Below are 57,671 nucleotides of genomic sequence, written 5' to 3'. Positions count from 1 at the left end.
TAATCTACCAGAAGGGCTTGATTTAGACGGAGAGTACGATGAAATAACAGAATACCAGGAACAGTCAGATCGTGAACGTTTGAAATCAAAATGGTCACGTCTTGAGGCGTTAGCTGGAGCAGAACAACGTATTAGACGATTAGCGCAAGATGTTGTGACTCACTTTGAATCTCGCCAAGAAGCGATGTTCGGAAAAGGGATGCTTGTTGTCATGAGTCGTAGAATCGCGATTGACCTTTATCAAGCAATCATTGCACTTCGACCGGAATGGCATTCAAACGAGGATAGTAAAGGCGTTATTAAAATCGTTATGACGGGAACTTCGAGTGATCCAGAACATTGGCAACCATTTATAGGAAATAAAAAACGTCGTGATTATTTAGCTCGTCGGATGAAAGATAATGCCGATGAACTGAAACTCGTCATTGTACGCGATATGTGGCTGACCGGTTTTGACGTGCCTTCCATGAGTACGATGTATATTGATAAGCCGATGCGGGGCCATAACCTCATGCAGGCGATCGCACGCGTAAACCGAGTTTTTCGTGACAAGCCTGGTGGTTTGATCGTCGACTATATCGGAATTGCAGACAGCTTAAAAGAAGCCTTGAAGCAATATACGGACAGCGACCGTGAAAACACAGGAATCGATACGACTGTAGCTGTCGACTTGATGCTAGAGAAATTTGAAGTCATTCAGGACATGCTGTATCAGCATAATTATGATTCATTCCATTCAGATAAACCTTCTGTTCGTATGAAAGCCATCACGGAAACGATGGACTTTGTGATTGGTCTAGGAGAAGAAAAAAAGAAACGTTTCATGCAAGTGGTTACTGAGCTAGCGAAAGCATTTGCCCTCTGTGCAACAGAACCAGAAGCACAAGAACTAAATGCGGAAATTGGCTTCTTCAAAGCAGTTAAAGCAGGTCTTATTAAACTAATTCCAACAGATGGTGAAAAGAAAACATCCTCACAAATCGATGCGCAGCTGAACCAATTAATTTCTAAGTCTGTGATCTCGGAAGAAGTAGTGGATATCTATGATTCGTTAGGAATTGAAAATCCAGATATCTCGATACTCTCTGATCAATTTTTAGATGAAGTTAAAGCACTGCCACAGAAGAATCTAGCAGTCGAGTTGCTGAATCGCTTGCTTCAAGGAAAAGTGAAAAATGTTCAGAAAACAAATCTAGTAAAAGCGAAGAAATTCACGGACATGTTAAATGCTGCAATTAACAAATATAACAAGCGTGCAATTGAAACTTCCAAAGTAATCGAGGAACTGATTGAACTAGCTAAGGAAATGAACGACTCCTATAAAGCTGGTGAAAACAGCGGACTGATCAAAGAAGAAGTAGCGTTCTATGACGCTCTAGCTTCACATGATACTGCTGAACAAGTGCTGGGTGATGATATTTTGAAAGTCATCGCACATGAGTTGACTAAAGCGATTAAAGAGAACATGAGTATTGATTGGAACTTGAGAGAGTCGGCACGTGCGAAGATGAGGATTACAGTACGTAGGCTGTTGAAGAAGTATGGGTATCCACCTGATTTACAGAAGTTTGCGGTAGAGACTGTGGTGAAGCAGGCTGAGTTGATGGCTGGGAATGTGTCAAGTTAAAATGGTTTCTTAACTGAAGAGATTACACATTATAAACATTCATGGCTGATTAAGTAGTTGTGAATGTTTGTGTATACTCAAAATTTTAAATGAAAAGCATGTAATTCAAAATATAGAGCAAAGATATTTATTGAATATTTTTTATTGGATATTATATTTGCGCTGATGGGAGGTTTTATTATGAATTTCGAACAAAAAATGGTTGCGTTTGGTTACCTGGCTAAAGAAATTCCGTCAGAATTTCAGACAGAAAGCTTGGCAAAAGTCTTAGACAAAATACAATTCGACAGTTTAACTAATAAAGAAAAGTCAATATGGGCAAAGCCTATTCATTTTACTATACCTAATGGTGAAGGTTTTAGACGATTAATTAGCATACCTTCACCTCTACATCAAATATTATTATGCAAGTTAATAAGTGAAAACTGGGAGCAATTACAAGTTTTTTTTAGACAATCTAATATTTCTATGACTACGCCAGTGGTAAGCACTGAAGAAAATATAGCTATAGAATCTAAAATTAATATTAAAGAGAAAATGAATATTAGAATGAGATATCTACATAATAAAAATTATATATTACAAACTGATATTTCTCGTTTTTATCCTACAATATACACACACGTTATTCCGTGGGCTTATCACACTAAAGATTATATTAAGAAGAATTTAAATAAGAAAAGCCTTTTAGGAAATAAAATAGACTCTAGAATTCAATTTATGCAGGATGGTCAAACCTTTGGAATTCCAATTGGACCGGCTACTTCGCAGGTTATATCAGAGATTGTAGCAACTGCGATCGATGTTGATTTTAAAGAGTTAATAGATAGTGAAGTGCCAGGTTTTAGATACACAGACGACATAGAGTACTATTTTGATACTGAAGAAGTAGCTAAAGAAGCTTTATCAAAGATTCATAAAGTAGTAAATACATATCAACTCGAGTTAAATCCAATAAAAACAAAAATTATTAAAGCACCAGTAGCATTTGAACCAGAATGGAAGCAATACTTTTCTAGATACTTTTTCAGAAAAACAGTTCTAGGACAGAGAAGTGATTTAAATTCCTATTTCAGCAGAGCATTTAGTTTCAAGCATAGTTCACAAGATAAGGGAGTCTTACAGTATGCTCTTAAGAAAGTTAGATCAGAGATAATATTCGAAGAAAACTGGGATATTTTTGAATCATTATTGTTACACTCTGCTTTTTCTGATCATAGTACGTTACCAGTAGTATTAGAAATAATTGAGTTGTATATCATCAAAAATTATCAAATTAATCAGGAAAGATTTAAGGAGTTCTTAGAAAAGCTAATTAAGCTTAATATTCATCAAGAAAATCATTTCGAGGTTTGTTGGGCACTAGTCTATTCTAAAAGAATTGAGATTTCGTTAAGTAAAGAGGTTACAAATCTATTGTTAAATGCAGAAGATTCTATTACATGTATATTGACAATGATATTAAGCAATAAGGGATTATTAGAAGGTAATTTGAATTTCAATAAATATAAAAGGTATTTAAATAAAGAAGAGCTTTATGGATCGAATTGGTTATTTGCATATGAAGCGTTTAAACAAGGCTGGTTAAGACCATATAGTAACCCGGATTACGTTTTAGAAGATTCATTTTTTAAGATACTTTATCAAAATGATGTATCGTTTTTGCAAGATGAAGTCAGCTTGTATGAACTAAGAGATATGATGATAGTTTCTTCTACGGTGGAAAGCAAAGATGAAACGGAAATATCTGAAGGAGAAACTGAAGCAGAAGAAAGCAAAGATGAAACGGAAATACCTAAAGGAGAAGCTGAAGCAGAAGAAAGCAAAGACGAAACGGAAATATCTGAAGGAGAAACTGAAGCAGAAGAAAGCAAAGATGAAACGGAAATATCTGAAGGAGAAACTGAAGCAGAAGAAAGCAAAGATGAAACGGAAATATCTGAAGGAGAAACTGAAGCAGAAGAAAGCAAAGACGAAACGGAAATATCTGAAGGAGAAATTGAAGCAGAAGAAAGCAAAGATGAAACGGAAATATCCGAAGGAGAAACTACGCCAGAGGAAATTCTCAAATTACATTCAAAAATGAAAAATACAATTTATAAAAATAATGCTTGGTTGATACAAGGCATTGATACTAACTTCAAAAAAGATAAGAATATAAGTACTTATCTAGGGGATGAAGGATACTAGGGGAGGTAAATTTTAATAACGCTTGAGAAGAAAAAAGTATAAGGTGATACTGCGACCACGTTCAGTAATAGATCAGGCAAAGCCTAGTGCTTCGGTGTTATCAAATTAGAAGAGTTTGTCACACAACTGTGACTTTTAATCATTTAGCTGTCACGTTTGTGTGACGGTTTTTAAAATAATGACCCCATCCAAATATCAGGCTTTGCCTGATTCCACACAGCAAGTGGGGACAATTTCTCCTTATGCTCTTCTACGTGTTCTACCTGTAAATCACAAAAAAGAACGAGTACCCGAACTTGTCGAGTGCTCGTACTTATTTTAAATATAAACAGTTAGGGCATCTAGAACCATTTGAAGTTCGATTATAAATTAATGCTTCCCAATCATATTGGCAGTCAGAGCAGCGCCACCAAACCAAAAAGTGACCGGCTGGAAAATATTTTTCAGGACCTTTCTTATTTTTGGTTGGATGCCATTCCTTTGCAACGTTTGGAAATTTCACAGCTAAATTATTGTCATCGCCTAGTTTCCGTGAACCGCATTCAGGACAATTGTTTTTGCCATGGCTTCGACTTGCAATTGTTGCTGGCCAAGAATGATTTTTTTTGCACTTCCAATGAACTTTTTCATGGCTAGCTGCTCGAAATTGGTAAGGTGTTAGATCGCTGTTTTTTTCTGTATCCCACTCTTTTGCTAACTCAGGAAATTTCTCGCCAAGCGAATTTTCTACTTCCGTTCTATCCATTAATTGGAGCACCTTTATATTATCCTTCTCCAAATCAACATTCATGTTAATATGAAAAGTATCTTGGAAGAGTTGTTCAATGCACCGTGCAAATGTTTCTTTCTTTTGATCACTAAGATAAAATGTGATTACTTTAGAATTCGGTGAAGAATATGAATCACAATTGGGCTCTCTTAATCTGATCATTGTCACATCAGGCATTTTTTCTAGTAACCATTTCTCTTTTCTGATATCACGGTTCGCATTGCGGTGGAAAATGCCCCCGTCATATTCTATTGCAATTTTTTGAGATGGAATAAATAGATCGAGTGCCATGCGAGAACCTTTTAAAGGATATTCTAATATCACATCATCAAAACTCTGTCTCAAATAAAAGAATAAAGTTACAGCTTGCTTTGATATTCGTCGTCCTGTTCTACACTTTTTACAGCCGGTCTGCCCCGTTGTTCGATGTTTTGGAGTAGTGTTCCAATCATGACCTTTTCTACATCTCCATTTCACTTGTTTGTTGCTTCCAGCTGCAATTGTGTCGGGAGTGAGTTCGGGATCATCTACGCAGCTAACCCATTCATCTGCAATACTAGGGTATAAGCCTGCTAATGAGTTAGTATGATCCACACGCAACCCTCTGCAATAAGGACATCCTTTACCAATATTTCTAGTCATAGCTTTAACTCGTGCTAGGAAACTGTGTCCGTTTTCGCACTTCCAATGAAAAGTAGAGTTAGAACCATATGATACACGAGTAGGTGGATCGATGTTCTTTTCATAATCCCAGTATTGCAATACTTCAGGTGTTTTGAGTTCTATTGAGTTTTCTAATAAACGACATTCTGAACATTGTTTCCCGGCTGACTTATGTGAAAGCTGAGCTGGATAACTATGCCCTACCTTGCATTTCCACCACACTACTTTTCGACCCTTTGGGGGTACGTCATAAGGGGATAGATTGCCGTTTTTCTTATTATCCCACTCCATTAATAGGTGAGGATACTCAGTTGCAAATGATTTTTTCAAAATATATTCCTCCGTTATTGAAACAGATATTTAAAACAAGTTGCAATTAACTTTGTAACCCATGATAAAATTAAATAAACATATATTGTATGGAAAGGGAAGAACACAATGAGTGGAAGTTCGGGAATTCGTGGGTATTATTATCAAGTGTTAGCTGGATTATTAGATAGCGTAGAAAATGATTTATGGGAGAGCATTGGAATAGAACCGTCTACTAATGAAGATAAAGTAGATATCGAATGGGTGTTTAAAGACTCTATTCAGGCTGTACAAGTAAAATCCAGCATTAATAATTTCGAAAGAGGTAGTGTGATAAATTGGGTGCATTCATTGGTGAAAGATGCTCGAAAAGCTTACGGAATGTTTAATTTACCAATCACCTATACTCTTTTTTTAATTGGAACTACTGATCGTAATGCAGATAAATGGATATCTGATTTGCATGGTGGGCGTTTAAAAGTTGAAGAAGATAATAAGTTAAAGGAAGTCGAGAGTGAACTTACTAAAGTAGCAGTGAAAAAGCAAAATTTTGATTTTGAACCATTACAAGCACTCTCTTATATTCGTATGCAAGAATATTTATCACGTAATGGAAAAGAGGCAAAACTTGAAAACATTAAGACACTCTGTAGTGTGATAGTCAATGAACTTTTTACATTTTCACTTCAAGGAAGACAGATGCCAAAAAGTTTATTTACAAAATTAGTTGATAAACATATCGATAGTGAAGAATACGGAGTAACTCCTATTATTAATCATATTCCTAAACTGTCGTTAGCCTTCTATGAAAAGGACAGAGTGAAAGAAAGTGACAAAATGTTAGGCATTCACTTGCATAACACGCCTTTGCTTAATAAGCATCGTAATGATGCAATAAAATTATTGAAAACAGCAAAGACGATAAAGCTACCACCTACACTACCTGTAGAGACAAATACAGTTGAAACTGACAAAACCAAATCTCCTGTTGATTTAATGAATGCCGGTATTAATGAAAAACTGGAAGGATTGTTAAAATCAATACCATCTCTCAATGGCTATATTAAGGTGAAGTTATCAGAAGAAGACGCTTTAGAATTAAAAGAGTTAAGCAAAAGTATTCTTGGCATAGAATTACATGATGAAGATCTTCACTTTGGTGGTCTTGAAAAAAGAGCAATAGATACCGTAGTAATGTTTGGACCCCCAAGAAATTTTCCGAGGGGAACAGAAGATGAAAAGGAAAAATATTATGCCATAGAGAATGCTCATGGACACTTATTAAGCTATCAACTTTTGGATGAATATACAGTTTACTTAAACACATGCTATCCTCTACCTGTCATCCTGAAAAACACAGGAGGAATAGACGATAAAGAAATACAAGTGACATTAAAGTTTCCAAACACTGCGCAGGTAGTGACACCAAAAAAGATGAAATCTCCTTTTGTAACGTTTATAGAGGAATTTATCCATGAAGATTATGTATTCAATGATCTCCTGATCCCTGCTAGGGATCATAGGGTAATGGAATATGAGGGCACCTCTTTTAGGTTACCGGTTCAAAAAAAATTGCGATTACCCTATGATAATATTAATTACACAGATGAAGACTTCGTTGAACATTTAGAATCACTTTTTAATTATGAGCATTTCCGAGAAGGTAACCAAGACATTATACAGTACAAATTTAAATCATTAAACCCTTCTCAAAACATGGCATTTCCAACATTTCTACTAATTCAAACAAAGGAAAATGTAAATATTGAATACTCTATCACCTCTAAGCATTTAAGCAGACCTATAGAGGGGATTTTAGAATGGCTACATCCAGACAATACAAAGCCATGAGATATTTAGTACGAACAAGTAGTAATCTAAAAATAGATCCATTTTACTTTATGGAATGGATCTATTCTCCTGTGAATTAGATTGAAAACCTGCTCATTGTCTGCTATGTTTTCGTTGCTTCTGATGTGCAATTCGTTCTTTCACGGTGTTTTCAGCATGGATAAGGAATTCTGGTTTGTATAGATCGATTGTCGGAATATGTTCTACATTTCTTAGCTGCATGAATCCCTGCAGTAACTCAATCAATATTTGCGTATTTCGGTCGGTATTGTTCGTTCCTAGCCGCACTCGATTCAACTCAGTTGAAATGCGTTCATTCACTGTATGAGCAACTGTTTGCGCAATGTATTGAAGGTTCCAGTGATTCTTGTTTAATTCCTTGTGTTCTTCCAAGATGGCGTCCAAGGCTTCTCCTATGTTGCTGTGATTGTTAACAATTTGATAATTTTCCAAGTAATCATAATTTACGTTTCTGACTCTTGCGCGGAATTGATGTTTATTGCTCATAATTGTTCATCCTTTCTGATAGGAATTCAAAAGAGTTACTAGAAAAAAAGGACAGCAGCTTTCATTTTTAATCGAATGCTTTATGCTCTTGGCCTTTTTGGAATTGGGTAAGCATTTGGCCTGAGCTTACTAGGCATTGTTTCATATGTTGTATCTTTCATTGTTGAGCTTTGATTAACCTGCTGCGTTGTTTGTAAGTCCGCTTGTTCGGTATGTTGTATGTGTTGCTGATTGGATTCCATATGAGTACTTGATACTTGTGCCTGGCTTGTCCTTGAAGTTCCAGTGTTTGGCTCGGCTTCATTTACTACTTCAAGATCTCTATTAGTGCTGGAACTTTGATGCGTCTGAGCATATTTATTGCTCGACGAGTCTTGGGTGCTCGTTGGATGGCTCATTTCTTGCTTATTTACAGGTTGAGTTTGGTTGGTTGTATTTGTTCTGGCAGAAAGATTTATTTTTGCGTTTCTATCTGTAGTTGGATTAGCTAGGTTATCGTTTTGAGATACTACTACAGGTGAATAACCCTCAACCGCACTGCCCGAGTGTTGGCGTGACGTAGGATTTCTATCTATGTCATTGGGAGAAGGGGCTATTCTTTGCTTCTTATCCGTGCCGTAAGGTTGTTCTGATTCTAACCTTGACGCAATTCCTTTGGATTCTTTAGCATGTTCAGGAGTTGAATGGTCTCCAATTAAATTCGTTGCTACTTCACTTTGATAGTCTTGTGAGTGAGCTGTCTTTTCTTGATCTGGTCTCTTTTCCTCTTCATCTTTTTTCGTATCATTAGGGGAGGCAGGCTTTGCATTACTCAACGGATTTGCCATACGCGGTTTTCCGTTTTTGCTTTGTGAGCCTTTCCCTGACAATCCTTTCACCATACTACCTAACCCTTTCCCAGCACCCGAAGCTAATTTACTGCCTGCATATGCTCCGGCAAGAACACCCCAGCCGTTTTTTAGACCTGCATCAATGCCGAATAAGCGTTCAACTATATTCGGCCCATCGACAACTGCCAAAGAGAAAGCAATCAGAGCTATCAGGTAAGGGAAGTTGTCTAGCTTTTCTTCCAAGTAAACCGTTCCAATCATGTACACCTTCATAGATAGGAATATGAGGATTGTTGCAAAGAATGTATTCAAGATAGACTGAATGACCTTTTTTGTTTTCTGTCCGTCATGGATATCTGCAGGTGCTATTAGTAACGCCAAGATATAGTTGAATGTCAATTCAAAGAATAGCTTTGCTAGTTTTAGTGAGATAGAGAATAGCGTAAAGGCAATTACGCTTAGTGTGACAAAAATTGTGAACCAGTTAACGGAGTAACGAAAATAATATTCGTTATTCCATTCCAAGCCTGATTGATCAAGCTTTTCAGCACGATATTCACCAACGTTGTTAAAAGAAAGCAAGTGCTTGGATAAATCTTTTCCTTCATTTGAAATGCCTTCGGTGTCTTTACCGTATTTTTCTCTAATATTGATATTCGCCACCTTACTAGGCGGCATACTGTTTGGTATTTCCAATTCAGTGGAAGACCAATTATTTTTATCGACCTCGGTGAGATCGATAATGTTCCTTTGAATAATTGATCCACTTAACGTTGAATCATCGTTTGGATAGAGAGAGTCTACCTTTACTGCATCTATGGCTGCGTCTGTAAATTCATCAGCCTTGTCCATTCCAGTATTCAGAGCAAGAATAACCATTAGGGCTATGAAGAGGTTAATGGCAATGCCTTCACGGTTGAATTTCTTCTGGAATATCAATAAGTAGCCAGTATAAAGCAATGAAAAGGCGAGTAGAATGTATAAAAATGGTTTGACTGAACTGACAAAAGCTACAATTTCAGGATTGTTGTAAAAGCTTTTCACTAACAGAATATCATCGGTCACGCTTTCGAGCATATCGACAATCCAAGCGAACCCTTTGACGAATATCCAACCAAGCCAACGCACGATGTCCGTGAAGATGTTGGAAATACTGAGGTACTCTTGAAACTCCTCCAACTTACGAGCGATTTCCTCGTTACTCATTAGCTTCACCTCCAGTCATGGAATTGATAAAGTGTCCCAATTCCTCTTGTTGGCGTAGTCCTTCAAAGGTTTCTAAATCGTATTCTCCATAGGTTTGTCCGCCCTTCACATAGTACAGTGTATTTACATGTGACATTTCAGAACGGAATGGATTTTTGCTTAAGCCATCAGAATTCTGGTTCTTACCGTTATTGCGAAAGACATTGAATTGCAGGGATGTTTCCTTTTTTTCTAGTAATGCTTTCTCTATTTCATCTAGGAATGGAGCGTCAATTTCATTCGTAATGACAACAAAACCTGTTTGTTGGTCATCTATCATCTGCTGTACATCATCAGTGGTAGCTATTGTGAGTCCACTATTTGAGCTACAACCAGCCGTAAGAAGTGCTATACTGCATGCTATAAAAGCTGATTTAATCAACTTCATACGATTTTCCTCCTAAACAGTTTGAGTTTGAGTTCACATGTTCCTTTCTAGAAAACTGTGGTCACACACACGGTCATTTTTTTGGTCATAAAAGAATGATTCATCATTTAGGATCATTAGTCGATTTTCTGTGAAATGTTGATTTGATAGGGTTTCTTAGTAGTTGTTTTAGAGGATTTTAGTGGCAAGCTTATGGGCGGAATGATGTAATCATCCCATCTTGAATTAATTAGCCAGCGAATTATGTATTCGCTGGCTTATTTTTTATTTTCGCGTTTTTAACTTCAGAAATAACGAATGCTTTTCATGTTATGATGGAATCGAAAATTTGTTAGAAAGGAGTGAAAGAGATGGAATTTGATTTAATTTTTGTAGGGCTTGGTATTGCAGCCGCAGGTTATTTTATTGGAAATGGACTTAAGAATTTTAAAAATCCTGAAGGCAAAGATGCGTTCAGTGATTTATTGAATGATGAAGATGACAATGAATTAATTAAAGAAAATCACGTTCATTACTTTATGGGGATTTCAAAAGAAGATGTGAAGCATTTAACGAAAGAATATCCTGATATTCCTCATATTATGATTAACGGTCAAGTCTACTACCCTAAAGCGAGGTTACGTGAGTGGTTGAGCCAGTTAGGGAATTAAAAAAACGTAGGAGCTTATAAAAGCTTCTGCGTTTCTTATTGTAGAAGTGAATTGATTATTTTAATGCTTTATCTAATGAAGATGTATATTTTTCAAAATCTTGATCTTTCATGTCGCCATTCATTTGCAATAGGAAATTTCCATTAGCATGAGTATGGGAATAAAACATAGGTGCTTCTTTTCCTAATTCATCGTAATATGATTTTGCTTTTTCTAAATCTTTTTTATTTTTGAATTTGAATAAACGTCCACCAGCATCTTCTCCAAGTGAAGGAATTAAAATTCGAATACCTTCTTCGCGCGTATTACCGAACTCTTTTTTCTCTAATTCAGATGTTTCGCCAATTTCTAATCCGTCATCTTTAAATACTTTAATGATATCGGCTGTTTTAAGCGATGATGTGGCATCACTGCTACAAGCAGCAAGTAGTAAAGCTAATACTGAAATAATTAATAGTGAATACTTTTTCATTATTTTTGACACTCCTTTTAATTTCATTTTATTGGAAAATAAGTGGCAAGTACATAATATGAAAATGATCATTTTGCTATTAATTTGATTTTTAAGAAAAAATAATGAAGTTATAATCATGTAGGTGAAAATGAAAAGTGAAGGAGCGGAAAGCGTTTTTCGAAGCCACAACGTAAACAAAAAAAGCCCATATGATTTCTCATATGGGCTTTTCTGTATTAAAGTTTTGTCCAGCGTTCTTCAAGCCATTCCATGAATTTCGCGCCTTTTTCGCCTTCGTAAGCGTCATATACGTCTAAACGCATACGCTTTAATTTATCTGCGAAATCAGCAACAGTGTGGTCTTTTGGTAAGCTTTTTTTCACGCGTTTTAGAATTTTATCAGTACCTTTGATAATTTCAAAACGAGCATGTTGTGGTTTTTGAACATCTTCACCAAAAGCTTCTAGCGCTCTGAATGCAGCTAATTGAACTTTATTCACCGTATCATTATTCATACGGTTTTGAAGTAAATCTATAACTTTCTCGTGCTTGTATTCAGATAAAGCTTCAACTGCATCTAAACGATCGCGCCAGCTAGATGTGTAATTCGCTTGTTTCTTAAGTGTTTCGTATTGCTCTGGTAATTCTGTTTTAAAGTTTTTCAATGTATTGCACCTCTTTTTTGAACTAGAGGAAAAAAATCAATTCTTCTTCTGCTAAATCAATTATACGATTTTTCGAGATAAATAGCGATTTTTCAGATTATTAGACAAATAAATAGCCTCACAAATGTCCGGAAACATTGTGAAGCTTATCTATATTATTGAGGCATTAAATACGTATTTAAACGCTCAATATCTTCGGAGAATACGCGGTCATGCTCGATATAAGGCACAATTTTACGAAGCTCATTATAAAACTCACTTGAAGCAGGTGATAATAAATCCGCACCTCGGAAATCAACTGCTTGCAATGAACAAATGGCTTCAATCGCTAGAACACGACGAACATTTTGAATGATTTGATGTGCATGACGAGAAGCAATTGTTCCCATACTCACATGATCTTCTTGGTTTGCTGAAGATGGAATTGAATCAACACTTGCTGGATGTGCTAAAGTTTTATTTTCAGAAACGAGCGCAGCTGCCGCATATTGCATAATCATCGCGCCAGATTCTAAACCAGGTTGATTACATAGGAATGCAGGTAAATCATTCAACTGAGGATTTACTAAACGCTCAATACGACGTTCCGAAATATTCGCTAATTCAGCCATACCGATCTTTAAGAAATCCATCGCAACAGCGATCGGTTGTCCATGGAAGTTACCACCTGATACGACGATTTCACCATCATGGAAAATAAGTGGATTATCTGTTGCCGCATTCATTTCGATTTCTAATTTTTCTTTCACATAGTCAAGCACTTGCCAACTTGCACCATGTACTTGAGGAATACAACGTAGTGAGTAGGCATCTTGCACACGCTTCTCACCTTGTCTTGTCGTTAATTGACTACCTTCTAAAATCGCTGTCATACGATTGGCAACAGCTAATTGTTGTGGATAGCCACGTGCTTCATGAATTTCAGGAATGAATACATCGGTAATACCTTCTAAACCTTGGAAAGTTAATGCCGCAATTTTTTCAGCATCGAAAGCAATTTTCTCAGCTTCGATATAGTCGATCGCACCCATTGCCGTCATTGCTTGTGTACCGTTAATTAACGCAAGACCTTCCTTCGCCTGAAGTGTAACTGGTGTAATGCCTTTAGCAGCTAAAACCTGTGCAGCTGCAACTTTTTCACCATTGTCACCATGTACATAGCCTTCACCAACTAATACTAAAGCTAAATGTGAAAGGGGAGCCAAGTCACCTGAAGCACCAAGTGAGCCTTGTTGTGGAATGACTGGGTGAACGCCTTCGTTTAACAATGTAGCAAGAAGTTGCACTAACTCCTCACGAACACCTGAAAATCCTTTAATTAAAGCGTTTAGACGAAGAAGAATCATCGCACGTGATACGCGTTCTGGGAATGCCTCGCCAACACCACAAGCATGAGAGCGGATTAAATTGATTTGTAATTTCTCAACATCTTGTCGTTCGATTAAGACATCACTGAATTTCCCGAAACCTGTCGTAATACCATAAACAGTCTTTTTATTTGAAACAATTTCTTCTACAGCCAATCTACTTTTGCGAACTGCATTCAAGGCTTCGGATGAAATCTCAACCTTTTCTCCGTGTAGGCAAATTTGTTCAAGTTGTGCGATTGTAAGTGAATGACCTGTTAATGTAATCATCTGTAATCCTCCTCTGTAAGTTCATGAATAGTACAATAATTGTAAGGGCTTTCAAGATGGTGAGTCAATCAAATTTTGGAAATAATTAGTACATTAGTATGGTAGTAATTCTATGTATTAACAGGCAAAAGTGTCGTTCGCTTTAACGAATTAATACATTAGAATAGAAGTAAAATTCTCGAAAATACATAAAATTACTAGAAAATTAAAATTTTTATTGTCATAATGATGGTAGATGAAAAATAGAATGTAGCGTGGGGGAGGATTTTGAACATGAAAACATTTATTAAACATATCGGGCAACTTGCGACAATAGCGAACGAAGGAACAGGTGCTAAAAAAGGGCAGGCAATGTCTGATTTAAATATAATTGAAGATGGTGCGATTCTTTTTAGAAGCGGTGTCATTTTAGCGGTAGGAACGACTGAACAATTGAAGGAAGAATATGCTGCAGACATACAGGAAGCGATGGTCGTCAATGCACATGGCCGTCTCGTAACGCCTGGTTTAGTGGATCCGCACACGCATGTAGCATATGGCGGCAGTAGAGAAAAGGAATTTGAAATGCGTCTTCAAGGTAAGAGTTATATGGATATTATGAATGCAGGCGGTGGCATTCACGCGACGATGCGAATGACACGTGAAGCTTCAGAAGACGAGCTTTTCGATCAAACGATTAAACGTCTTGATTCATTTTTAAAACATGGTGTGACGACTGTGGAAGGTAAAAGTGGATACGGCATGGATCTCGAAACAGAATTGAAGCAACTACGTGTCATGAAGAAATTACAACAAAGTCATGCGATTGATCTCGTGCCAACATTCATGGGCGCTCATGCAGTACCAACTGAGTATAAAGGGCGTGAAGGTGAGTTCGTCGACATCATCATTCAAGAGATGCTACCAGTGATTGCTGAGGAAGGATTAGCTGAATTCAATGATGTTTTTTGTGAGAAGGATGTTTATACACCTGAGCAATCTGAACGAATTCTTGAAGCAGGAAAAAAATTAGGCCTTACACCGAAAATTCATGCTGATGAAATTGTGTCATACGGTGGAGCAGAGTTAGCAGCAAAAGTAGGCGCAATCTCGGCAGAACATTTATTGAAAGCTTCGGATGAGGGCATTCAAGCGATGGCAGAAGCGGGCGTAATCGCTTGTCTATTACCTGCTACTGCACTTTATTTACGTGAAGAAGCAGCACAAGGGCGCAAAATGATTGATGCTGGCGTAGCTGTTGCGATTTCGACAGATTGCAATCCTGGCTCTTCTCCAACGGTATCGATGCCACTAGTTATGAACTTAGCTTGTATTTCTATGCGATTAACACCAGCAGAAGCATTAACAGCGGCTACGTACAATGCGGCATGTGCGATTAACCGCCAAGATACGGTCGGTTCTTTAGAAAAAGGGAAGAAAGCAGACATCGTAATGTGGGATGTGAAGTCCTACCAAGAACTGCAATATTTATTCGGCGTCAATCATGTTCAATCTGTATGGAAAAATGGTAAAAAAGTTATTTAGAAGCTATTAAGATTGTATAATATAGGGAATATTTGATAAACTGAATATAGGAAGAACGACAGGGGGAGCAGCTGTGAAAAAATCTACGAAAATAACGATTTTTGTCTTATTAGGCATTACGATAACGGCTGCTCTTGGATTCTATATTTGGTCTCAGCAAACATATAAAGCAACTGATGAATTACATCAATTAGTTACAAAAAATGATTACACTGAGCAAGATGGCTGGTATGAATTTGAGCAGAAAGAAAATGCGAAATTAGGCATAATTTTATACCCAGGAGCAAAAGTTGAGCCGATTGCTTACGGTTATTTAGCGAAGCAACTTTCATTGGAAGGTTATTATGTAGCCATTCCGAAAATGACATTGAATATGGCGATTTTCGATACGAATATTGCACAGGAAATGATGGATAAAAATCCGAAAATCACGCAGTGGGTTATTGGTGGGCATTCACTTGGTGGGGTAACGGCAGCAGAGTTTGCGGCCAACCATCCGGAGAAAATAGTCGGCTTATTATTACTAGCATCGTATCCATCTGACAATGTTGATTTCAGTAATGGCACACTTCAAACATTATCGATTTATGCAGATCGTGATCGTGTCACACCACCTAAGGATGTTTTAGCAGATCAGGAATTACTGTCTACAACAGCGATTTTACATGAACTACAAGGTGGAAATCATTCTGGATTTGGTATGTATGGTGAACAAGCGGATGATGGCAAAGCAACGATTACGAATTTAGAACAGCAAAATCGAATCGTGAATCAAATCGCTAAATGGCTTAAGAAATTTGACTAAGTTGATGAACAATAAAAGAGGAGGGAGTGTGCGATTGCACACTTCCTCCTCTCTATTTGAACGGCTTAGTATTTCTTGAAATAAGCAATTAAACCATTCGTAATACCATCAGCCATTGCTTGACGGTAGCTATTCGTATTGATTTGATCTAGTTCAGATTTACGGTTCATATAACCATATTCCATTAAAGTACCGATATACGGATTTTCACGTAATACGTGTAAGTTTTGGTAACGGTATTCTTCCGCAGGAACATCTGAAATGGCTGAAACGGGACGATCTAAAGCATCGAATAAATATTTTGTGAAAGTTTTTTCAGCTTTTTTCGTATAAAGAGCTAAATAACCTTCTTCAGATTTTTTATTATAAACATTGTGATGCACACTAATGAAGGCATCTGGTTTTGCGACTTTCGTAATTGAAACACGTTTTTCAAGTGTTAAAGTTTTATCAGTCGTACGCGTCATAACAACTTTCGCACCATTATTTACTAATGTTTTTTGTAATGTTTTCGCGCCTTTTAAATTTAAGTCTTTCTCTTTCACGCCATAGTATTGAGCACCTGCTTGAGCACCGCCATGACCAGCATCAACAACGAAAGTTCGTCCGCTTAATGGACCAAAAATTGTGCCTGCTGGGTAAGCGTTCTCTTTTGATTTTGTGATGTAACCATAGTGGTTTGAAACATAACCATATTTCCCTTTTTTGTATTCAATTTTAAACCAACCATTTGAAGCTTGTGATTTAATAATGAATTGATCACCGAATTTAACAGTTGCTAATTTTGATGAAGTTGCAGAACTTGTTTTGCGAACATTTAAAGTAGCTGCTGAAACTGAATAGTACTTACCGACATTTGTCACAGGGTTACTAACAGGTTTCGTGATTTTACCTAAATATTTTGAAGATGCATAGCCTGTTTTAGAACCGACTTTGATTTTTGACCAGTTCCCTTTAGTAGATGTTTGAGTGACGACAGTGTTTCGTTTAAGCGTTTTGATGACCTTATAATTCACACTTGGGCCCGTGCGAACATTTAGTGAATTCGTGTTAATAACTTTTAATTTGGTAGATTTTGCAGATGCGCCAATATTCGTTGTGGCTAAAGTAGATAGAACGAGGATAAAAGCGATGAAAATTTGAATGAGTTTTTTATTTTTAAGTAGCATGATATGCCCCCCTTTTACACTCATGATAATATTAATTGCTTATAAAACAGTGAAATATTGTTAATTGTGATTTAATTGTATTATTTGTAACATTTGTGAAATAAGTAAATGTAGCTTTTTTCGTAAAAAAATCAAGTGATTCAATAGTACTTGTATTAAAAATCTGATAAACTGCCACAATATAAATACTTAACGAATATGAAAAATTAGGATATGATAAGGAATGGAATATTACAGATAAAAAGTTTGTTCTTATATAACATGGAAAAAATATTCCTAAAAAACAAAACTTAATGCGAATGAAAAGAGTCTTATTATAGATGAGATTTTTAATATAATTGGGGGGTAAAAAATGCCGCGACCTGAAAAACAGAAGCGAAGATACATAAGCGGTTTAGATGGATTAAGAGCGATCTCAGTACTAGCTGTAATCTTATATCATCTTCATATAGATTGGATCGATGGCGGATTTTTAGGGGTAACCGTATTCTTCGTCTTATCGGGTTATTTAATTACAGATATATTAGTGAATGAATTTGAGAAAAACGGCAAAATTAATTTTAAAACGTTTTGGGTTAAGCGGTTTAGACGTTTAATTCCTGCATTAGTCGTTATGCTCGTTTCGATTGGTACTTGGATTACTTTATTCCAACGAGATTTTTTAGTAGGACTTCGCGGAGAGATTTTAGCCGCATTCACATATATTAGTAACTGGTATTATGTATTTCAAGAGCACTCATACTTTACTAAATTCGCACCACCATCACCATTACAACATATGTGGTCACTTGCAGTAGAAGAACAGTTTTATATTATTTGGCCGATCATTATGCTAATTGCATTAACATTCGTGAAATCAAAAGGGAAGTTAGCTGTATTTATTTTGCTATTATCCGTTATTTCAGCGGAAGCTATGGCTTTCATGTTCACACCAGATGTTGACCCGAGCCGTGTTTACTTCGGTACGGATACACGCGCATTCTCGATTTTACTAGGGGCTGCGTTGGCAATAATATGGCCAAGTGCGAAACTGTCCGATAATGTCACACCAGAGTTGAAGAAAACTCTAAATATTACAGGGATCATCAGCCTTTTAGCACTTCTCGTAATGATGGTATTCATTCAAGAAGATGGTAGCTTCCTTTATTATGGTGGGATGTACTTAGCATCAGCAGTTACAGCTGTCTTGATTGCGGTCATCGTCCATCCAGCTAGTTCAATCAGCAAATTATTTAGCTTCAAGCCGCTAATTTGGATTGGTGTTCGATCATATGGTATTTATATTTGGCATTTCCCGATTATCGTCCTTTTAGGAATCGCAGTAAAAACGGAATCAATCAGCGGAACGAAAATTGCCATTGCATTGATTTTAACTTTCATTTTATCAGCGCTGTCATTCAGCTTAGTGGAAGAACCGATTCGAAAAGGTGAATGGAAAAATTGGATTGCGAAATTCCGTAGCAGTTCATGGTCGTGGAAGTGGAAGGAACAATCGATTAAACAGCGTACAGGTATGGTAGTTGCGAGTGGTATTGCGATTATTTTTGCGTACGGTATGATTGTCCAACCGAGTCCAGAAGCTTCGCCGAATAATGCGTTAGAGAAGCATCTTCAAAAAGAACAAGAAAAAAATGAGAAGAAAATCTCAGCAGAAGATCAGAAAAAAGCACAACAAGAAGCATTAGCGAAGGCGAAGAAAGAAGCGAAAGAAGCAGCGGCAGCAGAGAAAAAAGCTGCAACTGATTTGAAAAAACGTGAAGAAGCGAAATTCAAAAAAGATGTTGCGAATGCTAAAATTGCACTTTCCAACACACCTGTTACAGCGATTGGGGATTCCGTATTGTTGAGCGCGCGAACAGAATTAACGAATTTCATGCCTCAAATAGATGTTCATGCGGAAATTGGTCAGCAAGTTTCAGCAGCAATTGAGCAAATCAAAGTACTGGATCGTCAAGGTAAAATCGCCAATACAGTATTAATAGATTTAGGTTCGAATGGTACATTTAAAGAAAGTCAGTGGCAGGAAATCTACAGTATTCTTGGTAAAAAACGCAAGATTTACTTGATGAATGTCCGTGTAGGTAAGAGCTGGCAAGACGGTGTAAATCGCACGGTCAAAACAGCGGCTCAAAACTACAGCAATGTTTATGAAATTGATTGGTATAGCGCAACTGCCAACAAAGAAGATTTATTCTATCCAGACAAAATCCACCCGAATCCAACAGGTGGCGAGTATTATGCGAGCCTAGTTGCGATTGAGATGGCGAAGCATAAATAGGAAAACGGACAACCTCCGATGAAGAGGTTGTCCGTTTTTGTTTATTCAATATGTTCGTAAAGCGAGATATTCTCCATATAGTTTACAAGTCTACGTAAATCTTTCTCTTGTTCACGAGAAATTTTTCCTTCTTCATATAATTTATGAATTTCTTGACGCTGTGTTTCCAACATCATGAGGCTGAATTCTTCTTGAAGTTCTTCTTCACGCGCAGAATCTAATGTATTTCTTCTACGTAATCTTTCGAATGCTTTTTCATATTCAAAGATGACGATTGTATAAAGCTCAGGTCGACTAGATGCATCTCGACTTTCTTTCAAATATTTGAGTGCTTCCGTGTAAGCTTGGCGGCGAACATCTTGGCGCATCAGAATATAGGAAAGGAATTTTTCTTTGTCATTATGATAATGTTTTCGGGCATGTGAAGCTTCTCTAAACATTTTTCGAATCGTAAATAATACTCTTTTCCAAGTGCTTGAATACAGTAAATCTTGGCGATCTTTAAATGAGTTTTGAATGGAAACATACATTTCTTCATCGAGTTTTTTATCCCAATAAAGTTGGTCGATATAGTTTTTCTCAACTTTTAATGCATTTAATCGGATTTTCGTCACTTTCGAGGCAAATTGAGGACGCGTTGCATCATCTGCATTTGCTTCTAATTGCGTTTGTTTGAATAAATGCTGTAAGTTTTCGATTAACTCATAAGCGATATAGCGATTTTCATCATCAATTTTCGTTTGAACTTGTCGCACTGTATTGACGAGGACTAAACTTTTCGCATCATGGAATGATAATTGACCTTCTGCTAAAACGACTCGTTCTTCTGAATCCGTCAACATCGGTAAGAAAATCGTCGCGATTACTAATGTAAATAGAATGACACCCGAAGCTAAGAAGAGAATGAGCGACCTTTCAGGGAATGGATCACCATTGTCTAAAAAGAATGGAAGTGATAAAATCCCGGCCATTGTCACTGCGCCTCGAACGCCGACAAGACTACTGATTAAACTCATTTTTAGTAAAGGCTTGGCTTCTTTCCCGCGAGAATACCGCCATAGAGAGAAGAAGTGTGACCAAAGGAATCGGATGATTAAGATCATCGAACCGATTGCACCAGCATAACCAACGAGTAACCAGTTGTTAATTTGAGAATCTTCGAGTGATTGCGTCATGGATAGAGGTATATTCAATCCTAGAAGTAGGAATACGACACCGTTTAAAACGAATAGCACGATTGCCCAGACATTTTCAGTAAGTACTTGTTCTTCTGCAAGAACGGTTTCCGTATGATCTTTGAATAATGCTTGAATAATCCCACCGAGTACGACTGCAATTACCCCAGAAGCGTGGAAAATATGCTCGGCGATTAAATAAATGATGAATGGTGTAAGTATTTGATAAAGTGTGTGGAAAACTGCATCACGAATCCCAGCACGACGAACGGCAAATCGTAATTCGATGAGCAAGAATCCTAGTAATATACCGACAATTGCGCCTACTATGAATGTATAAGTGAAGTTCGTTAAAGCTTCTTGAATGGAGAAATAGCCTGATACTGCCGCGGCAACAGCATATTTAAATGCGACAAGGCCAGAAGCATCATTAATAAGTGATTCTCCGCGAACGACGCTTAAAATATTTTCAGGAATTTGAATTCTTTTGGCGATGCCGTTTACTGCAACTGGATCCGTAGGTGATAAGATTGCAGCAAGTGCGAATGCAGCTGCTAAAGGAATAGTTGGAACAAGCCAGTGAATGAAGAAACCTCCACAAACTGTTGTTAAAAGAACGAGGACAATAGCATTTCCGAGAATAGGCATACGCATATTCCATAAATCATTTCGCGGGAAATTTCGTCCGTCATTATATAGAAGTGGTGCAACAAATAGTAGTAAGAACCACTCTGTTTCAAGTTCTAAATCGAGACTCGGAATAAATAGTGCTAAAACAACACCGAGTGCTATTTGAATTAAAGCTGTAGGAATAAAAGGAATGAAATGCCCGATAATATTTGAGGCAAGTAGTGCGAGTAGTAAAAATAATGTAATCATTAGTAAATCCATAGCAAGACCCTTTCTAACGCGTTATACAATAAGCTTACACCATAAGGGAAGGCGAGTTCAATAATCTAGGACGTTCATTGGATTGTGACATTCAACAATGAAAGTCATGTTCGGTTTGAATTATACTAGATGAGTAGATAAAAAATGACCGAAGTGGAGTTGAATAGTATGAAAACAGTAGCAGTAATTGGTGGCGGCATTACAGGAATGAGCGCAATGCATTATTTACAAAAGTTTGCGAATGAAGAGAATAGTGAAATCAATTTAATTTTATTTGAGAAAGATGCACAACTTGGTGGCAAAATGACGACGGTTGAACGGGATGGTTATTTGATGGAAGTTGGTGCAGATTCAATCGTAGCAAGGCATTCAAGTGTCCAACCATTTATAGATGAGTTGCAGATGCAAGATGATGTTGTCTATAATGCAACGGGTGTATCATACATATTGAGAGATCAAAAGCTCCACGCAATTCCGGTCGAGAGCGTTTTTGGCATTCCAATGAATCTGAATGCTTTGGCTGAAAGTACACTCATTTCAGAGGCGGGTAAAAAAGCACTCGAACAAGATTTATTGAAACAGGAAGTTCCTTTCACATTGGAAAGTTCAGTTGGCGATTTCCTAACGTATTATTTCGGAGATGAAATCGTTCAAAAACAAATTGCGCCAGTATTATCGGGTGTCTATTCAGGTGATTTATTCTCACTAACAATCGGTGCGACTTTACCGCATCTACTAACATATAAAAAAGAATTCGGCAGCATTATGAAAGGGTTCGAAGCGAATAAAGAGTTTTATGAGAAAAGCGCTGCGAAGAAATTTATTTCATTCAAAAATGGCTTAATTTCTCTATTTGATCGTATTGAAGCAACTTTGGAAAATGCACGAATCGAAAAAGAAACATCTGTAACTGCAATTGAAAAGGTAGAAAATGGGTATAGAATAGAAACGGATCGTCATGAGGCGATTATTGTGGATGAAGTAATTTTAACAACACCACATCAAGTTGCTCAGAAAGTGTTGGCAGATGAGGCACTAAACCAAGCATTGGAGTCATTGCAAACTGGTTCGATTATTACGGTTTACTTGGCGTATGACCTTCCAAACACAGTCTTACCGGCGGATGGAACGGGCTTCATCGTTTCTTCGGGGAATGATATTGATTGTAATGCATGTACGTGGACGAGTAAAAAGTGGCAACATACGTCAAAAAATGAGAAACTATTAATTCGAATGTTCTATAAGAAGAATAATCCTAAATTCGAGCAGTTTAGTAAAATGTCGAATGATGAATTAGTTGAAATCGCAAAAAATGATTGTCGAAAAGGATTAGGTATTACGGAGGAACCTTCATTCGTAGAAATTTCGAAATGGATGGATTTAATGCCAATTTATAATTTACAACATAAACAAGCAATCCAACAATTAGAACAAATAATGAACGAAAAATATCCGAAACTTCATCTCGCAGGTTCATCTTACTATGGTGTTGGGATTGGCCTATGTATTCAAAATGGTAAAGAAATTGCTGAGAAAATAATAAAAGGATAGTCGAGCATAAAGGGAGAGTGGCAAATGAAGCGCAAATTAAGTTTAACAATTGGAATACTTCTTCTTGTAGTAGGTATTGCCTTAGTTTTTAATAAACAAATTATGGGCTTTGTCGTAACGCATATGACAGAGCAATCGATCAACCAATTTGATGAGACGAAAGCGAAAAATGGTGATGTAAACTTCGATTTTGAAGATGTTAAAGACTTGAGTATTCAAGATGTCTTGAAAGCTCAAATGAATGCGAAAGACGTTCATTCCATCGGTGCGATTAGTGTCCCAGATGTGAAGATGCAGCTGCCGATTTTATATGGGATTTCCAATACGAACCTTGCAATTGGTGCTGGAACTTTGAAAAAGGATATGGAGCTTGGTAAAGGGAATTATGCACTAGCTGGTCATAATATGAATAATGATAAAACATTATTCAGCCCACTTACGAAAGCAAAAAAAGGTATGCTTATGTACACGACGGATTTCAAAAAAGTGTACACATACAAAATTACGGATATTTTCATCATTCAACCAACACAAGTTGAAGTTATCAATGATCATCCGAAGAAGCGTGAACTCACACTTGTCACTTGTAATTATGACGGTTCGAAACGCATGATTGTCAAAGGTGAATGGGTGGAAACAATGAGTATTGATGACGCTCCAAAAGACGCATTCAACTTAAAAAAATAAATGCCTGACACTAGTTCAATTCAAATGAACTAGTGTTTTTTTGTATGAATATACGAAAATATTGCAGTTGCGCTTGACGTAAAAGTTATAAAGATGTATGATTCTCTTAATATTCTTAAAATTCAATATTTTTCTTATCCAGAGAAACCGAGGGACTGGCCCTATGACGTTTCAGCAACCAGCCATTTATTGGTCAGGTGCTAATTCCAGAAGAACGCAATGTTCTTGAAAGATAAGAGGGACTAATTTTTATTGTCTTTACGCCTTCTTATTTATTTATAAATAAGAGGGCTTTTTTTATTGGGGAGTTCGGCAAATCGAATGGGAGGATGAATAGTATGGGATTAATTGAAGACTTAAAAACGAAAGTATTAACAGCAGATGGTGCGATGGGAACATTGCTTTATTCATACGGCATTGATTTTTGTTATGAGGAGTTGAATGTTCGAAAGCCAGCAGTTATTGAGGATATTCATCGACAATATATTGAAGCAGGCGCAGATGTGATTCAAACGAATACATATACAGCCAATACGATCAAGCTTTCAAGATATGGCATCGAAGAAGAATACGAAATTTTAAATAAGGCAGCGGTGGAAATTGCGAAGAAAGCAGTTGGAGATGGGCCGCAATATATTTTAGGAACAATCGGCGGCATTCGAGGTATTCGTAAACATGAATTTAGTTTAGAAGAGATTTTAATTTCACTCGTTTTACAAGCGAAAGTCCTTGTGAATAGCGGTGTAGATGGACTATTATTAGAAACATTTTATGATTTAGAAGAATTAGAAACACTCGTTAAATCGATTCGAAAATTCACTTCGATTCCAATCATTGCACAAGTTTCCATGCATGATCCGGGCGTATTACTAAATGGTATGAACTTGAATGAAGCTTTTGAAAGGTTGGAAGTAGCAGGCGCGGATGTTGTCGGTTTAAATTGTCGATTTGGTCCACACCATACAATCGTCGCATTAGAAAATGTTGAATTACCTGAAAATGCGTTTTTATCTGCCTATCCGAATGCGAGTTTACTTGATTTAGAAGAAGGAAAAGTTGTCTATGAATCAGAGTTTGAATACTTCGGAAAAGCGGCACTTGAATTACGTGATGAAGGTGTTCGATTAATTGGTGGATGTTGTGGTACGACACCTGACCATATTCGTGAAGTGAAACGTCAATTATCTAATCTGCAACCAGTAGAAGATAAAGTCGTTGAAGTACGAGCAGTTGAACCGATTAAAGAGGCGGCAGTTCGCATCTATGAACCGCTTCATGAAAAAGTTAAAAAAGGTCGTTCGATTATCGTCGAATTGGATACACCGAGACATTTAGAAACGGAGAAATTTATCGAAGGTGCGAAAATTCTTCAACAAGCAGGAGCGGATGCAGTGACGATGGCAGATAACTCATTAGCTTCACCTCGTGTATCAAATATTGCGATGGGTTCGATTTTAAAATATGAGGAAGAAGTAAGGTCATTAGCACATATTACTTGTCGTGATCGTAACTTAATCGGTTTGCAATCTCATCTCATGGGATTAGATGCACTCGGCATAAATGATATTTTAGCAGTAACAGGCGATCCGACAAAAGTGGGGGATTTCCCAGGTGCTACAAGCGTTTATGATGTATCGAGCATTGAATTATTGCAGTTGATTAAAAAGTTAAATGAAGGTATCTCATTCTCAGGTAAACCACTTCGTAAAAAAGCGAGTTTCTCTGTTGCGGCTGCGTTCAATCCGAATGTTCGCGTTGTCGCAAGAGCAGTGCCGAGATTAGAGAAGAAAATTGCTGCGGGTGCTGATTATTTCATTACACAGCCCGTTTATTCAAAAGAAAAAATCATCGAAATCTACGAAGCAACAAAGCATCTCGATACGCCGATTTACATCGGAATTATGCCATTAACAAGTTTGAGAAATTCCGAGTTTTTACATCATGAAGTACCAGGCATCAAATTGTCAGATGAAGTATTAGTCAGAATGGCAAAAGCAGATATCGATCAAGTAACTGCGCAAGCTGAAGGGATAAAAATTGCGAAAGAATTAATTGATACTGCATCGGAATTATTTAATGGAATCTACTTGATCACACCGTTCATGCGTTACGACATGAGCGTAGAGCTGATTGAATATATTAACCAACTAGATGAACAACAGGTAAAAGGGGGAGTAGAATATGTCAAAGCATCTCATTGAACAACGACTTGAACATCATATTTTAATTTTAGATGGGGCAATGGGGACGATGCTTCAAAATGCGAATTTAACGGAAGATGATTTTGGTGGAGAAGAATTAGATGGTTGTAATGAAAATCTAAATTTAACGAGACCAGATGTTATTGCGGATATTCACCGTGCTTACTTTGAAGCGGGCGCAGATATCGTTTCTACGAATACATTCGGTGGAACACCAGTCGTATTAAATGAGTATGATCTTGGGCATAAGGCTGTTGAAATTAACCGCCGAGCAGTGGAGATTGCTAAAGAAGTTGCGCAGGAAATCTCAACACCTGAATGGCCTCGTTTTGTTGCAGGTGCAATGGGGCCAACGACGAAAACATTATCCGTGACAGGTGGTATTACATTCGATGAATTGGAACAGGATTTCTATGTTCAAGCGAGAGCTTTAATCGAAGGCGGAGCGGATTTACTTCTATTAGAAACCTCTCAAGATATGCTCAATGTGAAGGCAGGTACAATCGCTGTAAAACGTGCATTTAAAGAATTAGGTAAGGAAATTCCGATTATGATTTCAGGTACGATTGAGCCGATGGGGACAACATTAGCTGGTCAAAGTATCGAAGCTTTCTATATTTCAATTGAACATATTAAGCCATTATCAATCGGTTTAAACTGTGCGACAGGGCCAGAGTTTATGACGGATTACTTACGTTCATTGTCAGAGCTATCTTCAAGTTTCGTCAGCTGTTATCCGAATGCTGGATTACCAGATGAAGAAGGGCATTATCACGAAACACCGGATAGTCTGTCGAAAAAATTGGAAGGCTTTGCGGATAAAGGTTGGTTAAATATTGTAGGTGGTTGTTGTGGTACAACACCAGCACATATTCAGGCGATACGCCGAGTAGTAGAAAATAAAACACCGAGAATTCGACAAACAGGCGAGAAAAATCATACGGTTTCAGGAATTGAACCACTTGAATATGATGATTCAATGCGTCCACTTTTTGTTGGTGAACGAACGAATGTCATCGGTTCGCGAAAATTCAAGAAATTAATTGTCGATGGAAAGTTTGAAGAAGCAGCAGAAATCGCGCGAGCGCAAGTGAAGAATGGAGCGCATGTCATCGATATTTGTCTTGCCAATCCTGACCGTGAAGAAATCGATGATATGGTGAATTTCATGAAGCAAGTTGGTCAAAAGGTTAAAGTGCCTTTCGTAATTGATTCGACGGATGAAAAGGTCATTGAAGAATCATTGAAATATTCACAAGGTAAGGCAATCATTAACTCGATCAACTTAGAAGATGGAGAAGAACGCCTTGATGCTGTATTACCAATCGTCAAAAAATACGGTGCGTCAATCGTCATCGGTACGATTGATGAGAAAGGGATGGCCGTTGATCGTCATCGCAAACTTGAAATTGCACAAAGAGAATATGATTTACTCGTGAATAAATGGGGCATTGCACCTGAAGATATTATTTTCGACCCACTTGTATTCCCAGTCGGCACAGGCGATGAGCAATATATTGGTTCTGCTGTTGAAACGATTGAAGGGATTCGCCTGATTAAAGAAAAAATGCCGCGTGCTTTGACGATTCTCGGTGTATCCAATGTGTCATTCGGTTTGCCACCTGTTGGACGAGAGGTGTTGAATGCAGTGTATTTATACAATTGTACGCAAGCTGGTCTGGATTATGCCATCGTAAATACGGAGAAATTGGAACGCTATGCTTCAATTCCAGAAGCTGAAATCAATTTAGCGAATGATTTATTATTTAATACGACGGATCAAACTTTAGCAGATTTTACAGACTTTTATCGTGATAAAAAGAAAGAAAAAACGGAAGATGATATTCCGAAAACAGTACCAGAACGACTGGCTTACTATATTTTAGAAGGAACGAAGGAAGGGCTTATTCCCGATTTAGAAACCGCACTTCAAACATATGAATCCCCTTTAGAAATCATAAATGGGCCTTTAATGGCAGGGATGGCGACTGTTGGGAAGTTGTTCAATGAGAATCAATTAATCGTAGCGGAAGTGCTTCAATCTGCCGGTGTGATGAAAGCAGCGGTATCTTTCCTTGAAGGATTTATGGAAAAATCAGAAGACGATGTCGGTAAAGGGAAAATCATCATCGCTACTGTAAAAGGTGATGTACATGATATCGGCAAAAACTTAGTCGACATTATATTAAGTAATAATGGATACAAAGTAATTGATCTCGGCATTAAAGTGACGCCGCAGCAATTAATAGAAGCGATTCGAAAAGAGAAACCGGATATTGTCGGACTTTCGGGATTACTCGTAAAATCAGCGCAGCAAATGGTCATTACGGCACAGGATTTCAAAGAAGCGGATATTGATACACCAATCTTAGTTGGTGGCGCAGCACTTTCACGCCGATTTACGGATACGAAAATTGCGGCGAGTTATGACGGCCCAGTTCTCTATGCGAAAGATGCGATGATCGGACTTGATTTAGTGAATCGACTACAAGGTATAGACAGAGCCGAATTACTCGGCGAAATCGCAACCGCACAGCAAAAGCGTGTAGAAAAAGAGGCGAATCGAGTGGATCGGGGTGCAGTAGCAGTAGCGACCCGACCTGTGAAATCGGTGAGTGAAGATTTCCCGATATTCGTGCCGACCGATACAGAGCGCCATGTATTAAGAGATTATCCAGTAAAACATTTATTCCCGTATGTAAATATGAGAACTTTGATTGGCCATCATTTAGGCTTGAAAGGGTATAGTGAGGAATTACGCGCAAGTGGCGATGAGCGAGCGAATGAACTATATGATTTAGTTACCGGCTATTTAAAATCAGATTTACTCTCACCTTCTGGCATGTATCAATTTTTTCCTGCACAATCGGCCGGCGATGATGTCATTATTTATTCGCCAAAAGAGCCAGGTGTTGAGATTGAACGATTTACATTCCCAAGACAACAAAAAGCACCATTCCTATGTATTTCTGATTTCCTTAAATCAAAACAGAGCGGCGAAATGGATTATGTAGGATTCATGCAAGTAACGGCAGGGCATGGCGTGAGAGAAGTGGCGCAGCGCTTAAAAGAACAAGGGAAGTTTTTAGAAAGTCATGCGATTCAAGCGACTGCATTGGAGTTAGCGGAAGGCTTTGCGGAACGTGTTCACCAAGAGATGCGTGATCAAGCGGGCTATCCTGATGCGACGGACTTTACGATGCGTGATCGTTTTGCGGCGAAATACAATGGGCAAAGATTTTCATTTGGATATCCGGCTTGTCCGAACTTGGAAGATCAAGTGAAATTATTTAATTTAATTAAACCAGAAGATATCGGAGTGGAATTGACGGAAGGATATATGATGCAACCAGAAGCGTCTGTTTCTGCGATTGTTTTTAACCATCCAGATGCGCGATACTTTAATGTTTAAATCAACTTAGTGGGGAGGTATTTTCCTTTCTCGCTAAGTTTTTAATTTTCTAAAAAATAATAGTGACAGTTGTCATATGTGTCATGTGACATTCACCTCTATGACCAGATGCTAAAAAATATTATTATTAAGAAAATGACAATAAGGGAATGAGAAAACATGGACAAGGAAAAAACAAAACAACTTCATAAAGCCGTGCAACCTTTTGCTAAGTCAAACAAAGCAAAAAGTGTTTTCCAAATTATTAATACAATCGTACCTCTAATCGCATTATGGGTTTTTGCATATATGATCGCAGATACAACAATTTGGGGCGCTATTGGTGTAAGTGTTGTCGCTTCATTTTTCGTTGTAAGAACATTTATCATTTTCCACGATTGTACGCATGGTTCTTTCTTCAAAAATAAGAAAGCGAATGCAATCGTAGGAACAATCGCGGGTGTATTAACAATGTTTGGTTACTCGAAATGGCGTATTGAACATTTATTACATCACTCATCAAGCTCAAATTTAGATCATCGTGGTGTTGGTGACATATGGATGATGACTGTAGAGGAATATACGGAAGCTTCGAAATGGAAAAGACTAGGATACCGTCTATACCGTAGCCCACTTGTGATGTTTGGTTTTGGTCCAATTTACTTAGTCCTTGTTGCCAATCGTAAAAATCGTAAAGGTGCAAAAACAAAAGAAAAAATTAACACATATTTAATTAATGCTCTGTTAGTAGTTGGATATGGCATTGTGATTTACTTCATGGGCGTATCAGCATTCTTAGCAGTAACGGGTGTTTCAATGTATATCGCAGGTGCTTTAGGAGTTTGGTTATTCTATATTCAACATACTTTCGAAGATTCTTACTTCGAAGCGAATGGCGAATGGAGTTATGTGAAAGCAGCGGTTGAAGGAAGTTCATACTATAAGTTACCAGCAGTTTTACAATGGTTAACAGGTAATATCGGATTCCACCACGTGCATCATTTAGCACCAAGAATTCCAAACTATGAATTAGAGCATGCGCATGATCAAACTCCCCCGCTTCAACATGCTACAACGATTACATTAAAGTTAAGTATCGAATCTTTGAAATACAAATTATATGACACAGAAAATTATAATTTTATTACATTCAAACAATTGCCGAAGGATTTACGAAAGACTTCAGCAAAACCGATCTTACCAATTAAAAAAGTAATCTAACATTCTAAAGTGCGAGGGGATACTGTTTACAGTTCTCCTCGCTTCTTTGATATAATAGATGAATTGAAAAGGAGTGTTTTGTGATGATCAAAATCGTCATTGCGGAAGACCAAGGGATGTTACTTGGTGCGATGAAGGCACTGATCAATATGGAAGATGATATGGAAGTTGTTGCAATCGCTCAAAACGGTGAAGAAGCCTTGGAGCGTGTGAGGGAGCAGCAACCTGACATTATTATTATGGATATTGAAATGCCGGGTAAAACAGGATTAGACGTTGCCGAAGAACTAAAGGATGAACAATATAAAATCGTCATTTTAACGACGTTTGCTCGACCAGGGTACTTTGAAAGAGCGAAAAAAGCTGGCGTAAGAGGATATTTATTAAAAGATAGTCCGATCGAAGAACTCGTGAATTCAATTCGTGTCATTATGGAAGGTAGACGAATTTATGCACCTGAATTAATCGACATTGTTTATGAAGATGACTCGAATCCCTTAACAGATCGCGAATCTGAAGTATTAAGCTTAGTTGCGGAAGGCAAAACGACGAAGGAAATTGCGAAAGAACTTTTCCTATCTCCAGGAACGGTGCGTAACTATATTTCAATCATTCTGGATAAGTTAGAAGTCAGTAATCGAATTGAAGCAATCGCTCGTTTTAAAGAAAAAGGTTGGAATAAATAATGAACACTAAAAGATGACTCCAGTAAATTAACCAGGGCCATCTTTTTTAGTGTTCATTTATTTACGTTTCTTTGTTAAACGGCCAATAATAAATGCAGCAGCAGCTACACCTAAAATAGTATTCGTTTTTTTGTTGAATACTTGTTTCGTAACTAGTTGAATGTTTTGAGGACGTTCTGCAAGGCGACGCATGAAGTAACCGTACCAATCTTCTCCGAAAGGAACATACGTACAGAAGTTATAGCCTTCTTTTGCAAGATCGATTTGCATCTCTTTACGGAAGCCATATAACATTTGGAACTCGTATTTTTCTTTTGGAATGTCATGAAGCGCGATGAATTTCTTCATATGGTTAATGACATCATGGTCATGAGTTGCGATCGACGTAAATTTCCCGTTCAGAAGGTGGTATTCAAGCAGTTTTATATAGTTAGCATCAATCTCATCTTTTGATTGGAATGCGACTGTTTCAGGCTCTTTATAAGCGCCCTTTACGATGCGTAGACGGTAGTCTTTGAATTTTGCAAGATCCTCTTCAGCGCGGTGGAAGTAAGCTTGAATTACTGTGCCGACATTGTCATGTTTTTCTGATAGTCTTTCAACGAAATCGAATGAAGTTTGAAGACGTTCGTAGTTTTCCATATCGAAGTTGATGAAAATATCATATTGATGTGCAAGAGAGACGATCTCTTCTAAATTGTTATAACAAAAATCTAAATCGATATCTAAACCAAGTTGTGAAGGTTTTAATGAAATATGTGCGTCTACGCCACTTGTATGAATTGCTTCAATTACCGCTAGAATCTGTTCTTTTGCAGCTGTTGCTTCAGAACGTTCGAAAACAAATTCACCTAAATTATCTACTGTACAAGAAATTCCTTGTTTATTTAAATACTTAATTGATTCAATTACTTCATCAATATTTGTGCCAGCAACTACGCTTTGAGCGCCAAGTTTTAGGCCGTACTTTTTAGCGTTGTTATTTAAAAATTGGTTTTCTGAAAGTGCGATAAAAAAATCTTTTACAGACATATGACATTACTCCTTACATGGTTATATTTTAGTAGTTCATAACCCTATTAAACCATGAAATGCTAAAAAATACTTAAAAATCTTACAAAAAAACGCTTACTTTTTAAAGAAAGAATATTCTGATAGAATAACGTTATTTTCAACAATATTATGTAAAATGGAATTCATTTAAAGTCTATTCCTAAAAGTAAAATTGGCAGAGTTTTTATTTTTTACAGCATTCGTCTAATTTGTAACCGTTTTTGTCTCGTTTTATGACAAACGAGTTGCATTTAACTAATAAAATCTGTAAGTTGTTACGTAGGTACAAAATTAATGTTATGACAAAAAAGTCGTCTTCCCACATGGAATGGGAAGACGATTTTTAATTTTCTGGATTAAACTTTTCTTTGATCAATTGCATTTGCTGATTAAAGAGCGTTGGGTAGGAGAGGAAACCTAGTAGGACACTTGAAATCGCTGCGCTAGATAGGAGCATGAATAAGACGAGCAATTGAAATTGAACAGCTTGTAATGGATCTGCACCTGCAATAATTTGTCCACTCATCATACCCGGTAATTGAACGAGTCCGATTGTTTTTTGGCTTTCGATTGTGGGAATCATACTCGCTTTGATCGCAGCAATTAGTTGGCGATGAATCGCTTGTTTTGGCGTCCCACCTAATGAAAGAATTAACTCAACTTCATCTGAATACGCTTCGATTTCTGCTTTGAATCGATTAAGGAATAGGATGGATAATACCATGGCGTTACCAATTGCCATACCGCTCAAAGGGATGACGTATTGAGCTGTCGGGGGAATGACTTGAAACCCTACTAATACAGTCATCGTAATGATTTCGACGGTCAATAATGTTAGTGCGATTTTCCAAGTGATGCCGGAAATCGACTCGCCCTTTTTACGTGCATTTAAAGTCGCTGCAACAATCATCAATGCAATCATTAATAAGATGTAGATTAGTTGATTGCCCTCAAAAACAAATTTTAGAATGTAACCGACAATTAGCAGTTGAATGATTGATCGAACAGTTGCAATGATCGTATCTTTTCCAAGGTTTAAATTGAGAGCTTTTGATAAAAGTAACGGCACTAATACAAAGAGTAGTGTGATCGCTAATGTAGTAAAAGTCATTTCAGCACCCCGCTTAAAAATTGCTGAATTTGAGGATTTGAGGAGTTTTTTAATTGATTGCTTGCGCAAATTTCGATTAAAGAACCATTCATTAGCACCCAAATTTCATCACTTATAGCGATGGCCTGTTCAATATTATGTGTGACTAAAATAATTGTTACATTATATTTTTTATTTAAAGATAAAATTAATTGCTCGATTTCTTTCGTCGCAGTTGGATCTAAAGCCGATGTAATCTCATCTAGCAACAATATTTTTGACTTATTAATTAGCGTTCTAGCAATAGAAACACGTTGTTTTTGCCCACCAGATAAATTTTTTGCATCTTTTTTAAGAAACGTTTCGTCTAATCCTACGTCCTTTAATATAGTAATGGCGTCACGGGTACTAAGTGTGGCTTGTTGGAGTTTTTTCGGAAGGTTGAGATTGTCAAAAACCGTTCCGTTGATCATAGGCGCAGACTGAAGAGAAATGCCAACTTCACGTCGCAGTTCAATTGGATTGAATTGCTCAATTGGTTGATTGAAAACTTCGATTTTGCCCGAAGTTTGAGAGATGAGTCGATTACACATTTTCAACAGTGTGGATTTACCAGCACCTGATGGTCCGACAAATGCAGTGATTTTTGCTTCAGCAATTTTGCCACTTATATTTTCAAGAATTTGTTGTTTATTTGAAGTGAAATAAACATTTTCAAAACAAATAGCAGGTTGATTTATTGGATTCAAAAAGTCAGCTCCTCGTCAATTACTATAGTAAAGAAATAATGATATTTTACTATTATAATTAAATTAAGTTATGAAATACTAAAAACGCGGGTATAATTCAAATACTCATATTATATGATAAGAGATAAGGTGATGAAAATGCTAGGGAGTGTTCCTACAGAGCTTGAATGGCAAGCTATAGAAGATAATAATGCAAAAGTTGATAAAGAATTTGTATATGCGGTCACTTCAACAAAAATTTGTTGTCGCCCTTCATGTCCTTCAAAAAATCCGAATAAGGAAAACGTTCGAATTTATAGAAATGTTGAGTTAGCAATGGAAGCAGGGTTTAGACCGTGTAAGAGATGTAAACCTGGTGGCATTCGATTGCCAGATGAGATTTGGACCGATCAAATGAATCAATATATGGATCAAAATTATACGGAGCACATTACGCTACAGTTTTTAGCAGATACTTTCCACGGTAGTCCATATCATCTACAACGAGTATATAAAAAAGCAAAAGGTTATTCACCTACGGAATACTTACAAAAGGTTCGAATAAATAAAGCGGTAGAATTATTACAAAATACAGGTCTTTCTGTTGAAGAAGTTGGTCATCAAGTAGGTCTACATAATACTTCTTATTTTATTACACTTTTTAAAAGTTTAGTTGGTACAACCCCTAAGCAATATAAAAAAACATTAGAAGGCAGGTAGTAGCATGATTGTTTACTATGATTCTCTAAAGGGATGTAACGATGAAATATTTATAGCTGCCACAGAACAGGGGCTATGTTTTGTCAGTAATGATTATGATGAGATGGTGGAATGGTTAGGGAAAGCCGGCATGACGGAGCTAACACAATCAACTCAATATATGAAGGACTATACAAAAGAGTTTGAGCAATATTTTTCAGGTGTCACTACAGATTTTTCGGATGTGAAATTAGATCTACGTGGCACTGATTTTCAACAGTCAGTTTGGGCTGAATTGTTGAAAGTTCAATACGGAGAAAAATGTTGTTACTCGGATATTGCGGAAGCATTAGGAAAACCCTCGGCAGTGAGAGCTGTTGCAAATGCAATCGGAAAAAATCCAATTCTCATCGTCGTTCCTTGTCATAGAGTAATCGGCAAAAATGGTAAACTAACAGGCTTTAGAAGTGGTTTAACTTTGAAAAAAGAACTGCTTACACTTGAAAATATTCTATAAAATAAAGGTCACGGATTATCAAATATCGGTGACCTTTTTTGTATTTATTCTGGGTGTTTTTCGACCATTTCATCTGTGAAAAGTGGTAGTTCATCAAGGTGAATGACATCTTGTCGATCTACTGATTCACCTTCGACTAAAATACAGGCTTTCGCTACAATCTGTCCGCCTGCTTTATTAACAAGGGTTTCAAGCGCTTCCAAAGAAGAACCAGAACTAATGACATCATCAATGATGGCAACGCGTTTATAATTTAAGAAAGCCGCATCCTCATAATCAAGTGCGAGTATTTGAGATTCGGCAGTGGTGATCGAGTGAACCTCATGAACAATAGGCTTAAACATATAGCTCTTCACTTGTTTTCGGGCTACGACATATCGAGGGAGTTTTAACATTTTAGAAAGTTCATAAATTAGCGGAATACCTTTAGCTTCGGCAGTAATCAGTACATCTAAGTGTGGCAATTGTTGAAGTAATTCTTTCGCTGTCGCTTGCACTAATTCAACATCACCTAAAAGGTTGAAACTAGCAATGGATAAATTTTCTCTAATTTTGACGATGGGCAAATGGCGTGTGTATCCTGCAACTTTGATTGTGTAGGTCTTCATAATTTTTCTCCCCTATATAATATAAGTCTAAATTGTAATGATAGAAAAACAATTTACGGTTATTTTTTTATGTATAAAGTAACTTGTTGAACTTTAGTTTAATATTAAAATTGTTGAACTTCAATGGCTATTTCCAAATATTTTTATTATTTCGAATGAACTGTTCTATTTAGTAAAATGCCTTTCTGAATAGGGAAATTGCTATGCTATAATACACTTTACACCTGACAAGATATTAAGGATATGTCAAAATTATGTACAATATGGACGACTTATACTTATATTTTTGCTATTATGTATTACATAAATATTATTTTAACAGTGAAGTAACTACGTAAATACAACCAAATGACTTGAAATGTATCTAACCGGGTATGATAATAAGTAATCATTTTGGCTGCAATAATCGACAAATAAAGAGAAGTGGAAGAGGGAGAACCATTATGACAAAAGTATATCCTGACGACAGCCTGGCTTTACACACAGACTTGTATCAAATTAATATGGCGGAATCTTATTGGGCTGACGGCATTCATAATCGAAAATCAGTATTTGAACTATATTTTAGAAAGCTACCATTCGGCAATGGCTATGCGGTGTTTGCAGGGCTTGAAAGAATGTTGGAATACTTAAGAGACTTCAAATTCAGTGATTCAGATATCGCTTACTTACGAGATGAAGTAGGGTACAAGGAAGATTTCATCGCCTATTTAAAAGATTTAAGATTCACGGGTGATGTCTATTCGATGATCGAAGGCGAGACGGTTTTCGGAAACGAGCCAATCGTTCGCATTGAAGCACCTCTAGTGGAAGCACAACTAGTAGAAACAGCATTATTAAATATCGTTAACTACCAAACTCTAATCGCGACTAAAGCGAGCCGTATTAAACATGTTGCTGAGAATGAAAGCGTTATGGAATTCGGTACGCGCCGTGCGCAAGAGATGGACGCAGCGATTTGGGGTACACGTGCTGCAATTATTGGCGGATTTGCTTCAACGAGTAATGTTCGAGCTGGCAAGTTATTCAACTTACCGATTTCAGGTACGCATGCACACTCACTTGTACAGGCTTATCACAGTGATTATGAAGCGTTCCATGCATATGCACGTAGACATAAGGATTGCGTGTTTTTAGTGGATACATTTGATACATTGAAATCAGGTGTACCTTCAGCGATTCAAGTAGCAAAAGAATTAGGCGACAAAATTAACTTCGTCGGCATTCGTTTAGATAGCGGTGACATCGCATTCCTATCAAAAGCAGCTAGAAAAATGCTTGATGATGCAGGATTCCCAGATGCGAAAATCGTCGTTTCAAATGATCTTGATGAATACACAATGTTGAACTTAAAAGCTCAAGATGCTCGTGTAGATATGTGGGGAATTGGTACGAAAATCATTACGGCTTATGACCAACCAGCTTTAGGTGCGGTCTACAAAATTGTTTCGATTGAAGATGTGGAAGGCGACATGGTGGATACAATCAAAATTTCTGCCAACGCAGAAAAAGTGACAACACCAGGACGCAAAAAACTGTATCGCATCATCGACCGTGAAAACGGCAAAGCAGAAGGCGACTACATCACAATGTACGATGAAGATCCGCAATCAGAAGAAAAAATTAAAATGTTCCATCCTGTCCATACATTTATCTCGAAATTTGTGACGAACTTTGAAGCGAAAAACCTACATGAGAAAGTTGTAGAAAATGGTCAAGTGATTTACACAAGCCCAGCAGTTTCTGAGATGGCACAGTATGCAAAAGATAATTTAGCATTATTATGGGATGAATATAAACGTTCATTGAATCCAGAAGAATATCCAGTAGATTTAAGCCAAAAATGTTGGAATAACAAAATGCGGAATATTGCCGAAGTTCAAGAAATGGTCGCTAAAGTTAGCGAAGGACTTGGAGGGAAGTAATGATGACTTTACAACAGACTGTCATTCAAGAATTGCGAGTACTACCAGTTATTGACGCACAAACGGAAATTCGCCGTACAATCGACTTTTTAAAAGAGTATGCGCAAAAACATACTTTCGTAAAAGGTTTTGTATTAGGTATTTCAGGAGGTCAGGATTCAACACTTGCAGGTAAGTTGACTCAATTAGCAGTCGATGAATTGAATGAAGAAGCTGGTGAACATCAGTATTCATTTTGGGCTGTACGATTGCCGTATGGTTTACAAGCAGATGAGGCGGATTGTGAAGATGCTTTAGCATTTATTCAACCGACAAAGACATACACTGTCAATGTAAAAAATGCGGTAGATGCGGGAGTTCAAGCTTTAATCGATGCAGGCGTGAAATTATCTGATTTCCAAAAAGGAAATGAAAAAGCACGCGAACGTATGAAAGTTCAATTTGCGATTGCTGCTGCAAATGCAGGAGTTGTAATTGGTACGGATCATGCGGCTGAAGCAATCACTGGCTTTTATACGAAATTCGGTGATGGTGGAGCGGACTTAACTCCGATTTGGCGTTTGAATAAAAGACAAGGCAAACAGTTGCTAAAAGAATTGAATTGCCCGCCACATCTTTATGAAAAAGTACCGACTGCTGATTTGGAAGAAGATCGACCTTCATTACCTGATGAAGAAGCATTAGGTGTCACTTATGATCAAATAGATGATTATTTAGAAGGGAAGGAAATTCCTTCTGAAGCAAAAGAAAGACTGGAAGGTCACTATTTACGTTCACAACATAAACGACATATGCCAATCACTGTTTTCGATAATTTTTGGAAATAAGTTTTGGTTTAGAGACATTCGGGGAGAGATTTCCGAGTGTCTTTTTTATTGAAAAGAATATTTGACGAAAAAAAGTCACACGGATTTTCATTTTATTTCACAATTGCCATGTACAGTATAGAAGTAAACTAGAACGTATAAATACAGAGGAGTGTTTTATTCATGAATTATCGAGTTGGAATTAGCGCATTACTTGCAGTATCACTATTAGGAGCTTGCGGTAACTCAGAAGATACATCTAAAAAAGAAGAGTCTACACCAAAAACTGAAGTGTCCAAAGACGACGGCACGACTGTAGTAGATGGAATTAAACTAAAAGAACCAGCGAAAGATGAAGTTTGTGCATTCTGTAATATGAAAGCATATGCTAAATCAGATGATATGGGTGCATTCACTGCACAAGCTGTAGATGCAAAAGGAAAGAACTTATTCTTCGATGATGCTGGTTGTATGTTAAACTATGAACGTAAACATAAGGTAACACTTGATAAATTCGTACGTAACTACGATGATAAGAGTTGGATGAAGTTAGATGACGCAATCGTTGTGAAAGGTGATATTAAAACACCTATGAAATATGGTTTCGCATACTTCGGTACGAAAGAAGCAGCAGAATCATTTATCAAAGAACATAAAGAAGCTAAAATTGTTAAAGCGAGCGACATTGATGATGTAGCTCATGAAAGATTTAGCAAAATGGGCGATATGAAACATGATGAACACAAAGGTCATGACGAGCATGAAGGTCATGATGAACATGGTGATCATGATAAAGAACACGACGATAACAGCGGTCACTAATTAAAGATCAAATGAGGGGAATATTTTATTCAATTGAAATATTCCTCTTCACCATTATTGGAGGAGAAAATAATGAAATGGCGTTTCCTATTCGTTTTTTTCATTAGCTTACTCGGTTTTTCAGCACAAGCACACGCGGAAAGTTTACAATCACAAATTGATAAAACTCCAAGTGGCGGTACATTGAAGTTGTTTGATCGCAGCTATTCAGAAAAAGCTACGATTAAAAAACCAATTACAATTATCGGTGGCAAGAAGACATTAATGCGTGCAGGATATGATAATACGGTATTAACAATCGAGAATACGAAGGATGTTACTTTGAAGAATCTTCGTTTTGCTCGATCTCAATCTGCCATAGATGTGAAGAAATCTTCACAAATTCACATTGAGAACATTAAAATGATCTATATGTGGAGTGGTGTTAATATCCGAAATTCTTCTGATGTAACTGTAGATGACTTTACGATGCGTGGTGTCGATGGGCAATATGCGGATAAAGGATCTGGTGTAGCAGCTTACGATAGTAAGAATATTAATATTTCCAATAGCTTTATTACGGAAGTGATGGATGCATATTATTTAGAACGAGTAACAGGTTCGAAAATTATAAATAATAAAGCAACATACAGTCGTTACGGCTTGCATTATATGTACGGAAAAGATATTTATGCCAGAGATAATATGCTTGAGAATAATGTAACCGGAATCATGCTAATGATTGCGAAAAATGCTTTACTTGAAGAAAATACGATTCAATATCAAAGTGACTGGAATAGCTCGGGCTTCACGCTCTATAATGCTGAAAATATCGTCACGAAGAATAATCAATTGATTGGGAATCGTACGGCGATTTCAAGTCAGAATATGAAGAAATCGCATATTTTGGATAATGTATTTTTAACGAACCAAACGGCAGTTGAATTTACAGGTTCATATGAAAAAAATACAGTGAACCATAATGATTTCCTGGGAAATATTGTGAATATACGTTCCGATGGTACAGCGAATGATATTCATGAAAACTTTTATGATGATTACTCAGGCTTTGATGTAGATGAAGATGGTTTTGGAGATGCGAAATATGTTGCACTTCAAAGTTTTGGGCAATGGATGGTTCGTGAACCGGCATACCAATATTTCATCGAATCACCAAGTGTTGTTCTATTAAATCAAATGGATCAGCAAACGAATAAGACGGAGAAAAATCAGTTGGTTGATGAACGTCCACTTATGTCAGCAATTTCAGAGCATAAGGAAGACAAGCCGATGAAGATTTCTTTAATTATAATCGGGAGTTTGATCTTTTTAGCAGGATTATATGGTTGGAGAAGGAGTGTTCGAATTTGAAGAAAAAATGGATGAGCGCAGTTCTTGCGACAAGTATTTTATTAGCTGGTTGTGGTAATAAGGATTTCGAAGCGAAGGAAATTAATCCACAAACTGATATTTGTAAGATTTGTAATATGAGTATTGCGAATGAAAAATATGCAGGACAAATCGCTTTAAAAAATGGCGATTATCAAATGTATGACGATTTAGGTTGCTTAATGCAATCTTATAATAAGACAAAGCATGACGATATTGGCGAAGCATTCATTAAAGATCAAGCCGGTAAAGAATGGTTGAATGTTGAAAAATCAGCCTTCGTATATGAAAAGAGTATTCCAACACCGATGAGTTATGGCGTAGTAGCTTTCAAAGATGAAGCCGCAGCGAAAGAATACGTGAAAAACCAAGGTAACGGGAAAGTTATGAACTTTGATGAGCTAAAAAGCTTTGATTGGGGCGAGTAATCAGCAATGAACCAACTATTTATAAAATTAGAATGGAAGCAAATGTTGCGCAGTCGCTGGATGCAATTAGTCGGTGTACTTTTTATTCTAGTATTCGCAGCAATCGCTTTAATTCAACAACTAGCATTACCAGTGGATGGTTTTACGAGACAGACGGCTAGTTTCTTAAACTTACTATTATTCCTATTACCGTTATTCGTTTTAACGATCGGAAGTATGAGTGTAGCAAGTGATATTGAATCGGGCTGGTATTCATTACTCAAAACATATCCGATGTCTTTAACAGGCTATATTTTCGGGAAATATATTTCTCTAGTATTGTCATTCTTCTTAATACTACTGATGTCATTTGCAGTCGTATTAATTATGAGTGGCGTTGCAGGTTCAGTACAATTACCATTAGTCTTCGTATCGCTATCTGTTTTAACGGTGTTAATATTCGCAGCGATCGCAGTTCTCTGTGGTGTAATTGCGAAAAACCGATTACACGCTTTAGCGCTTGCACTTGTCGTATGGGCAGCGGCGTTATTATTACTACAATATGTATTAATGGCAGTCGGAACATTCGTAGCAGGACACGTGACATTAACATTGACGATTATTATGATGCACTTAAACCCAGCAGAATTCATCCGTTTCGGTTACTTCCTATTCTCTGGTCAAACGACAGTACTCGGCCCTTCATTCTTCGAGTTTACTGATTTCTACAACTCGGTATTCGGCTACTTATTATTCGGTATCGTATGCGCAGCTTGGATTTTAGGACCATTATTCATTGGTCAGTGGATTTTATCACGAAAGGGGCGAGCTGAATGATCTTAAAAGGTGTCGACGTTAAGAAAGTTTACTCCTCTAACAATGGATTACATGGTATTAACTTCGAGTTAAACAGTGGAAGAATCATCGCATTAGCTGGGGGAAATGGTGCTGGTAAAAGTACATTAATCCGCCTATTAATCGGTGAAGAAGAATATGATAGCGGTGAATTACAATGGGAAGACGGCGTATCGATTAAATATATGCCGGATGATATTAACTTCCCACCAACATTAACTGCATTTGAAATTCTACAATTGCTGGCACATTTGAAAAAACTGCCGAAATCAAGCGTAGAAGAAGTATTAAAAAGAGTTGGGCTTTGGGAACATCGCAAACAGCATGTGCGTCAGTTCTCGAAAGGGATGCGCCAAAGATTAAACCTCGCTCAAAGTTTACTTGGAGATGAGAAACTTCTTATTTTGGATGAGCCAACAAATGGTTTAGATTTGTTGTGGATTGCGGAATTGAAGCAAATTCTTCAAGAACAAAAAGAATTAGGGAAAACCATTTTATTCTCGACTCACCTGCTATCATTTGCAGAAGAGTTAGCAGATGATGTGTTGCTACTGCATGATGGTCAAATCTTGATGAACGGTTCTTTAGAAGAAGTGTTATCACAAGAGAAGGCAGATCATTTAGAAGAACTCTTCATGAGAAAAATTGGTCTAATTCGCCAACAAAACAAAAAGTACTAAATAGACCGGGGTAGCACTGAATCGACAGCGCTACCCTTTGTTTTTGAGAATTACATACATTTTTTAACAGAAAAACCATGATGAGATTGACTATAGATGTATTTAACTTCAAAATAGAAAGTAATTATGAATATTGGAGGAAGAAGGATGGACGTACAAAAAAAGTTGCAAGAAGTAATTGAAAACATTGAAAAAGTAATGATTGGTAAAAAACATATAGCAGAACTAAGTGTCATCGCCATTTTAGCGAAAGGTCACGTCCTTTTAGAAGACGTTCCAGGTGTCGGTAAGACGATGATGGTAAGAGCGCTAGCGAAGTCTATGAGCGCTGATTTTAAACGTATTCAATTTACACCTGATTTACTGCCATCAGATGTTATTGGTGTGTCAATTTATAATCCGAAAGAAATGGAATTCTCATTCCGCCCAGGACCGATTATGGGCAATATCATTTTAGCCGATGAAATTAACCGTACTTCTCCAAAGACGCAAGCAGCATTGCTTGAAGCGATGGAAGAAGCTTCTGTAACGATTGATGGCAATACGATGACGTTAGCGCAACCATTCTTCGTCATGGCCACTCAAAATCCAGTTGAGTATGAAGGAACATACCCACTGCCAGAAGCACAGCTTGACCGTTTCCTTTTAAAAATGAAAATGGGCTATCCGACAAAAATGGATGAAGTAGAGATTTTACGCCGAGCAGAAGGTGTCTCACCACTTCAATCATTACAAGCAGTTGTGACTTTAGAAGAATTAATTGAAATGCAAAAACTTGTGGACGAAGTATCGATTTCGGATATGATCAAAAGTTATATTGTCGCAATCGCACAAGAAACAAGAAATCATCCAGCGGTCTATTTAGGGGCGAGTCCACGTGCTTCAATCGCATTAATGAAAGCGACGCAAGCATATGCCTTATTAAAAGGTCGACAATATGTAACGCCTGATGATGTGCAGTATTTAGCGCCATTCGTATTTTCACACCGCCTTATGCTGAAACCGGAAGTTCGTTACGATAATTTATCTGCGGAAGATTTAGTCGGTCGAATTTTGATTAACGTACCTGTTCCAGTTAGAAAGATGGATCATTTATGAAATCGCAAATCCAAAGAGTAACTTCTTCAGTTGTAAGATTGTTGCTCGTTGTACTACTCATTTTAGTGACGCTAACTTTTGCTATTATTCAAGGCGGTTTTTTCCTATGGTTTGTATTTTTTATGTTGCTGCCATTTGTTTGCTTCTCTGCGTTAATTTTTATTGCGCCAATTGGCAATATTACGATTGAGCGAGAAATGAATCGCGACAGATTAATACAGGGCCAATCTATAAAGATGAAGATTATATTGAAGCGAAATTCTTCATGGCCGATTCCATTTTTAGTCGTGCAAGAAGTGGAACCGAGTGGCGTTTTTAGACAGTTAGATGAGAAGGTTACGCGTAAATTAATCCCTATCGGCTTCAAAAAAGAAGTGAGTTGGACGTATGTTGTGGAGAAGCTACCGAGAGGGAAGCATGAGTTATTTGGTTTCCAAGTAGGTGCAGCGGATTCATTAGGATGGGTTCGGAAATCGAAATTCATCGAATCACCGAAAACTTTCATTGTTTATCCACATGTGGAACAAATGCAATTTAACCGTACGATTTCGCATGAACAAGGGCAATTCGGGCAAACAAATCGTAAAAAACAACATCATTCTACAATGGTAGCAAGTGTGCGTGAGTATGCACCAGGTGATCGGATGTCATGGATTCACTGGTCGAGTTTAGCGAAAACAGGTGATTTATATACGAAGGAATTTGAATTTCAGCAATCTGAAGATGTGTGTGTGTTACTTGACGGTATGAAGGGCTATGAGTTTGAAGGGCAAGTATCATTGGCTGCATCATTACTATCAGCAGCGCATCACCAGAAGGAGCATGTGTGCTTCTTAGGAGCGGGTGAGAGACGATTTGAATTAGATCAAGTACACACATTGAACGATGTAGAGAATTTGATGTATTATCTTGCAACCGTATCTCCAACAACGAAAGATATTACAGGTAAATATGATGGCGACGAGTTGTTAACAAGTACGAAAGCTATCATTTTAATTACATCGAATTTGACGAGTAAATGGGTCGAATTATTAGGGAGAAGTGCGAAAAAGGGCAGTGTCCCAATTATTTACGTCGTCACTCGACCGAACTATAAAATTTCCAATGAAGAAATGGCGATTAAAGAATCCGCAGAAAAAATGGGGATTCGTGTGCAGTACACACATATGGGCCACTTCCATGAATTAAGCAAGGGGGCAAACTAATGTCCAATGAATCCGTTGTAAAATGGGGGAAGTTACTATTACTATACGGGCTAATATTTCTCATGTTAGTGGAATGGCTACGTCCAGTAATTGAATTAACAGATACAGGGCATTTAGCTTTGTTACTACTGTTTATCATTATTTGCCTCGCAACAAATATTATTAAAATTAACCCGGTTTTGTCGGTAGCAATCAAGCTCGTCTATATAATTTGGTTTATGCTCTATATCCAAGATCCGCGTGAAGGTACTTTATTGAATAGCCTCGCGAATGGCTTGAAAGCTTTGTTAACAGGTGATTGGTATAGCATTAATGATACGATCAAAACCGTGCTATTTTTAGTTTTACTATGGATGACGATTTATTTAATCCATCATTGGCTAACAATACGTAGATCCATCATGTATTTCTTCATTATGACGATTATCTTTTTAGCGTTGGTGGATACATTTACGACTTACAATGCGGAAATGAGTATCGTTCGTACGATGATTTTAGGGCTGTTATTAACCGGTCTTCTTTTCACGGAGAAATTAATTAGTGAAAATGGAATGCGCGCAAATGTAGCAAACTATGCGAAATTGCTAGTTCCATTGGTGATATTAATTGCATTAAGTGCTTTATTCGCCTATTCAATGCCGAAGAAAGAAGCTTCTGAAAATCTACCTGAACCGATCAATGACATCGTTAAATGGGCAAATTCGAGCATGGGCGCAAAAGGGAAAATCGGCTATGTGGAAGATGATCATCAACTTGGTGGAGATTTTGAAAAAGATGATACACCAGTCTTACAATATACTTCTGAAACACCTCAATATATGCGCATCGAATCGAAGTCATTGTATACAGGTCGCGGTTGGGAACGTCCAAAAGGTGATATATTCGTCAACACTTTCAAATATCGCCAAGACGTGAAAACTTCCATTCCAAAAGGGCGCAAAAAAGATACTACGACAATGGCAATTACGATGGATAAGAAATATAATTTCCTCGTTCAGCCATATGGTGTCGAAAAAGTGCTTCATAGTAATGTGAAGAAAAATAAATTTTACATTGAAGTGGATTCTGGGAAAATCCGCGCTATGCAAGGGAAGGAACAACTTTCTCTTCTAAATTATAGTTACGAATATAGCCCACCACTTTATGAAGAATCAAAATTGAACGCTTCAAGAGTGAATCAAATTAGAAGTGAAGAAATTCTTACTAAAGAAGAAAAGGAAAGCTATTTACAAGTTCCGAAAAACCTTCCGGATCGAGTTGGCGCTTTAGCTGAAGAGATTACGAAGAATGAGAAAAGTGTCAATGACAAAGCGAATGCAGTTGTTGATTACTTTAAAACAGCAGGCTATGAATATTCTCGTCTAAATGTAGGTTATCCAAAAGGAAAAGAAGATTATGTCGATCGATTCCTATTTGATACGAAGATTGGTTATTGTGATAACTTTTCATCTTCAATGGTTGTTATGATGCGTACACTTGGCATTCCTACGCGTTGGGTGAAAGGTTTTGCCCCTGGTGAGCGAATTGTAAGTGCTGGCGAATCTTCGAATGAAGAGAAATACAGTATTACGAACAATAACGCACACTCATGGGTAGAAGTGTATGTGCCGAAAGTTGGTTGGATGCCGTTTGAACCGACTATTGGTTTCGAAGGATTTGAACAACTAGAAGAAGAAAAAGCTTCTGACACTGCACCGAAAACAGAAGATGCTAAAAAAGAAAAAGAAGAAAAGAAAAAGCAAGAAGAGAAAAAAGCTCAAAATGAAAAAGAAGAAAAAATTCAAGAAAAGCAATTAAAGAAAGAGAAAGAAGCGCAGAAACAACCAGAGAAAAAAGAGGAGAATAAAGCCTCGATTACTTGGTTGTGGTGGACGCTTGCCGCAATTGGATTACTAGTTGTTACAATCTTATTTAATCAACGTCGAAAAATAATGCCGACTTTATTAATTTGGTACTACAACAAAAAGAACCCAAGTTTAAGTAAGGCATATGAAAAAGTAGTGAGCCGATTAGATAAGCAACTCGGATTAAAACGAGAAGATGGCGAAACATTACATGGATATGCAATGAGAGTCGACAGTTACTTAAAAACGAATGACTTTTCAACGTTGACAAGTTATATGGAGCAGGAACTATACAATCCTGATGCTGAACTTGCGAAGTGGATTGATTTTAAAGAATGTTGGGAAAATTTAATCAATCAAACAAGAGGTTGATTTTAAGTCATACAAAAGGTAAACTAAATGCAAAGTATAATAATTGAATTACCCTCATATATGTTCGATAATAAGGTTCGAATGTTTCTACCAAGTTGCCGTAAATGACTTGACTATGAAGGTGACTGAACGGTTACCATTATGAAACAGAACTTAGTAGATCATCTTTTAGTTGAGAGTAGACGCGTAGAAAATAAACGATTATTTTCCTACGCGTTTTTTCTAATAGAGACTCCCTTATATTTTGAGCAAATGAAGTAATCAATTAATTTTAATGAAGAGGTGGAACTTTTGTCAGTAAGCACAAATTTAGTGAAACAAGAAAAGATCATCGTTCTTGATTTCGGTAGTCAATACAATCAATTAATTACTCGTCGTATTCGTGAATTTGGTGTGTATAGTGAATTACATCCCCACACAGTTACAGCTGAAGAATTAAAAGCTATGAACGCTACAGGCGTAATCTTCTCAGGTGGCCCTAATTCAGTATATGGTGAAAATGCTTTCCGCATTGACGAAGCTATTTTCGAATTAGGTTTACCAATTCTAGGTATTTGCTATGGTATGCAATTAATGGCTCATACTCTTGGCGGTAAAGTTGAAAAAGCTGGAAACAGTGAATATGGTAAAGCAGAGATTCAAATCCTTGCTGAAAACTCTCTATTCGCAGATCTTCCAACTGAACAAGTAGTATGGATGAGTCACGGTGATTTAGTAACTGAAACACCTGAAGGCTTTACAACTGTTGCTACAAGCGAATCTTGCCCAATCTCTGCTATGGCAGACGAAAAACGCAAATTCTATGCAGTTCAATTCCACCCAGAAGTACGTCACTCTGTTTACGGTAATGAATTACTACGTCACTTTGCTATGGATATTTGTAAAGCAAAAGGCGACTGGTCAATGGAAAACTTCATTGAAATGCAAGTTGAAAAAATCCGTAACCAAGTTGGCGACAAAAAAGTTCTTTGCGCACTTTCAGGCGGCGTAGATTCATCAGTTGTTGCTGTATTAATTCACAGAGCAATCGGTGATCAACTTACTTGTATGTTCGTAGACCACAACCTTAACCGTAAAGGCGAAGTTGCCCAAGTTATGAAAACATTCACGGAAGATTTCGATATGAACTTAATCAAAATCGATGCTCGTGAACGCTTCATGAACAAACTAAAAGGCGTTTCTGATCCAGAGAAAAAACGTAAAATTATTGGTAACGAATTCATTTACGTATTCGATGAAGAAGCAGCTAAATTAGACGGCATGGACTTCCTTGCGCAAGGTACACTTTACACTGACATTATCGAATCAGGTACAGCTACAGCTCAAACAATCAAATCTCACCATAACGTTGGTGGTCTTCCAGAAGATATGCAATTTGAATTAATCGAGCCATTAAACACATTATTCAAAGACGAAGTACGTTTACTAGGTCTTGAATTAGGTCTTGATGAAAAAGTAGTGTGGCGCCAACCATTCCCAGGCCCAGGTCTAGGAATCCGCGTACTTGGTGAAGTAACAGAAGAAAAACTAAACATCGTTCGTGAATCTGATTACATCTTACGTGACGAAATCGCTAAAGCCGGTCTTGACCGCGACATCTGGCAATACTTCACTGTATTACCTGACATCCGCTCAGTAGGCGTAATGGGCGACCAACGCACATACGATTACACAATCGGTATCCGCGCAGTAACATCAATCGACGGTATGACATCTGACTGGGCACGTATCCCTTGGGACGTCCTAGAAAAAATCTCAGTCCGCATTGTAAACGAAGTTGATCACATCAACCGCTGTGTCTATGACATTACGTCTAAGCCACCAGCAACTATTGAGTGGGAATAAATAAGCCTTAACAAAAAAACAAAGACTATGCGTGCAAGCTCGCTTGCAGACGCATAGTCTCTTTTTTGTTAGAGCAACTATGTTGCTCAGGTGAGCATAGCTCACCAAGGATTATTTGCGACGAGGATGCGAAGCACCGCAGGAGCAACCACTAGAGTTGAAGGAGAACTGGAGAAGGAACACTTAGGGGTTACTCCTGCGACCGGAGCGAAGCGGGAGGGAGCACGGAAGGATGAAAGGAAAAGCAGAGAAGAAAAACCCGAAGGAGCAACCACTAGAGTCGAAGGAGAACTAGAGAAGAAAAGCGCACGGGGTTACTCCTGCGACCGGAGCGAAGCGGGAGGGAGCACGGAAGGTGAAAGGAAAAGCAGAGAAGAAAAACCCGCAGGAGCAACCACTGGAGTCGAAGAAGAACTAGAGAAGAAAAGAACGGGGTTACTCCTGCGACCGGAGCGAAGCGGGAGGGAGCACGGAAGATGGAAGCGAAACCTGAGAAGAAAAACCCGCAGGAGCAACCACTAGAGTAGAAGATAAACTAGAGTAGAAGATAAACTAGAGTAGAAAAGTAGGGAAGTTATAAAGTTAGAAAAGCTCATTTATTAGCTACTTCTTTTACTGAATCAGAAAGGATAGATAGAAAGTCACTTTAAGAACTGTGTGATATCTACGTGAATAATCTGTAATGAATTTATCATTTGTTAAAAAGTGTATTCCTGTTATCATTAAATAGGGAATAAATCACATTTTTATAATCCGAATTGCTATGTCGGATTGTTTCAGTAGTATTATATACAGTATTAGTAACTACTAAAAGCGTAAATCGAATAGTAATTCTAAATTAATCTATAGCCTTGATTTTTAACAGACTTGATAGATTCTATTTTAAGGAGGAGTTTAAAATAAATATTAACAAGGAAGAATTTTTGGTGAAATACAGTTTTGAAAGTAATGTTTTAGAAAAAAATAATATTAATTGGGAGACGTTAATTGATATTTATAATGATTTTGAAAGTTATAAAGAAACCTTAGAAGAATATGCGAATTTAATATCAGGATTGCTAAGAAAACAAGACAAAGTACATACTGTGCGGACAAGAATTAAGGATTCAGAACATTTAATCGCAAAACTCATAAGAAAAACACTGGGAAGAAAAAATGAATATGGTAATGAATTTCAATTTACGGTAGAGAATTATAGAAATGAAATTACAGATTTAATTGGAGTTCGTGTAATTCATATATTTAAAGAAGATTGGTTGAGCATTCATAATTTTATATCGGGTAATTGGATAGTTAAAGAGTCACAGGCAAATATTCGTGAGGGTGATAATCAAAACAATTACACAAATTTAGGTGTACAAATTAACTCGCGAAAAACAGGATATAGGTCAGTACATTATCTTATCGAATTTATGCCGACAATTCAAAAAATTATTGTAGAAGTTCAAGTTAGAACAATTTTTGAAGAAGGTTATGGAGAAGTAGATCATCAACTTAGTTATCCAAATAGCAATGTTCCAAGTGTTTTAACATTAAATTTATTGATGCTAAATCGTTTAGCAGGTAGCGCAGATGAAATGGCTTCTGCTGTGAAATTAATTAAAAATGAATGGGCAAACATGCAATTTTCTTTAAGTGAAAAAGAACAAGAAATTGAAAAGTTAAAATCGAAAATAAATTCATTAGATATTAAACAAGAGCAAAAGGATTCTTTAGTTGAGGATTTGGATAAAGTAAAAACTAACAATATATGGAGTTCGATTAAGATGAATCCAACATTAACTTCAAAAGATCTAGCATCAGCATTAAAACAAGTAAATATGAATCCAGCATTAACTTCAAAAGATCTAGCATCAGCATTAAAACAAGTAAATATGAATCCAGCGCTAACTTTAAAAGGCCTAGCATCAGCGCTAAATCTAGAAAAAATGAATCCAGCATTAACTGCTGTAGAGATGAAGGACACTGTCTCAGGGGAAGTGAGTAAGACTAAAAAGAAGAAAAAATAAATATTTCAAGTTGGATTTTTTAGATTGAATTAATATTCAACTTTAGTTTTCTTAGTTCTAACTTGAATATCTATTAGTGTTTCAATGTGAACTAAATCATATCCTCCCCCCGCACAAACTTCTCATTAATTTTTTTAATCGTTTCTTTCGTTCGCCAATCCAATTTCACAACTTGCAGGTGATCATCTTCATGTAGCAAAATTTCACCTGTGCCATATTGTTTGAAATAAGGAGGTTTCTCAAGAGGTGTGACCGTAAAAGTATCTATGAAAATCAATTCTGCTTTTGAACTAATCAAATTCTTTAGTTGTATTCTATGTTGGGGCGTATGACCGATGATCTGTTTCAAATGTTTTTCATTCGGATGGCGTGATAATTCTTTGGCATCTGCCCAGATTGGACTACCCGAGATATAATTGCCACCACGAGAAATCCCTACATGTTTATTCAACCATTCAACATGCTCAATTGAGTTTTCAGTGATTTTCTCAAAATGCCAATCTTTTAATTCATAATCCACTGTGTAACCTGCATGACTAACTAAGAAATCCCCAAGCTCATAAGCGATTTGTAAATCTAATTTCAACAATTTTTCCCGCACTTGTTTAAAGCCAGCAACGTCTCTCAATGAATAATGCACTGGTTTATTCGTTAAATAAGAAGCATCGTGATTTCCAAGTAACATAATAACTTTAATCGACTGCGCTTCTAATTTTTCTTTAAATGCGAATAAATAATTCACCTCATCAAGATAAAGTGCTGTATTTTCAGTTTGGTAATAAGCATCTGTATAATCACCTAAGAAAATAACTTGATCACACTTTTCAGCCAGTATTTTCTTTTCAACCATTGGCAAAACTATTTGTGCAGTTAAATGAAGATCACCGATTAATAAGGTTTTCATTATTTCTCCTCTTTTCTTATTGGTATTATTGAGTGAAAGTATATCAAATACAAAAACAGAGGTGCATCACATGGACAAGGAAACATGGACAACTGTTCAAGAAGCGATTGATGAAGGACAGGAATTGAGCTTTGATTACAAAGGTGAAGAATGGTGGATCAGTAGAGTGGATGGAGAACTAAGCTTTCTCTTAACGAGATCTTCAGATAGCTATACACAGTATTTCAAAACTGCTGAAGAATTATATACGAAAGGTATGATTGAAGGTAAACCATTTATTGAAAGAATAGAAGAATTATAAAAATATTAATGATTCTTCTTACTAGCGACAGGGTCTTTACTAATCGAATAAATAATTACTAACGGGAAAAATAAAATCGAAAGAAATAGTGATTCAAGTACGATGGATGTCATGACGTGAAAGAAAAACTCTTTAATTTGTCTAATCATTTGATGAACCCTTTCTATACGTGTATTTACTTCAGAATAAACGAAAGTCATATTTCCGTACATAATAAAAATACAGCAATTTTAGTACATACAAAAAGCGAGGTAGAAAGATCATCCATCTTTCCACCTCGCTATTTTATTTGTCTTCAAGATCTACGACAGGGATGACTGCGCTTTTCGAATTTGTATTCGAGCAGCCTGTTAAAAAGTAAGCAGTTTTTGAACCTTCCGAACGCTTATTAAAAGAACTACAGTGAATGACTGTATTCGGACTATCTTCTGAACCAATCGCCGTATAGACAATCTCGCCTTTCTCGAACTCAAGCTTTGTTCGAGTAGGATCTGTGCCATTCGAATGAATTGTTTTAATACGCAATTCACTGCTCGTATTATTTTGAACATCATCGTAAAATGACTTCACAAGTTTAGCATTTGTCACATTAGCGCCTTCAACTTGCACCTCTTTCTTTTGGCCACAGCCGAATAAGAGTAAAGAACAACTAATCGAAATGCCAACTACACGCAATACTTTCATGAGTAAAATCCTCCTTCTATATGTAAAAACCACCTAACACAAGGTAGCGTTATTTCCTATTCCTTTTCCCAGCGAAATGATCGTAAGCTTTTACCCACTCATCCATCGACATTTTCTGAACAAGTTCGCCAATCAAATCAAACGGAACTTTTTTAGCATTTGTAAATCGAATACAACTTTTCCCCATATTCAATTTCGTCGGTACAACTTCCGCATACTTCTCCTCAAACCATTGTAGTAAAGGTTGATTCCCCATGATGCCCATATGATAGACAGCTAAATGTTTCTTTTGATAGCCTACAGAAATGAAAGGTACAGGTTCATCTGCACGATTTAAGTAGCCATCTGGATAAACTGCCAAAGGGACAACCCATGTAATCATGCCATATTGCATACGTTCTTCGAAACCTTCAGGCATATTATCTTTTACAACTTCATACAATTGAAGGAATGCATCGCGGCGATCTTCGTCAATACTTGCTAAGTAATTTTCAATTTCCGGCATAGGGAAACCTCCCGGGATTCGTTTCTTTCATTATATAATATCGATGAGAATTGATAAAGACACGCGTCATAGCATATAATATAGATAGCTTAACTATATCGTGGGGTGAAATCATGACAGAAAATACACCGAAAAAGAAAATGACGTTACAAGAAGCCGTTTTACAACAGCTTGAAAAGAAGAAAAACAAAGCTGCAGGAAACAATGGCGGTAAAAACGGTAGTACAAATACGAAACAAATGAAGAGTCAACAAGCTAAACAAACAAGTTCTGCTAGACGTAAAATGGGTAGCTAATTTGCCTATGGAAGAGTGTCGCTATTGAAGCGAGGCTCTTTTTTTATGCGTTAAAATAAGTGATTTTTAATATAAAATGACAACTTTGCGTAATTATTAACATATTTAGTAACGGAACTGTAATGATTTTGAAGCCGATGTCATATTTTTGTGTGCTAATCTATGTATAGATTAAATGAATGTACGTGGCACACTAATAAAAACAAAGGTGGAATTCAAAACATGAAATCAATTAAAACAGTAGCACTTGGAACGGTAGTAGCGGCAGGATTATTCGGAGCAGCATCAATGACAGCGAGTGCTGATACTTCATATACAGTACAACCGGGCGATACTTTAAGTAAAATATCTCAGAAATTTGTAGGGAATACATCATTAGTTTCAACTATTGTTTCAACAAATAATATTGCGAATCAACATTTGATTTTTGCGGGAGCGACAATTACGATTCCTTCATCAACGGTAGTGAGTACGAATAATGTAGCACCAGTACAAAAACAAGCAGCACCGAAGCAATATGTAGCGCCAGTACAAAAACAAGCAGCGCCGAAACAATATGTAGCACCAGTGCAAAAACAAGCAGCGCCGAAACAATATGTAGCACCAGTGCAAAAACAAGTAGCGCAACCAAAAATTCAAAAAACTTCTTCATATAAAGGAAATTCATCATCAGCAAAAGCTTGGATTGCGAATAAAGAATCAGGTGGATCTTATAGCGCTCGTAGTGCATCTGGAAAATACATCGGTAAATATCAATTAACAGATTCATATTTAAATGGTGATTATTCTCCAGCGAATCAGGAAAAAGTGGCGGATCGTTATGTAAGCCAACGCTATGGTTCATGGGATAATGCGAAAAAAGCTTGGTTAAAACAAGGTTGGTATTAATAGTTGGCTGCATAACTCAAAGTTGTGCAGCTTTTTTTGATGGAAGGGGCATAGTATAATCCATATAGAGAGATGGAGGGGTTATATATGGTGAAAATTGAGAAACCAAGAGTAAATGAAGATTATGAGTATCGTCCATTCCAAGATATTTTATTAGAAGAAGATCCAGAACTATCGAATTGCAATGTAAGAGATGCGGAGTTTGAATCGGATATGTTGGATCGTGCGAGATTGTCGAATATGATCATTCGCAATAGCCGATTTACAGAAACGGATTTCCAAGGAATTGACCTATTAGATGTACGTTTTGAAAACTGTGATTTTTCGAATGCGAATTTAAGTAAAGCGTCGATTCATAGAGTGGAGTTCGTTAATTGTAAATTGCTTGGAGCGGATTTAACCGAGAGCAGCATCGGGAATGTATCATTTGAGGAATGTAATATTAGTATGGCGATGTTCGGAGAGTCGAAATTGGAGAAGGTGCAATTTACCGAATGTAAAATGAATAGTGCTGATTTCTTTTCACTTAAGCATAAGCAATTGGTTTTTGATCGTTGCCAATTAACGGCTGTGAATTTCCAGGATACGAAGATGAAAGGGTTAGATATTAGTACTTCTTCGTTTGAAGAGTTGACGGTCACGATTGATTTCTTAAGTGGATGCAAGGTTTCGGGCGAACAAGCCATCTATTTTGCAAAATTACTTGGCCTACAAGTGACGGATCTATAAAAGTAAGTTTTTTCTAATACACGAACTATATTTTACTTAACTTAAATAATGTTCGGAAAAACTGTTGCATTTCAAAAAAGACCATGATATATTATGAAAGTAATTAAATAACGTCGTCGTATAAAGCTGAGAATAAGGCTCAGGAGTTTCTACCAAGTAACCGTAAATTACTTGACTACGATTGAATGGGTTGCTGACCTATTCGTACTATGTCTTACATAGAATCGGAGCATACGACTTAAAAAAGTTGTATGCTTTTTTATATTTTTGACGACACTCGGAGGATTTATAACATGAAAAAGTATTTCCAATTTGAAGAGCTCGGTACTAATTACCGTCGCGAGATCATTGGGGGAGTTACAACATTCTTAGCAATGGCTTACATTCTGGCAGTAAACCCAGAAATGTTATCATCGACAGGAATGGATAAAGGTGCAGTATTCGTAGCAACAGCAGTAGCAGCAATTATTGGTTCATTAATTATGGGGATCTTAGCTAAATACCCAATCGCATTAGCACCGGGTATGGGCTTGAACGCATTCTTTGCTTTCACAGTAGTAGCAGCATATGGTATTCCTTGGCAAACTGGTTTAACAGGCGTATTCTTCTCAGGTATTATTTTCATCATTCTTTCACTTACAGGTATTCGTGAAACAATTATTAACGCCATTCCAGTTCAATTAAAATATGCAGTATCAGCAGGTATTGGATTATTCATCACTTTTGTTGGTTTAAAAGGTGCAGGAATTATCGTTGCTGATGAAGCTACACTAATAACATTAGGTAACTTCACACAAGGAAGTACATTACTAGCAGTAGCGGGTATCGTAATCGCAGTAATCTTAATGGTCAGAAAAGTTCCAGGAGCAATCTTCATTACAATTATCCTGTCAACAATCATTGGTATGCTTACAGGTGTTATTGAAGTTCCGAAAGCAATCGTTTCATCTATTCCAAGTCTTGCACCAACATTCGGTGTTGCACTTGATCCGATCTTAAACGATTTCTCATCATTATTAAATCTTAAATTCTTAATCGTTGTACTTACATTCTTATTCGTAGATTTCTTCGATACAGCTGGTACATTAATGGCTGTAGCGGATAAAGCAGGATTAGTTAAAAATAATAAATTACCACGTGCAGGTCGCGCATTAATGTCAGACGCACTTGGTACAACAATTGGTTCAGTTCTTGGTACATCTACAACGACTGCTTATGTAGAATCTACAGCAGGTGTTGCTGCAGGCGCACGTTCAGGGTTCGCAGCAGTTGTAACAGCAATTTTATTCGGTATTTCGTTATTCTTCTTCCCGTTACTAGATGTTATTACATCAGCAGTAACAGCACCGGCGTTAGTAATCGTTGGTATTCTAATGGTTTCTTCATTGAAATTAATCGAATGGGATAAATTCGAGATCGCAGTACCGGCTTTCTTAACAATGATCATGATGCCATTAGGTTATAGTATCGCTTCTGGTATCGCGGTTGGATTCATTTTCTACCCAATTACAATGTTACTTGCAGGTCGTCGTAAAGAAGTTCACTGGATTATGTACTTATTATTCTTCGTGTTCATCGCTTACTTCATCTGGGTAAGGTAGTTCAAAAACAAACGCATTATATAGAAGAAACTCGAAAACCAGAAACGGTTTTCGAGTTTTTTTATGTAGAAGAATAAGCGTAGGGAAATTAAGTGTAGGAAAAGTGTTGACAGTATAGTGTTTAAAGCGTATAGTTATCAACGTTGCCTCAACAAGTTGTACAAAACGTTTTAATAGTGATTAAAATAGTTGTTGACTTTCATGAGAGTAGCGCTTATAATAATATAAGTCGTCAAGCAAGACGCGAACGAAACTTAAAAAAACAACTTGAAAAAAGTTGTTGACATCATCAAGTTATCTTGATATAATAAGTGAGTCGCTAACAAGTGACGCAAACAAAACATGAACCTTGAAAACTAAACAAGCAAGAAGTTAATCACAATAAAGTCTTATCACTTAGTGGTAAGCAATTGTTATCATAGATAACGCTAGCAAAGCAAATGAGCTTTCAAACACTTTTTATGGAGA

General features: G+C 37.1%; 49 protein-coding genes and 3 riboswitches (1 of these 52 running past the window's edge). Of the genes, 32 read left to right on the top strand and 17 right to left on the bottom strand.

Going from position 1 to position 57,671, the window contains the following annotated elements:
• Together DF281_RS06025 and DF281_RS06020 are read left to right on the top strand one after the other, a co-directional pair.
• A protein-coding gene (locus tag DF281_RS06025) for a type I restriction endonuclease subunit R (protein WP_109349352.1) crosses the window boundary here: on the top strand, positions 1-1,627 show its 3' portion. 1,475 nt of this gene lie to the left of the window's left edge; 1,627 of the gene's 3,102 nt are visible here — the last part of the coding sequence; its start codon lies off the left edge, out of view; its stop codon occupies positions 1,625-1,627.
• A 180-nt stretch (positions 1,628-1,807) separates the two neighbouring features.
• Positions 1,808-3,817 carry an RNA-directed DNA polymerase gene (locus DF281_RS06020; protein ID WP_166636089.1) on the top strand — a complete coding sequence of 670 codons (2,010 nt, stop codon included), beginning with the start codon at positions 1,808-1,810 and terminating at the stop codon, positions 3,815-3,817.
• A 313-nt stretch (positions 3,818-4,130) separates the two neighbouring features.
• Here the strand turns inward: DF281_RS06020 and DF281_RS06015 are convergent, their stop codons facing one another.
• Complete coding sequence (locus DF281_RS06015) at positions 4,131-5,579, bottom strand: zinc-ribbon domain-containing protein (RefSeq protein WP_109349350.1); 1,449 nt, start codon at positions 5,577-5,579, stop codon at positions 4,131-4,133.
• A gap of 108 nt (positions 5,580-5,687) precedes the next feature.
• Here DF281_RS06015 and DF281_RS06010 point away from each other — a divergent pair, with 108 nt between their 5' ends.
• The gene (locus tag DF281_RS06010; RefSeq protein ID WP_109349349.1) at positions 5,688-7,409 is read left to right on the top strand and encodes a hypothetical protein; all 1,722 of its coding nucleotides are present in this window, start codon (positions 5,688-5,690) and stop codon (positions 7,407-7,409) included.
• Between the two features lie 93 nt (positions 7,410-7,502).
• On the opposite strand, the gene DF281_RS06005 is transcribed toward DF281_RS06010, so the two are convergent.
• The 3 genes from DF281_RS06005 to DF281_RS05995 form a co-directional block, all read right to left on the bottom strand.
• Positions 7,503-7,814: a hypothetical protein gene (locus tag DF281_RS06005; protein WP_133538373.1), complete on the bottom strand. Its 312-nt coding sequence runs from the start codon at positions 7,812-7,814 to the stop codon at positions 7,503-7,505.
• A 182-nt stretch (positions 7,815-7,996) separates the two neighbouring features.
• On the bottom strand, positions 7,997-9,952 hold the full coding sequence (locus tag DF281_RS06000) for a pLS20_p028 family conjugation system transmembrane protein (protein ID WP_109349347.1): 1,956 nt from the start codon (positions 9,950-9,952) through the stop codon (positions 7,997-7,999).
• The gene (locus tag DF281_RS05995) at positions 9,945-10,379 is read right to left on the bottom strand and encodes a DEAD/DEAH box helicase family protein (protein ID WP_109349346.1); all 435 of its coding nucleotides are present in this window, start codon (positions 10,377-10,379) and stop codon (positions 9,945-9,947) included. The genes DF281_RS06000 and DF281_RS05995 overlap by 8 nt, the downstream gene beginning before the upstream one ends.
• A 350-nt stretch (positions 10,380-10,729) precedes the next feature.
• Here DF281_RS05995 and DF281_RS05990 point away from each other — a divergent pair, with 350 nt between their 5' ends.
• Positions 10,730-11,029: a DNA-binding protein gene (locus DF281_RS05990; protein WP_109349345.1), complete on the top strand. Its 300-nt coding sequence runs from the start codon at positions 10,730-10,732 to the stop codon at positions 11,027-11,029.
• Between the two features lie 55 nt (positions 11,030-11,084).
• On the opposite strand, the gene DF281_RS05985 is transcribed toward DF281_RS05990, so the two are convergent.
• The 3 genes from DF281_RS05985 to hutH form a co-directional block, all read right to left on the bottom strand.
• Positions 11,085-11,501 (bottom strand): stress protein, encoded by a 417-nt coding sequence (locus tag DF281_RS05985; RefSeq protein ID WP_109349344.1) that lies wholly within the window; start codon positions 11,499-11,501, stop codon positions 11,085-11,087.
• A 218-nt stretch (positions 11,502-11,719) separates the two neighbouring features.
• Positions 11,720-12,148: a HEAT repeat domain-containing protein gene (locus DF281_RS05980; RefSeq protein ID WP_109349343.1), complete on the bottom strand. Its 429-nt coding sequence runs from the start codon at positions 12,146-12,148 to the stop codon at positions 11,720-11,722.
• 155 nt (positions 12,149-12,303) lie between these two features.
• On the bottom strand, positions 12,304-13,785 hold the full coding sequence (gene hutH / locus DF281_RS05975) for a histidine ammonia-lyase (protein WP_109349342.1): 1,482 nt from the start codon (positions 13,783-13,785) through the stop codon (positions 12,304-12,306).
• Between the two features lie 273 nt (positions 13,786-14,058).
• Here hutH and hutI point away from each other — a divergent pair, with 273 nt between their 5' ends.
• Together hutI and DF281_RS05965 are read left to right on the top strand one after the other, a co-directional pair.
• Positions 14,059-15,309 carry an imidazolonepropionase gene (hutI, locus tag DF281_RS05970; protein WP_109349341.1) on the top strand — a complete coding sequence of 417 codons (1,251 nt, stop codon included), beginning with the start codon at positions 14,059-14,061 and terminating at the stop codon, positions 15,307-15,309.
• Positions 15,310-15,382: 73 nt separating this feature from the next.
• Positions 15,383-16,114 carry an alpha/beta hydrolase gene (locus DF281_RS05965; RefSeq protein WP_166636088.1) on the top strand — a complete coding sequence of 244 codons (732 nt, stop codon included), beginning with the start codon at positions 15,383-15,385 and terminating at the stop codon, positions 16,112-16,114.
• 65 nt (positions 16,115-16,179) lie between these two features.
• Here the strand turns inward: DF281_RS05965 and DF281_RS05960 are convergent, their stop codons facing one another.
• Positions 16,180-17,283, bottom strand: coding sequence for an N-acetylmuramoyl-L-alanine amidase family protein (locus DF281_RS05960; RefSeq protein ID WP_166636087.1), 1,104 nt, complete (start codon positions 17,281-17,283; stop codon positions 16,180-16,182).
• A gap of 352 nt (positions 17,284-17,635) precedes the next feature.
• Between DF281_RS05960 and DF281_RS05955 the strand changes: the two genes are divergently transcribed.
• Complete coding sequence (locus DF281_RS05955; protein ID WP_109349338.1) at positions 17,636-19,561, top strand: acyltransferase family protein; 1,926 nt, start codon at positions 17,636-17,638, stop codon at positions 19,559-19,561.
• Positions 19,562-19,602: 41 nt separating this feature from the next.
• Here DF281_RS05955 and DF281_RS05950 read toward each other — a convergent pair whose 3' ends face one another.
• Positions 19,603-21,627, bottom strand: coding sequence for a Na+/H+ antiporter (locus DF281_RS05950; protein ID WP_109349337.1), 2,025 nt, complete (start codon positions 21,625-21,627; stop codon positions 19,603-19,605).
• A 168-nt stretch (positions 21,628-21,795) separates the two neighbouring features.
• Here DF281_RS05950 and hemG point away from each other — a divergent pair, with 168 nt between their 5' ends.
• The 6 genes from hemG (at position 21,796) to DF281_RS05920 (ending at position 31,364) form a co-directional block, all read left to right on the top strand.
• Complete coding sequence (gene hemG, locus DF281_RS05945; RefSeq protein WP_109349336.1) at positions 21,796-23,178, top strand: protoporphyrinogen oxidase; 1,383 nt, start codon at positions 21,796-21,798, stop codon at positions 23,176-23,178.
• Positions 23,179-23,202: 24 nt separating this feature from the next.
• The gene (locus tag DF281_RS05940; RefSeq protein WP_109349335.1) at positions 23,203-23,865 is read left to right on the top strand and encodes a class A sortase; all 663 of its coding nucleotides are present in this window, start codon (positions 23,203-23,205) and stop codon (positions 23,863-23,865) included.
• A 131-nt stretch (positions 23,866-23,996) separates the two neighbouring features.
• Positions 23,997-24,104, top strand: a riboswitch (SAM riboswitch).
• A 99-nt stretch (positions 24,105-24,203) separates the two neighbouring features.
• Positions 24,204-26,066: a bifunctional homocysteine S-methyltransferase/methylenetetrahydrofolate reductase gene (locus DF281_RS05935; RefSeq protein WP_109349334.1), complete on the top strand. Its 1,863-nt coding sequence runs from the start codon at positions 24,204-24,206 to the stop codon at positions 26,064-26,066.
• Positions 26,047-29,478, top strand: a complete 3,432-nt coding sequence (metH, locus tag DF281_RS05930; RefSeq protein WP_109349333.1) for a methionine synthase — start codon at positions 26,047-26,049, stop codon at positions 29,476-29,478. Before DF281_RS05935 ends, metH begins: the two co-directional genes overlap by 20 nt.
• Before the next feature lie 159 nt (positions 29,479-29,637).
• A complete protein-coding gene (desA, locus tag DF281_RS05925) occupies positions 29,638-30,678 on the top strand; it encodes a Delta(5) desaturase DesA (RefSeq protein WP_109349332.1) in 1,041 nt (346 codons plus the stop codon).
• Between the two features lie 83 nt (positions 30,679-30,761).
• On the top strand, positions 30,762-31,364 hold the full coding sequence (locus DF281_RS05920) for a response regulator transcription factor (protein WP_109349331.1): 603 nt from the start codon (positions 30,762-30,764) through the stop codon (positions 31,362-31,364).
• A 57-nt stretch (positions 31,365-31,421) separates the two neighbouring features.
• Here DF281_RS05920 and DF281_RS05915 read toward each other — a convergent pair whose 3' ends face one another.
• The 3 genes from DF281_RS05915 to DF281_RS05905 all read right to left on the bottom strand — a co-directional run bounded on the left by DF281_RS05915 (position 31,422) and on the right by DF281_RS05905 (position 34,256).
• On the bottom strand, positions 31,422-32,396 hold the full coding sequence (locus DF281_RS05915; RefSeq protein ID WP_109349330.1) for a proline dehydrogenase family protein: 975 nt from the start codon (positions 32,394-32,396) through the stop codon (positions 31,422-31,424).
• Positions 32,397-32,760: 364 nt separating this feature from the next.
• Positions 32,761-33,528, bottom strand: coding sequence for an ABC transporter permease (locus tag DF281_RS05910; RefSeq protein WP_109349329.1), 768 nt, complete (start codon positions 33,526-33,528; stop codon positions 32,761-32,763).
• A complete protein-coding gene (locus DF281_RS05905) occupies positions 33,525-34,256 on the bottom strand; it encodes an ABC transporter ATP-binding protein (RefSeq protein WP_109349328.1) in 732 nt (243 codons plus the stop codon). The genes DF281_RS05910 and DF281_RS05905 overlap by 4 nt, the downstream gene beginning before the upstream one ends.
• 132 nt (positions 34,257-34,388) lie before the next feature.
• Here DF281_RS05905 and DF281_RS05900 point away from each other — a divergent pair, with 132 nt between their 5' ends.
• The gene (locus DF281_RS05900) at positions 34,389-34,955 is read left to right on the top strand and encodes a bifunctional transcriptional activator/DNA repair enzyme AdaA (protein ID WP_109349327.1); all 567 of its coding nucleotides are present in this window, start codon (positions 34,389-34,391) and stop codon (positions 34,953-34,955) included.
• A gap of 4 nt (positions 34,956-34,959) precedes the next feature.
• The gene (locus tag DF281_RS05895) at positions 34,960-35,451 is read left to right on the top strand and encodes a methylated-DNA--[protein]-cysteine S-methyltransferase (RefSeq protein ID WP_109349326.1); all 492 of its coding nucleotides are present in this window, start codon (positions 34,960-34,962) and stop codon (positions 35,449-35,451) included.
• A 44-nt stretch (positions 35,452-35,495) separates the two neighbouring features.
• Here the strand turns inward: DF281_RS05895 and DF281_RS05890 are convergent, their stop codons facing one another.
• Entirely contained in the window at positions 35,496-36,059 is a 564-nt protein-coding gene (locus tag DF281_RS05890) for a phosphoribosyltransferase family protein (RefSeq protein ID WP_166636086.1), read from the bottom strand.
• Positions 36,060-36,502: 443 nt separating this feature from the next.
• Here DF281_RS05890 and DF281_RS05885 point away from each other — a divergent pair, with 443 nt between their 5' ends.
• The 12 genes from DF281_RS05885 to DF281_RS05825 all read left to right on the top strand — a co-directional run bounded on the left by DF281_RS05885 (position 36,503) and on the right by DF281_RS05825 (position 51,295).
• Positions 36,503-37,984: a nicotinate phosphoribosyltransferase gene (locus tag DF281_RS05885; protein ID WP_109349324.1), complete on the top strand. Its 1,482-nt coding sequence runs from the start codon at positions 36,503-36,505 to the stop codon at positions 37,982-37,984.
• Between the two features lie 2 nt (positions 37,985-37,986).
• The gene (gene nadE, locus DF281_RS05880) at positions 37,987-38,811 is read left to right on the top strand and encodes an ammonia-dependent NAD(+) synthetase (RefSeq protein WP_109349363.1); all 825 of its coding nucleotides are present in this window, start codon (positions 37,987-37,989) and stop codon (positions 38,809-38,811) included.
• 162 nt (positions 38,812-38,973) lie between these two features.
• Positions 38,974-39,612 carry a nitrous oxide reductase accessory protein NosL gene (locus DF281_RS05875; RefSeq protein ID WP_109349323.1) on the top strand — a complete coding sequence of 213 codons (639 nt, stop codon included), beginning with the start codon at positions 38,974-38,976 and terminating at the stop codon, positions 39,610-39,612.
• Between the two features lie 72 nt (positions 39,613-39,684).
• Positions 39,685-40,962 (top strand): right-handed parallel beta-helix repeat-containing protein, encoded by a 1,278-nt coding sequence (locus DF281_RS05870; protein ID WP_109349322.1) that lies wholly within the window; start codon positions 39,685-39,687, stop codon positions 40,960-40,962.
• The gene (locus tag DF281_RS05865; protein WP_109349321.1) at positions 40,959-41,408 is read left to right on the top strand and encodes a nitrous oxide reductase accessory protein NosL; all 450 of its coding nucleotides are present in this window, start codon (positions 40,959-40,961) and stop codon (positions 41,406-41,408) included. The genes DF281_RS05870 and DF281_RS05865 overlap by 4 nt, the downstream gene beginning before the upstream one ends.
• 6 nt (positions 41,409-41,414) lie before the next feature.
• Positions 41,415-42,224 carry an ABC transporter permease gene (locus DF281_RS05860; protein WP_109349320.1) on the top strand — a complete coding sequence of 270 codons (810 nt, stop codon included), beginning with the start codon at positions 41,415-41,417 and terminating at the stop codon, positions 42,222-42,224.
• Positions 42,221-42,922: an ABC transporter ATP-binding protein gene (locus DF281_RS05855; protein WP_109349319.1), complete on the top strand. Its 702-nt coding sequence runs from the start codon at positions 42,221-42,223 to the stop codon at positions 42,920-42,922. The genes DF281_RS05860 and DF281_RS05855 overlap by 4 nt, the downstream gene beginning before the upstream one ends.
• Before the next feature lie 147 nt (positions 42,923-43,069).
• A complete protein-coding gene (locus DF281_RS05850; protein ID WP_109349318.1) occupies positions 43,070-44,020 on the top strand; it encodes an AAA family ATPase in 951 nt (316 codons plus the stop codon).
• Entirely contained in the window at positions 44,017-45,225 is a 1,209-nt protein-coding gene (locus tag DF281_RS05845; protein WP_109349317.1) for a DUF58 domain-containing protein, read from the top strand. The genes DF281_RS05850 and DF281_RS05845 overlap by 4 nt, the downstream gene beginning before the upstream one ends.
• The gene (locus tag DF281_RS05840) at positions 45,225-47,441 is read left to right on the top strand and encodes a transglutaminase-like domain-containing protein (RefSeq protein WP_109349316.1); all 2,217 of its coding nucleotides are present in this window, start codon (positions 45,225-45,227) and stop codon (positions 47,439-47,441) included. The genes DF281_RS05845 and DF281_RS05840 overlap by 1 nt, the downstream gene beginning before the upstream one ends.
• 34 nt (positions 47,442-47,475) lie before the next feature.
• Positions 47,476-47,577, top strand: a riboswitch (purine riboswitch).
• Positions 47,578-47,732: 155 nt separating this feature from the next.
• Positions 47,733-49,286, top strand: a complete 1,554-nt coding sequence (gene guaA, locus DF281_RS05835; RefSeq protein WP_109349315.1) for a glutamine-hydrolyzing GMP synthase — start codon at positions 47,733-47,735, stop codon at positions 49,284-49,286.
• A gap of 926 nt (positions 49,287-50,212) precedes the next feature.
• Positions 50,213-51,295 carry a RelA/SpoT domain-containing protein gene (locus tag DF281_RS05825; RefSeq protein WP_206058889.1) on the top strand — a complete coding sequence of 361 codons (1,083 nt, stop codon included), beginning with the start codon at positions 50,213-50,215 and terminating at the stop codon, positions 51,293-51,295.
• A gap of 91 nt (positions 51,296-51,386) precedes the next feature.
• On the opposite strand, the gene DF281_RS05820 is transcribed toward DF281_RS05825, so the two are convergent.
• Positions 51,387-52,199: a metallophosphoesterase family protein gene (locus DF281_RS05820; protein ID WP_109349313.1), complete on the bottom strand. Its 813-nt coding sequence runs from the start codon at positions 52,197-52,199 to the stop codon at positions 51,387-51,389.
• 70 nt (positions 52,200-52,269) lie between these two features.
• Here DF281_RS05820 and DF281_RS05815 point away from each other — a divergent pair, with 70 nt between their 5' ends.
• Complete coding sequence (locus DF281_RS05815) at positions 52,270-52,500, top strand: hypothetical protein (RefSeq protein WP_109349312.1); 231 nt, start codon at positions 52,270-52,272, stop codon at positions 52,498-52,500.
• Between the two features lie 5 nt (positions 52,501-52,505).
• On the opposite strand, the gene DF281_RS14710 is transcribed toward DF281_RS05815, so the two are convergent.
• From DF281_RS14710 to DF281_RS05805, 3 genes are all read right to left on the bottom strand, one after another.
• A complete protein-coding gene (locus DF281_RS14710) occupies positions 52,506-52,649 on the bottom strand; it encodes a hypothetical protein (RefSeq protein ID WP_166636085.1) in 144 nt (47 codons plus the stop codon).
• A gap of 136 nt (positions 52,650-52,785) precedes the next feature.
• On the bottom strand, positions 52,786-53,184 hold the full coding sequence (locus DF281_RS05810; protein WP_109349311.1) for a hypothetical protein: 399 nt from the start codon (positions 53,182-53,184) through the stop codon (positions 52,786-52,788).
• Between the two features lie 49 nt (positions 53,185-53,233).
• On the bottom strand, positions 53,234-53,689 hold the full coding sequence (locus DF281_RS05805; RefSeq protein ID WP_109349310.1) for a DUF1801 domain-containing protein: 456 nt from the start codon (positions 53,687-53,689) through the stop codon (positions 53,234-53,236).
• Between the two features lie 113 nt (positions 53,690-53,802).
• Here DF281_RS05805 and DF281_RS05800 point away from each other — a divergent pair, with 113 nt between their 5' ends.
• The 4 genes from DF281_RS05800 (at position 53,803) to DF281_RS05785 (ending at position 57,203) form a co-directional block, all read left to right on the top strand.
• Positions 53,803-53,985, top strand: a complete 183-nt coding sequence (locus DF281_RS05800) for a hypothetical protein (RefSeq protein WP_109349309.1) — start codon at positions 53,803-53,805, stop codon at positions 53,983-53,985.
• Positions 53,986-54,207: 222 nt separating this feature from the next.
• Entirely contained in the window at positions 54,208-54,873 is a 666-nt protein-coding gene (gene apf, locus DF281_RS05795; RefSeq protein WP_109349308.1) for an aggregation-promoting factor, read from the top strand.
• A 90-nt stretch (positions 54,874-54,963) separates the two neighbouring features.
• Complete coding sequence (locus tag DF281_RS05790; RefSeq protein ID WP_109349361.1) at positions 54,964-55,602, top strand: pentapeptide repeat-containing protein; 639 nt, start codon at positions 54,964-54,966, stop codon at positions 55,600-55,602.
• Between the two features lie 96 nt (positions 55,603-55,698).
• Positions 55,699-55,800, top strand: a riboswitch (purine riboswitch).
• Between the two features lie 95 nt (positions 55,801-55,895).
• Complete coding sequence (locus DF281_RS05785; RefSeq protein WP_109349307.1) at positions 55,896-57,203, top strand: NCS2 family permease; 1,308 nt, start codon at positions 55,896-55,898, stop codon at positions 57,201-57,203.
• The last annotated feature ends 468 nt before the right edge of the window (positions 57,204-57,671 follow it).

It is taken from the genome of Kurthia zopfii, from assembly GCF_003143955.1.
GTDB lineage: Bacteria > Bacillota > Bacilli > Bacillales_A > Planococcaceae > Kurthia > Kurthia zopfii.
This window is presented reverse-complemented; position numbering and strand designations above follow the sequence as displayed.

What these genes read in the sequence shown, in the direction of transcription:
- DF281_RS05840 (WP_109349316.1), top strand. Translation starts at nt 45,225, where the DNA reads ATGTCCAATGAATCCGTTGTAAAATGGGGGAAGTTACTATTACTATAC.
- hutI (WP_109349341.1), top strand. Translation starts at nt 14,059, where the DNA reads ATGAAAACATTTATTAAACATATCGGGCAACTTGCGACAATAGCGAAC.
- DF281_RS05950 (WP_109349337.1), bottom strand. Translation starts at nt 21,627, where the DNA reads ATGGATTTACTAATGATTACATTATTTTTACTACTCGCACTACTTGCC.
- DF281_RS05820 (WP_109349313.1), bottom strand. Translation starts at nt 52,199, where the DNA reads ATGAAAACCTTATTAATCGGTGATCTTCATTTAACTGCACAAATAGTT.
- DF281_RS05985 (WP_109349344.1), bottom strand. Translation starts at nt 11,501, where the DNA reads ATGAAAAAGTATTCACTATTAATTATTTCAGTATTAGCTTTACTACTT.
- DF281_RS05815 (WP_109349312.1), top strand. Translation starts at nt 52,270, where the DNA reads ATGGACAAGGAAACATGGACAACTGTTCAAGAAGCGATTGATGAAGGA.
- hutH (WP_109349342.1), bottom strand. Translation starts at nt 13,785, where the DNA reads ATGATTACATTAACAGGTCATTCACTTACAATCGCACAACTTGAACAA.
- metH (WP_109349333.1), top strand. Translation starts at nt 26,047, where the DNA reads ATGTCAAAGCATCTCATTGAACAACGACTTGAACATCATATTTTAATT.
- DF281_RS05810 (WP_109349311.1), bottom strand. Translation starts at nt 53,184, where the DNA reads ATGAAAGTATTGCGTGTAGTTGGCATTTCGATTAGTTGTTCTTTACTC.
- DF281_RS05805 (WP_109349310.1), bottom strand. Translation starts at nt 53,689, where the DNA reads ATGCCGGAAATTGAAAATTACTTAGCAAGTATTGACGAAGATCGCCGC.
- DF281_RS05940 (WP_109349335.1), top strand. Translation starts at nt 23,203, where the DNA reads ATGAAGCGCAAATTAAGTTTAACAATTGGAATACTTCTTCTTGTAGTA.
- DF281_RS05900 (WP_109349327.1), top strand. Translation starts at nt 34,389, where the DNA reads ATGAAAATGCTAGGGAGTGTTCCTACAGAGCTTGAATGGCAAGCTATA.
- DF281_RS05915 (WP_109349330.1), bottom strand. Translation starts at nt 32,396, where the DNA reads ATGTCTGTAAAAGATTTTTTTATCGCACTTTCAGAAAACCAATTTTTA.
- DF281_RS05885 (WP_109349324.1), top strand. Translation starts at nt 36,503, where the DNA reads ATGACAAAAGTATATCCTGACGACAGCCTGGCTTTACACACAGACTTG.
- DF281_RS06020 (WP_166636089.1), top strand. Translation starts at nt 1,808, where the DNA reads ATGAATTTCGAACAAAAAATGGTTGCGTTTGGTTACCTGGCTAAAGAA.
- DF281_RS05960 (WP_166636087.1), bottom strand. Translation starts at nt 17,283, where the DNA reads ATGCTACTTAAAAATAAAAAACTCATTCAAATTTTCATCGCTTTTATC.
- DF281_RS05955 (WP_109349338.1), top strand. Translation starts at nt 17,636, where the DNA reads ATGCCGCGACCTGAAAAACAGAAGCGAAGATACATAAGCGGTTTAGAT.
- DF281_RS06010 (WP_109349349.1), top strand. Translation starts at nt 5,688, where the DNA reads ATGAGTGGAAGTTCGGGAATTCGTGGGTATTATTATCAAGTGTTAGCT.
- DF281_RS05920 (WP_109349331.1), top strand. Translation starts at nt 30,762, where the DNA reads ATGATCAAAATCGTCATTGCGGAAGACCAAGGGATGTTACTTGGTGCG.
- apf (WP_109349308.1), top strand. Translation starts at nt 54,208, where the DNA reads ATGAAATCAATTAAAACAGTAGCACTTGGAACGGTAGTAGCGGCAGGA.
- DF281_RS05855 (WP_109349319.1), top strand. Translation starts at nt 42,221, where the DNA reads ATGATCTTAAAAGGTGTCGACGTTAAGAAAGTTTACTCCTCTAACAAT.
- DF281_RS05935 (WP_109349334.1), top strand. Translation starts at nt 24,204, where the DNA reads ATGGGATTAATTGAAGACTTAAAAACGAAAGTATTAACAGCAGATGGT.
- DF281_RS05845 (WP_109349317.1), top strand. Translation starts at nt 44,017, where the DNA reads ATGAAATCGCAAATCCAAAGAGTAACTTCTTCAGTTGTAAGATTGTTG.
- DF281_RS05870 (WP_109349322.1), top strand. Translation starts at nt 39,685, where the DNA reads ATGAAATGGCGTTTCCTATTCGTTTTTTTCATTAGCTTACTCGGTTTT.
- desA (WP_109349332.1), top strand. Translation starts at nt 29,638, where the DNA reads ATGGACAAGGAAAAAACAAAACAACTTCATAAAGCCGTGCAACCTTTT.
- DF281_RS05990 (WP_109349345.1), top strand. Translation starts at nt 10,730, where the DNA reads ATGGAATTTGATTTAATTTTTGTAGGGCTTGGTATTGCAGCCGCAGGT.
- DF281_RS05850 (WP_109349318.1), top strand. Translation starts at nt 43,070, where the DNA reads ATGGACGTACAAAAAAAGTTGCAAGAAGTAATTGAAAACATTGAAAAA.
- DF281_RS05875 (WP_109349323.1), top strand. Translation starts at nt 38,974, where the DNA reads ATGAATTATCGAGTTGGAATTAGCGCATTACTTGCAGTATCACTATTA.
- DF281_RS05895 (WP_109349326.1), top strand. Translation starts at nt 34,960, where the DNA reads ATGATTGTTTACTATGATTCTCTAAAGGGATGTAACGATGAAATATTT.
- DF281_RS06000 (WP_109349347.1), bottom strand. Translation starts at nt 9,952, where the DNA reads ATGAGTAACGAGGAAATCGCTCGTAAGTTGGAGGAGTTTCAAGAGTAC.
- DF281_RS05785 (WP_109349307.1), top strand. Translation starts at nt 55,896, where the DNA reads ATGAAAAAGTATTTCCAATTTGAAGAGCTCGGTACTAATTACCGTCGC.
- DF281_RS05890 (WP_166636086.1), bottom strand. Translation starts at nt 36,059, where the DNA reads ATGAAGACCTACACAATCAAAGTTGCAGGATACACACGCCATTTGCCC.
- DF281_RS05995 (WP_109349346.1), bottom strand. Translation starts at nt 10,379, where the DNA reads ATGAAGTTGATTAAATCAGCTTTTATAGCATGCAGTATAGCACTTCTT.
- DF281_RS05800 (WP_109349309.1), top strand. Translation starts at nt 53,803, where the DNA reads ATGACAGAAAATACACCGAAAAAGAAAATGACGTTACAAGAAGCCGTT.
- hemG (WP_109349336.1), top strand. Translation starts at nt 21,796, where the DNA reads ATGAAAACAGTAGCAGTAATTGGTGGCGGCATTACAGGAATGAGCGCA.
- nadE (WP_109349363.1), top strand. Translation starts at nt 37,987, where the DNA reads ATGACTTTACAACAGACTGTCATTCAAGAATTGCGAGTACTACCAGTT.
- DF281_RS05860 (WP_109349320.1), top strand. Translation starts at nt 41,415, where the DNA reads ATGAACCAACTATTTATAAAATTAGAATGGAAGCAAATGTTGCGCAGT.
- DF281_RS05910 (WP_109349329.1), bottom strand. Translation starts at nt 33,528, where the DNA reads ATGACTTTTACTACATTAGCGATCACACTACTCTTTGTATTAGTGCCG.
- DF281_RS14710 (WP_166636085.1), bottom strand. Translation starts at nt 52,649, where the DNA reads ATGATTAGACAAATTAAAGAGTTTTTCTTTCACGTCATGACATCCATC.